Genomic DNA, 57671 nt, shown 5'->3' on the forward strand with positions numbered 1-57671 from the left:
GGTACGAGCGCGGAGGGCGCCTTCACACGTCCGGGCCTACAGGGCCACGAAGGTGAGTGTCAGCAACGAGAGCCCCGCCCCCGCCATCAGCCACGCCGTCCGCGTCAGCCGCAGACCGCCCGCGACCACCACCGAGGCCAGCAGCAGAGCCCCGGCGAGAGGGACCCACGCGTAGAGCAGACCGGCCGGACCACTGCGCACGACCTCGTCGCTGCCGGGCTTCACCGTGACCGTGTACGTCCGGCCCTTCTTCACCGCCACCGACTGCTCGATGACGACCCGGGCCCGCGCCCGCGCACCGTGCGAAGCGGGCGTGTACGGCCCCGTGCACGCCCCGTCCGAGCACGCCGTCACCACGATCGTCCCGTGCTCCCGGCCCTTGCCCAGCATCACGTGCTGCGCGGTGCCCCAGGAGGCCCAGACGCCCGCGATCAGGATGAGCCCGGTCACCACACCCATCGCCGCGAGCTGCCCGAACCGCAGCGCCGCGTACGCGCTCTGAGTGGAGGTGACGGCACGCATGGCGGGGATCATTGGCCATGGCCGCGCGCTCGGTCAACCCCGACGGGGGACAAGTCGGCAGTTGTGCGCGTACATCGCCCCTCAGGAGTTGTACGTGCCCTGGGCCCGCTCCAGACCCTCGATCACCAGACACTCCACCGCGTCCGCCGCCCGGTCCACGAAGTAGTCCAGCTCCTTGCGCTCGGCCGAAGCGAAGTCCTTCAGCACGAAATCCGCGACCTGCATACGGCCCGGAGGGCGCCCGATACCGAACCGCACCCGGTGGTACTCCGCGCCCATCGCCTTCGTCATGGACTTCAGCCCGTTGTGGCCGTTGTCGCCGCCGCCCAGCTTCAGCCGCAGCACGCCGTAGTCGATGTCCAGCTCGTCATGGACGGCCACGATGTTCGCCGTCGGCACCTTGTAGAAGTCCCGCAGCGCCGTCACCGGACCACCCGACAGGTTCATGTACGACATCGGCTTGGCCAGGATCACCCGACGGTTCCCCGGACCGGGCGGCCCGATTCGCCCCTCGATCACCTGAGCCTGCGCCTTGCCCGCCCGCTTGAACTTCCCGCCGACCCGCTCCGCCAGCAGATCGGCCACCATGAAGCCCACGTTGTGCCGGTTCATGGCGTACTCCGGGCCCGGGTTGCCGAGGCCCACGATCAGCCAGGGCGCATTGGCGTCGGTCGTCACGTCCGTGTCTCCCATGTGTCCTTGATACGCGGCAGCCGCCGCCCCTGACAGGAGCGGCGGCTGACACAGATGAAGAGATTCCGGGGAATCAGGCCTCGGCGGCCGCGTCGCCCTCGCCCTCGGCGGCCGGCTCCTCGGCCTGCGCCGACAGGACCTGGATGACGACCGCGTCCTCGTCGATCGCCAGCGTGGTGCCCTTGGGGAGCTTGATGTCCTTGGCGTGGATGGAGGCGCCGGCCTCCAGGCCCGCGATGGACACGGTGACCGACTCCGGGATGTGGGTGGCCTCGGCCTCGACCGTCAGGGTGTTCAGCACGTTCTCGACGAGGAAGCTGCCCGGGGCCAGCTCGCCCTCGGTCTGCACGAAGACCTCGACGGTGACCTTCTCGCCGCGCGTCACGAGGATCAGGTCGACGTGCTCGAGGTGGCCCCTGATGGCGTCACGCTGGACGGCCTTCGGGATCGCGAGCTCGGACTTGCCGTTGATGTCCAGCGAGAGCAGGACGTTCGGCGTACGCAGGGCGAGAAGCAGCTCGTGGCCCGGCAGCGTGATGTGAACCGGGTCCGTGCCGTGGCCGTAGACGACCGCGGGGACCTTGCTCTCGCGGCGGATGCGGCGGGCGGCGCCCTTGCCGAACTCGGTGCGGGTCTCGGCGGCGAGCTTGATCTCGGACATATCCACTCCTCGTAGATCTGGGGAAAGAGGTCACCCGGCCAAACCATCGGCCTGCTACGAAGAGCGCGTCGATAACGGACAGCCGCACAAAAAAGTGCGGCCTCCCTCGCCGAGCAACTTTGGCAGTCTACTCGGCAGGGAGGCCACACCCAAAAGGATCTCTACTGCTCCTCGAACAGGCTCGTCACCGAGCCGTCCTCGAAGACCTCACGCACCGCGTTCGCGATGGTCGGCGCGATCGACAGCACCGTGATCTTGTCGAGCTCCAGCTCGCCCGGCGTCGGCAGGGTGTCCGTGAAGATGAACTCGCTGACCTTGGAGTTCTTCAGACGGTCGGCCGCCGGACCGGAGAGCACACCGTGCGTGGCCGTCACGATGACGTCCTCCGCGCCGTGCGCGAACAGCGCGTCGGCGGCGGCGCAGATGGTGCCACCGGTGTCGATCATGTCGTCGACGAGCACACAGACGCGGCCCTTCACGTCACCGACCACCTCGTGCACGGTGACCTGGTTCGCGACGTCCTTGTCGCGGCGCTTGTGCACGATCGCCAGCGGAGCGTCGAGACGGTCGCACCAGCGGTCGGCCACGCGCACCCGGCCGGCGTCCGGGGAGACGACCGTGAGCTTGGACTTGTCGACCTTGGCGCCCACGTAGTCGGCGAGGATCGGCAGCGCGAACAGGTGGTCCACCGGTCCGTCGAAGAAGCCCTGGATCTGGTCCGTGTGCAGATCGACCGTGAGGATGCGGTCCGCACCGGCCGTCTCCATCAGGTCCGCGATCAGACGCGCCGAGATCGGTTCACGTCCACGGTGCTTCTTGTCCTGACGGGCGTAACCGTAGAAGGGCACGATCACCGTGATGCTCCGAGCGGAGGCCCGCTTCAGAGCGTCGATCATGATCAGCTGCTCCATGATCCACTTGTTGATGGGAGCCGTGTGGCTCTGCATCAGAAAGCAGTCGGCGCCGCGGGCGGACTCCTGGTAGCGGATGTAGATCTCGCCGTTCGCGAAGTCGAAGGCCTTCGTCGGGACGACCCCGACACCCAGCTTGTGGGCGACCTCCTGGGCAAGCTCGGGGTGGGCGCGGCCGGAGAAGAACATCATCTTCTTCTCGCCGGTCGTCTTGATCCCGGTCACAGCACTGTCTCCTCAGAGGTCTTCTCAGTGGGCATGAGAGGTCTTCTCAGCTGGGTTGCGAGAGAGCGTCTCAGCTGGGGTGCGGGTGTGCACTTATCACGGTACGCCGTCCCAGAGGCACCGCTTTCCGGTCAGCCTTCGCTTTCCGTCCCCCGGGAAGCCGTCTCCGCGGCCTTCGCCGCCGCGCTTCCCGGACGCTTGCGAGCCACCCAGCCCTCGATATTCCTTTGCTGGCCACGGGCCACGGCCAGCGAGCCGGGCGGCACGTCCTTGGTGATGACCGAGCCCGCCGCGGTGTACGCGCCGTCCCCGACCGTGACAGGAGCCACAAACATGTTGTCCGAACCCGTACGGCAGTGCGAGCCGATCGTCGTGTGGTGCTTGTCCTGCCCGTCGTAGTTCACGAAGACACTGGCGGCACCGATGTTCGAGTACTCGCCGATCGTCGCGTCACCCACGTACGACAGGTGCGGGATCTTCGTGCCCTCGCCGATCGTCGCGTTCTTCGTCTCGACGTACGTACCGACCTTGGCCTTCAGGCCGATCCGCGTCCCCGGACGGAGATACGCGAACGGACCCACGGTCGCCTGCGGACCCACCTCGGCGCGGTCGGCCACGGTGTTGTCGATCCGGGCACCGGCGCCCACCCGGGTGTCCTTCAGACGGCAGTTGGGCCCCACCTCGGCGCCCTCGGCGACATGCGTGGCGCCCTGGAGCTGCGTCCCGGGGTGCACGATCGCGTCCTGCTCGAAGGTGACCGTCACGTCGACCCAGGTCGTCGCCGGGTCGATGACGCTGACGCCGGCCAGCATGGCCCCGGTGAGCAGCCGGTCGTTCAGGATGCGGCGCGCCTCGGCGAGCTGCACGCGGTTGTTGATGCCGGCGATCTCGCGGTGGTCGGCGGCGACGGCCGCACCGACGCGGTGCCCGGCCTCGCGCAGGATGCCGAGAACGTCCGTCAGGTACTCCTCGCCCTGGCTGTTGTCCGTGCGGACCTTGCCGAGCGCGTCCGCCAGCAGCTGCCCGTCGAAGGCGAAGACACCCGAGTTGATCTCACGGATCGCGCGCTGCGAGTCGCTCGCGTCCTTGTGCTCGACGATCGCGGTGACCGCGCCGCTGGCGCCGTCCCGCACGATGCGGCCGTAGCCGGTCGCGTCGGGGACCTCGGCGGTCAGCACGGTGACGGCGTTGCCGTCGGCGGCGTGGGTCGAGGCGAGCGCGCGCAGGGTCGCGCCGCTGAGCAGGGGGGTGTCGCCGCAGACCACGACGACCGTGCCGTCCACGCCCTCACCGAGCTCCTCGAGGCCCATCCGTACGGCGTGCCCGGTGCCGTTCTGCTCGGCCTGCACCGCGGTCCGGACGCCCGGGTCGATCTCCGCGAGGTGCGCGACGACCTTTTCGCGGGCGTGCCCCACGACGACGACCAGGTTCTCGGGGTCCAACTCGCGTGCGGCGGCGAGTACATGACCGACGAGGGAGCGTCCGCAGATGTCGTGCAGGACCTTGGGTGTGGCCGATTTCATACGGGTGCCCTCACCCGCTGCGAGAACGACGACGGCTGCCGGGCGATTGGCGCTCACGGGGTATGCCCTTCGGCTTCGGATGCTGGGGTGTGGACATCCGCAGGATACCGGGGCGAATCAGGGGGGACATGAGAGTGGGCCCTGACAGTGCTGTCAGGGCCCGAGCTGCGCAGCTCCGCCGGCTGGATTCGAACCAGCGTCTCAAGGCTCCAAAGGCCTGCGGGATGCCGCTACCCCACGGCGGATTGCTGCTCCAAACCTTACCGGAGGAGGGACGGCGCATGATCCGTCCTGGCGCAGTCCACCATGCCGGACCACCATCCTTCGATGCGGCGGTACAGCTCGGCTCCCTTCGATACGCGGATGACGAGGCAGCCTCGGTAGTTTTCGCCCACGTTCTTCCGGACGGTTTTGGGGTTGTGTTTCTTGATGGTCGTCTTCTGGAACGTGGAGGCGTCGACGCCGACCAGGTCCGCCCAATAGCGCTGGGCGGCCTCCACGTCGGCAGTCACATGGATCATGACTCGGTACTTCAGGCGCTCGGATTCGATGCCCAGCAAGGCCAGCCATGCCAAGTAGACCTGGATGACGCCCGGATCACTGTTGACGAAGGTGGCTGTCTCTCGACGGTCGTAGGTCTTGTCTTTCGTGCCTTCCGCCCAGTACAGGGCCACTCCGGCGACGAACAAGTCTCGGTCGGTCATCGCCCCGATCTCGCGGGTGGCAGCGTCCTTGGTTCGCCTGCGTGCATCGTCCCGTACCGCCAGCTCGTGTTCCCAACGCTTCCTGGATGCCAGCTTCGCCTGCTCCGTAGGGTCTCGTCGCTCCGGCCTGGGCAGGTCCCGTACCCACAGGGAGATCGAGCTCTTCGAGCAGCCCAGTTCGACCTGGATCCGGTCGTACGTCCACCCCTGGACGCGTAGCTCGCGGGCCCTGTCGCGGAGGGCGTCCTTCGCGCGCGGGCGCCTGGTCCAGTCCGGGGGTGGCTCGCCCTGGAGGAGGCGGTTGAGGATGTCGTTGTTGTAGATGTGGAGGCGGTCGCGGATCTGGCGGCGGCTGAGTCCCGCCCGGCGGAGCGTGATCGCCTGTTCGCGCAAGCTCGGTGAATGTGCCATAGGCATACCGTCCGGCCGGAATGCGGGCTTCCGGGGTCGAACGGTGATCGATTCAGCAGTTCGAGGGATATCGGTTGGTTTCGCTTCTGTTCGAGGGTGGGGTGTGGTGTAGGCCAGTAGCAGAAACTCACCGGAAATGGGCCGGGGGGCGACCGTAGGCTGGAGTCATGACCACGACGGGGGAAGAGCACACGGCGGCCAGGACCGGGCCGTGGTGGTGGGTCGGATGGCGAAGTGCGGTGCTGGACGCGGGGCTCGCTCTGGCGTCCGCGGTCGAGTGCGGCGCCGAAGGGGTCCGGTTCGCGCACGACGCGGGACTGCCCGTTCCGGTGGGCGTCGGGTTCGGGATGATCGCCGGGTCCGTGCTGCTGGTGCGGAGGAAGTGGCCGATCGCGGTCGTCCTGGTGTCCATCGCGATCGCGCCCGCCCAGATGGGCTACCTGATGGGACTCGTCGGGCTGTACACGCTCGCCGCGTCCGAGCTGCCGCGGCGCATCATCGCGGCGCTGGCGGGGATGTCCTTCGCCGGCATGCTGATCGTCACGTTCGTCCGGGCGCACCAGAGTGTGGTGCGCGGGGATGTGCCGATGGGGGACTGGCTGGTCCCGTTCGCCTCGATCACGACGGCGATCGGGATGACCGCGCCGCCGGTGCTGCTCGGGTTGTACATGGGGGCCCGGCGGCGGTTGATGGAGAGCCTGCGGGAGCGGGCGGACTCGCTGGAGCGGGAGTTGCAGCTGCTCGCGGAGCGGGCGGAGGAGCGGGCGGAGTGGGCGCGGAACGAGGAGCGCACGCGGATCGCGCGCGAGATGCACGACGTCGTCGCGCATCGGGTCTCCCTGATGGTCGTGCACGCGGCGGCTCTGCAGGCGATAGCCCGGAAGGATCCCGAGAAGGCCGTGAAGAACGCCGCGCTGGTGGGGGACATGGGACGCCAGGCGCTCACGGAGCTGCGGGAGATGCTGGGGGTGCTGCGTACGGGGGACGGGCTGGGTGCGCGGGTGCCGTCGGTGCCTCTGGCGGCGGTGGGGGCGGCGGCCGCGGCTGCTGCGGCGGCCGCGGCGGCGTCGCGGGCCGCGGACGATTTCGGGGCCGGTGAGGGGCCGTCTCTGGCGGAGATCGATGAGCTGATCGGGCAGTCGGCCGCGGCGGGGATGGTCGTGGATCTGTCGGTCGAGGGGGACATGCGTGCGTACGCCCAGGAGGTCGAGCAGACCGCCTATCGGGTGGTGCAGGAGGCGTTGACGAACGTCCACAAGCACGCGGCGGGGGCGAAGACGTACGTCCGGGTGGCGCATCGGGTGTCCGAGATCGCGATGCAGGTGGAGAACGAGTGTCCGCCGGAGGTGGGGGTGGGGTCGTCCGTGCGGTTGCCCAGTGGGGGGAACGGGTTGCTGGGGATGAAGGAGCGGGTGGCCGCGCTGGGGGGCGTGTTCGTGTCGGGGCCCACGGATGCGGGTGGGTTTCGGGTGTCGGCGGTGATACCGGCGTAGCCCTCTGGGGCTCTCCTGGGTGCCGCTGCCGCTGCCGCTGCCGCGGTGGGTGCGGGTGCGGGTTCGGTGGGTGGGTCGGGGCCGTGCCGGTACATCCCGGTCCGTCGCAGCTGGATCAGACGTGGGCTATCTGTGCGAACTGCTGCTCGATCCGGACGTAAGCGACGGACAATCGGGATGTACCGGCACGGCCCCTCCCGTCGTGGACGGGTGCGGGTGCGATTCCGCTTTCCCACCCCGGCCGCGGGGAAATCCCTTTTGGCTCCGGGGGCAGATTTCAGCCCCTCCGGCGTTTGAGGAGCGGGGTCTGGGGCGGAGCCCCAGGGGTGGGACGGGTAGGGGCGGAGGGGGCGAAGAAAGGGCTGGGGCGTCAGGTTGAGGTGAGGCGGGTGGGGGCTGTGCCGGTGAGGAGGGTGGTGATGGCGGCGTCGATGTGGGGGCCCAGGAACCAGTCGCCGGTGTGGTCCAGGGTGTAGACCCGGCCCTCGGCGTCGATGGCGAGCAGGGCGTGGGAGTCGGACTCCTCGCCGAGGGGGCAGACCTCCGTGTCGAGGGCGCGCCCGAGGTCGCCGAGGGTGCGGGCCATGTGCAGCCCGTGCAGGGGGTCGAGATGGAGCAGGGCGGGGGCGAGCTGGCGCCCGGGCCCCGTGGCGCCGACGCGCAGACCTCCGAACTCCGCCCATGCCTCGACCGCCGCGGGGAACACGGCGTGCCGGTGTCCGGCCGGCGACGCGTGTCCGCGCAGCGCGTCGGCCCAGTACTCGGCCTGCTTTATGTCCCAGCGTCCGGGCTGCCAGCCGGCGGTGCGCAGTGCGGCGTCCACGGGTTCGGAGAAGCGTGACGTGGGTGCCCCCTGCCCGGGAAGAGAGGGGAGCTTGGTGGCGGAGCGGTCGGAGTGCATCTGCCCTTCGTTCGTCGAGGGATGGGACATCGGCGTCGCGGGACGCCGTCAGAGGTACGTGTGCGGGGATGGGGGAGTTCAGGCGTCCGATGCCGCGGGGTCGACGATGCGTACGCCGAAGTGGTCGCTGAGTGCCGTGCAGGAGCGGCAGGGCGGGGCGAAGCTGCCGTGCAGCGGGTCGCCGTCCTCGCGGATGCGGCGGGCGGTGAGCTTGGCCTGTTTGAGGGCCTTGCGGGCCTCGCCGTTGGTCATCGGTTTGCGGGCCGCGCGCCTGCTGCGTTCGGCGTCGATGGTGGCGATGTGCCGGGAGATCAGGATGGCCTCGGCGCAGCGGCCGGTGAAGCGGTCGCGTTGTGCGTTCGTGAGGGTGTCGAGGAAGTCCTGGACCAGCGGGTGAAGAGCGGGGGGCTGGTCGCCGCGGGCGGCGGTGCCGGTGAGGGTGGCGCCGCGGACGGAGAGGGCGGCGGCGACGGTGGGGAGTATGCCGTCGCGGCGGTGCAGCAGGATGGGGGCGTGGGCCGCCTCGGTGCTGCTCCAGCCGACCCGGGGGTCCCCGGACGTGCCCGTATGCGTCGCGTTCATGATCGTCTTTCCCTCCCATGCATCCCCCGGTGCGGAGACAGACTGCCAAATGCCGTGGCGGGAGCGGAAGCTGGGGCGCCGCGACACGCCAGGTCTTCGTCTTACGGTCACGGCGGGGTGACGGCAGGTCACGGAACCGGAGGCCCGGTGACCGGTGTCGTACAACCGAATAGGCTGTCGACATCCGCGATCCATCCAGCTACTGAGAACGCCGCAGGGGGCAACCGCCATGACGACAGGTCGGCTCGGGCAACAAGCCGCGCCGCCGAACGCGGCCTACGCCGGGCAAGTCGTGCACTTCCCGGATCCGGTCCGGGCCGCCCGCCACCCCAGAGGTGTGCGGATCGACGAGCGCGGCTATCCCGACTTCTCGCTCTACGCGCGCGGCGCTGCGGAGATCGCCGAGCCCCCGGAGGGTTTCGGCGTCGACGAGTTGCGGTTGACGGACTACGTCTCCGCGAACGCCGCTCTCGCCGCGTCCGGGCATGAGCTGTGGGACACGATTCCGCCGGTGGCGACGCCGCACGGCTGGACGTGGCATCACGTGGCGGGTGCCCGGCGGCTGGAGTTGGTGCCCGTCGAGGTGAAGGCGTTGCTGCGGCATCACGGTGGTGTCGCGACCACGGCTGTCGACCACGCGAAGCGGGGGACGCGGCCGCTGCAGGAGACGCGGCCCGCGCACTTCGGGCTGCCGAGGTCGTCGGTCGCGGTGACGGAGCAGCAGGTGCTGGGGGTCGAGGAGGATCTCGGCTACCGGCTGCCGGGTGCCTATCGGTCGTTCCTGAAGGCGGCGGGCGGGTGCGCGCCGGTCGGCGCGGCGCTCGACGCCGAGTTGGGGCTGCTGGTGGACCAGCCGTTCTTCACCGTGCGCGACGAGGCCGCCGTCAATGACCTCGTGTACGTCAACAAGTGTCTGCGCGACCACCTGACCAAGGATTACCTGGGTGTCGGGTTCGTGCAGGGCGGTCTGCTGGCCGTGAAGGTGAAGGGCGACGCGATCGGTTCGGTCTGGTTCTGCGCGTTCGACGACGCCCGTGACCAGGACGCCTGGCCGCCGGCCGAGCGGGTGCAGCGGCTGCTGCTGCCGTGCGGTGACGACTTCGACCAGTTCCTGTCCCGGCTGGCCGGCAATCCGCCGGAGCTGGAGACGGTGGCGAATCTGATGGTGGACGGCGGTTTCGCGTACGCCGTGCCCGTCTCTTCGGTGTCTTCGGCGTCTTCGGTGGGGGAGTGAGGTTGCGATGGTGACCTTCGCGCAGGCGCAGGAGCGCGCGGAAGAGTGGATCAACGGGGATGTGCCCGGGTATCAGCACCGTGAGGTGCGGGTGCGCGAGTTCGAACTCGGGTTCGTCGTGTGGGCGGAGGACCGTGCCGAGGGGCCGCGTTCCGACGGGGGCGGGCAGCGGCTCGTCATCGCGCGGGACAGCGGGGAGGCCACGCTGTGGCCCGCCCTGCCGGTGGGTGAGGTCATCCGCCGGTACGAGGAGGAGTACGGGGTGCCGGACGGGCCCCCGGAACCGGCGCCGGCGCCCGCGGCCCGGGTCGACCTGAATCAGACGTCGTTCCTGCTGAGTCCTCCGGAGTGGTTGCAGGAGGCCGCGGACCGGATGGGGATTCCGGACCGGCGCACGGGCTCGGGATCGTCCGCCTCCGACGGGCAGGGATCCCGTCCGGCCGCCGCTTCGAACGGAGCTTCCGGGAGCGGGAGTTCGCTTCCGGGTGCGCCGGGTGACTCGGGGGCGCACGCGGTGCCGTCCGCTCCCGTCCCGGCCACGCCCGCGCCGGGTGTGGCGTCGGCTCCCGGTGGGGCCACGCCGTGGCCGGCCGCCGCGACCGACGACGACGTGGTCCCGGTTCCGCGGGACGCGCGGCCCGACGTACCCGCGGACGCGACCCCGTGGGCGGGGACGGACACGAACGGCGATGCCGGGGACGACCGTTCCGTACCGCTGCCGGCGACGGTGTTCGCGCCGCAGCTGACGGATGTCGGCGACTCCGACACCCCGCCGCCCGCCGCGGCTCCGGACGCCAAGACCGCCCTGATCTCCGGGGGCAGCCAACTACCGCGTACGACGCTGTCCGCCGTGGCCGGCGACCCGAACTCCCCCGCGCCGTCCGGTGCTTCGCAGGGACATGGCCTGCCCGGTGGTCCGCCGCCCGCGCAGGGGCCGGGCACCCACCAGGGCACACCGCCGCCCGGTGCGCCTTCGTACGGCTATCCGCAGGGTCCGGGCGCGGGTCCGGGGACGCCTCCGCCCGGTGCGTCCGTTCCCGGCGGCCCGCAGTGGACGCCTCCTCCGGGAGCGCCCGGGTACGGCTTCCCCCAGGGGCCCGGCACGCCGCCGCCCCCCGCGCCTTCGCGCCCGCTGCCGCCCAACGCCGGTGACATCGCCGACGCCGCGACCAGCAAGGCGCAGGCGCCGCCCCGCGGGGCCCGCGGGGGTGGGGCGAGTGCTCCGCATCCGCCGAGCGCCCCCGGGGTGCCGGGTGCGCGGCCGGGCAGCACGCCTCCGCCGTCCGGGCCGGGTGCTCCGGGTGCGCCCGCGGGCGGCTATGTGCCGACGCAGCTGGTGTCGCAGCTCGGGCCGGACGGGCCCGACGGGGCCCCGGGTGCGCCCGGTGTCCCGGACGCTCCCCAGCCTCCCGGCGCCACGCCGCCGGGCGGTGGAGTCCATCACGCCGCGACCATGCTCGCGGGGCCGTCGGTGGGCGGTCCCGGCGCGCCGCAGCCTCCGGGTGCCCCTGGCGCGCCGTGGCAGCAGGGTGCTCCCGCCGGCCCGACCCCGCCGGGCGGCACGCCTCCGGGTGAGATGCACCACGCCGCGACGATGCTGGCGGGGCCGTCGGTGGGCGGTCCCGGTGCGCCGCAGCCTCCGGGTGCCCCTGGCGCGCCCGGTGCGCCGCAGCCTCCCGGGGGCACGCCTCCCGGTGGGGTGCACCATGCCGCGACGATGCTGGCGGGGCCTTCCGTCGGGGGTCCGGGTGCGCCGCAGCCTCCGCAGGCTCCCGGTATGCCGCCGGGCGTGGCTCAGCCGATGCCGGGCCAGCCGATGCCGGGCCAGCCGATGCCGGGGCAGCAGCCGCCGGCGTACGGCTATCCGCAGGGCGGGCAGCCGACCGTCGGGCCCGGCTACCAGGCCGTGTTGCGCTACCGGGCGCACGACGGGTCGGAGCAGCAGCTGATCCGGCGGTCCGCGCCGGGCACGCCGCATCCGGAGTGGCAGATCCTGCACGAGCTGCGCGCGATGAACGTGCCGCCGCAGCAGGTGCTGGAGCTGCACACGGAGTTGGAGTCCTGTGAGCTGCCGGGCGCGTACTGCGCGCGGATGATCAGGGAGACCTTCCCGCAGGCGCGGATCACGAGCATCGCGCCGTACGGCACGGACCACGCGAGCCGGCAGCAGGGGATGCATCAGCTCCTCGCGCACCAGGGCGAGTTGCACCAGGTGGCGGACGGGCCGGCGCGTCCGGCGCCGGTACGGGCGCCGATTCCGCCGGTGCAGCCCGCGCCGCCGATCCCGCCGGAGGTGATCGGGCAGGAGCTGGCGGCGGCGTTCGGGCCGGGGCTGTTCCGGTTCGACCAGGCGGCCGTGTCGCGGCAGGGGGTGCCCAACATCGTGGCGCACACCCTGGTCGTGGCCGGGCTGCCGGTCGACATGGGGCCGTTCTTCTGGGCGCAGGCCCAGCCGGGCCGTCCGGTGCCGACGCTCGCCGAGCTGGCGCAGGAGCGTGGCGTGGCGGCCGCCCCGGACGCGGGCTCCTACCTCGTCATGGGCAGCGACTTCGGCAAGGCGATCTGTGTCCAGTACGGGACGGCGAACATCGTCGCCGTGCCGGTGGAGGCCGGTCCCGGGGGTGCGCCGGTGCCGCCGCAGTTCGTGAACACCGGGCTGCCCGAGTTCGCGCGCTGTCTGGCGCTGCTCGGCCGGATGTGGCGGCTGCGGTTCGGCCTCAACCAGGAGCAGGCGGGCCGCTGGACCGTCGACTTCCAGGCGCAGCTCGCCTCGCTCGACCCGGCGGCGCTCGGTTCCCCGGAGAGCTGGTGGTCGGTCCTGCTGGAGGAGATGTGGGACGGGCTGCTCTAGGAACTGTCCCGGCCGCGGTCCGGTAGGAGAGCGGCGGGACGACCAGGACGACGGCAGGACGGATGAGGCGCTCGACCCGCGTGACGGGTCGGGCGCCTCATCCGTGTGCGGGTCGGGCTGCCTCGTCCGTGTGTGCGGCGCGTGCGGCCCGTACACCGTCGAAGGTGTCGTCGGGCGGGACCGTACGAAGGGTCGGACCGTGTTTCTCCGGGTGTCGTGTCGGCATCGCACTTCGGGCCTCTGACCTCAAATGACTCGCCTGGGATTCATCTCTGGCCGAACGGCTGGGCGGAGTGTCGCGTTATGAACACTTCCGTGTGATCCATCAAGATGTGCGCGAAATCGTCTTTTCGTGTGTGTCGGGCGGAGAGGGGTCCAAGGATGAGCAGCACACCGGTGTCGCCGTACGGCTTCGTGGCCGTACGGGGGCGCGGCTACCGTCCCGAGCAGGTCGACGCGTACGCCGCGGCGCTCTCCCGGGACCGCGACGCCGCGTGGGAGCGGGCCGCCCGGCTCACCGTGCTGGCGAAGGACATGGAGGCGGAGTCGGAGCGGTTGCGGGAGGCCGTGACACGGCTCGCGCCGCAGACGTACGAGGAACTCGGCGAGCGGGCGCGGCGGATCTTCCAGCTCGGTGAGGAGGAGGCCGAGGCCCTGCGGGACGAGGCGCGGCGGGAGGCCCGGGCGGCCGTGGAGGAGGCCGAGGCCGCGGGGCGCGAGGTGCGGGAGGCCGCGCGGGCGTACGCCGACGAGGTGCGCGCGGAGGCCGAGGAGCTGGCCCGGCAGCGGCTGCTCGCCGCGCGCGGCGAGGCCGACGAGGTACGGATCTCCGCGCGGCGGGACGTCAAGGAGAACCGGGGAGAGGTGCTGGCCGCGCTGCGCGAGGTGCGCGGGCGCACGGAGGCGCTGCTCACCGGTCAGGACAAGGAGCACACGGCGCGCTGGGCGGAGGTCGAGCGGGCCGCCGCCGAGCGCGAGGCCGCGTTCGACGCGCTCCACGCCGAACGCGTGGCGCGCGCCGAGGAGTCGGCCGCCGAGGCCGAGCGGGCCCTCGCCGAGGCCGCGGAGTCGGACCGCCACGGGCAGGAGGACGCGGCGGCGCGGGCCGCCGAGCTGCTCGCCGAGGCCCGGGTCCAGGAGGAGCGGATCGCCCGGGAGACCGAGCGGGTGCTGCGGGAGCACGGGGAGCGGTGGGACGACGTACGGGCCCACATGGACCACGTACGCAGCAGTCTCACGTCGCTCACGGGTAGGGCCCCCGCGGAGTAGGGAGCGGGTCTCCGCCCGTCAGCGTCCTCGCCGTATCGCCCCCGCCAGGATCCATCCCTCCACCGCCTCGTACTGCCTGCGCTGTTCCTCCGCCTTGCGGCGGCCCGAGACCACCGTTCCGAGCCACCCGTAGGCGAACCCCAGCGGGATCGACACGATGCCGGTCGTGGTGAAGGGGAACCAGTTGAAGTCGGCGTCCGGGAACGCGGCGGCGGGGGAGCCGGAGACGAGGTTGGTGCCGGGCATCAGGAGGAGGACCGTGAGGGTGCCGCCGATGAGGGTGGCGAGGAGGCCGGTGCGGGTGTAGCGGCGCCAGAAGAGGCTGTAGACCAGCGCGGGCGCTATCGCGGAGGCGCCGATGCAGAAGGACAGGGTGACCAGGGGCTGCAGGCTGCGGTGCTGGGCGAGGGTGGCGAGCAGGATGGCCGGCGCCCCCACGGCCAGCGCCGAGATGCGGGCGAGGAGCATCTCGCGGCGCGGTGACATGCGGTCGTCGTGGCGGCGGCCCCGGAAGAGCCGGCTGTGCGCGAACACGTCGTGGGCGAGGGAGTTGGCGCAGGCCAGGATCATCCCGGCGACGGAGGCGAGCAGGGTCAGGAAGATGGCTGTCGTCACGGTGGTGAACAGGAGGGTCTCGGCCGTGGAGACGGACGTGCCGAAGGCGGCCTTGGAGCCCAGCAGATAGGCCGTGTTGCCCTGTGGATCGGCCGCGGCGATCACGTCACGGCCGATCATGGCCGTGGCGCCGAACCCGATGACGCTGATGATCAGCACGAACAGCGCCACGCACGGCACCGCCCAGGACAGGGACCGGCGCACCTGGCGAGCGCTGTCCGCCGTGTACATGCGCATGGTGATGTGGGGAAGGCAGGCGCCGCCGAGGACGACCGTCATCTCTGAGGTGATCATGTCCAGGCGGGGGCTGGAGCCGCCGGTGAACTGGAGTCCCGACTGCAGGAAGGCGGGCCCCACGCCGCTGTTCCCGGCGGCGGCGTCGAGGAGCGCGCCGGGGTTCCAGTCGAAGCGCTGCAGGACGAGCACGGCGACCACCGCGCCCGAGCCGAGCAGCATCACGATCTTCAGGATCTGGATGAGGGCGGTGCCCTTCATACCGCCGATCGCCGCGTAGCTGATCATCAGCGCGCCGAGGCCGATGACGCAGCCGGTCTTGAGGGAGTCGTTGGAGAAGCCGAGGATGAAGGCCAGCAGGTCGCCCGCGCCCGCCAGTTGGACCAGCATCAGCGGCAGCAGCGCCACGATGGTCACCGCGCAGGCCGTGTTGCGGACGGCGCGGCCCGGCGTCCGGCGCGCGAGCGCGTCGCCCATGGTGAACCGGCCCGCGTTGCGCAGCGGTTCGGCCAGCAGGAACATCAGCAGCATCAGGGACAGGGCCGTGCTGAGGGCGAGGACGACGCCGTCGTAACCGGCCAGCGCGATGACGCCGCCGGTGCCGAGCACGGTCGCCGCGGAGATGTAGTCCCCGGCGATGGCGAGGCCGTTGCGCATCGGGGAGAGCGATCCGTAGCCGGTGTAGAACTCGTCGAGGTCGTCACGGTCCGGGCCGGTCATCACGCACAGCAGCAGGGTGATCGTGGCGACGGCCGTGAACGCCACGAGTGACATGGTCTGCGCGGACGTGCTGAATCCCGTCATCGTGCCGCCTCCCGCTTCGCGTCCAGCTCGGACTGTTTGCGGATCCGGTCCGCGATCGGGTCGACGCGCCTGCGCGCGGTGTGCTCGTACAGCCCGATGGCCAGGCAGGTGACGGGGACCTGGAGCAGGCCGAGCAGCAGGCCGGTCGACAGTCCGCCGGACACCGTGCTCGTCATCAGCGCCGGCGCGAAGGCCGACAGGAGGAGGAAGAGGGTGAAGTAGCCGAGCGCGGTGAGGGTCGCGACGCGCCGCTGCCAGCGGTAGGCGCCGCGCAGGAGCCTGATGTCGCTGTGCCGGCCGAGCGGTTGGTGACGCGGCATGCGCGGTGGCGCGGGCTCGGGCGGCCGGGGCTGGGGTTGCCAGGGGTAGGTCAGCCGGGAGGGGGCGGGGCCGGGCGGCGGATATCCGGGTTGCTGGGGCTGCTGGGTGTACGGCGGGTACGGAGGGTTCCGCGGGGCCTGCTGCGGCGGGTACTGCGAGTACTGCGGTGGCGGGTACTGCGCGGCCTGCTGCGGCGGGTACTGCGGCTGGTGCCGGCGCTGCTGACGTGGCCTTGGGTGCTCGGGGGACGAGAACGCGTCTGGCATCCCGGTTCTCCTTGCGTGGCTCGGGTCCGGTGCGGGACCGCAGGGAGCGGGGGGTGAGCAGCGCACGCTACTCGTAGGTAGCGGGAGCGCGCGAGCGTTTCACCGAACTGGGCGGTCGGTACGCGCTTACCTCGCGACCTGGGGTGTTACCCGCGTTTACCTGTGGAGTTCCTCTGGAGTTCGCGTGGGGGAAGGGAGTGGCCGGGGTGACCGATGGGTGGTCTTCGTACCGCGGTCGGTCAGCAGGAACGCACCGAGGACGCGCAAGGTGTCGGGGTACGGGCGGAAGCGGGCGTGCTGCCGGCTCGTGAGCCGGTGTCAGTCCGTGGGGTCCTTGAGCACCGGGAAGCGGCGCGGTGCGACGAACAGCAGGACCAGGAAGGCGAGGGCAGCGGCGCCCGCGGCCCCCAGATAGACCGCGTGGACCGCGTCCGCGACCGCGTGGCGCAGATGCCCGGCCGGTGCGCCCGCGTCCAGGGCGCGGGTCACCGCGTCGAGATCCCCGGCGCCGCCGAGCCGCGCGGCCAGTACCCCGTTGGCGACGGCGCCGAACAGGGCGGCGCCCATGGTCTGTCCGGTCTGCCGGCAGAAGAGGACGGAGGCGGTGGCCGTGCCGCGTTCGGCCCACCCGACGGACGACTGGACGCCGATGATCAGGGGGAGCTGGAAGAGCCCGAGCGCGCCGCCCAGCAGCAGCATCAGCAGGGCGGGCTGCCACGGCTCGCCCGGATAGGGCAGGAAGGGGAAGGCGAGCAGGAGCAGGCTCGCCGTGCCGATGCCGAGCATGGCGGTGTTGCGGAAGCCGATGCGGCGGTAGACGTGCTGGCTGAGCGCCGCGGACACCGGCCAGCTCAACGTCCATACGGAGAGCACGAATCCGGCGGCGACCGGGGCGAGGCCGAGGACCGCCTGCGCGTAGGTGGGCAGGAAGACGGTCGGCGCGACCATGAGCAGGCCCAGCGCGCCGAGCGCCAGATTGACCGCGGCGATCGTCCGGCGGCGCCACACCCAGCCCGGGATGATGGGCTCGGCGGCCCGCCGCTCGACGGCCACGACGACCGCGACGAGGACAAGTCCCGTTCCGAACAGGGCGATCGAGGGTGCCGAGAGCCAGTCCCAGGCGACGCCGCCCTGCACCAGGGCGGTCAGCAGGACGCCGCCGCAGGCGAACACGGCGAGGGCGCCCGCCCAGTCGATCCGTGGCCGCCGGGTGAGCGGGGCCCGCTGCGGTTCGTGCAGATGGCGGGCGATCAGCCACAGGGCGAGGGCGCCGACCGGCAGGTTGATGAGGAAGATCCACCGCCAGTCGGCGTACGCCGCGAGGACTCCGCCCAGGGCGGGACCCGCGATCGCCGAGGTCGCCCACACGGTGGACAGCTTGGCCTGGATCTTCGGGCGCTCCTCCAGCGGGTACAGGTCGGCGGCGAGTGTCTGCACGGTGCCCTGGAGGGCGCCGCCGCCCAGCCCCTGTACGACGCGGAAGGCGATGAGCGCGGCCATGTTCCAGGCGGTGGCGCAGAGCAGTGAGCCGAGGAGGAAGACGGCGGCGCCGGCCACCAGGACCGGTTTGCGGCCGAAGGTGTCGGAGAGCTTGCCGTAGACGGGGAGCGTGACCGTGACGGCCAGCAGGTAGCCCGAGAACAGCCAGGAGAAGACGGAGAATCCGCCGAGGTCGCCGACGATCTGCGGAACGGCGGTCGACACGATGGTGGAGTCGAGCGCGGCCAGACCCATCGCCAGCATGAGCGCCGCGACGACGGCGCGGCGCCGCCGGGTCTCGGCGCGGGTCGCCCGGGGCGGGTTCGCCCGCACGACCGGTATCTCGGTGTCCCCCTCGCCCACGGAATTCCTTCCCCCTGCATCTATCTGCCGGGACCACCTTCCCACTTGAGCCTCCCCTTGGGGGAGGGTGGACGCTGTGTGGGCCCGAGGGTGGACGTGAACCCCGGGAACTTGTCCACCGGAGGGTGGAGACCCCTAGGGGGATCTCCGTACTGCGGCTCGGGGAGGGTTCGTCCCACCGGAGGACGAGGCGGGGCGGTGGCCGTCCTTAACCTGGCTTTACGCCGTCGGGAGCGCGTCCGGTCGTACGGACCGCACCCACGGGGGTGGGGTTTTCCCCAGCAGAAGACGGGGCCGTGCACCAGCGCGTCCGACCCCCTCCCGGCACCAGACTTACGGACGTGGCCGACGCACCGCGTCCGAAGGGACGCGGGCCTTCCGGCCCTTCCCAACCGCTCGCAGACTTTCGCCGCCCAGCAGTTCCGCTGCTGATCGACTTAGGAGACATACCGTGACATCGGCTGTAAGCATTCCCAGGCACGAGGGCACTGGAGGGCGTACGGCCGTTGCCGCGCGGGCGCGGCAGGTCGTCAAGGCGTACGGGTCGGGGGAGACCCGTGTCGTCGCCCTCGACCATGTCGACGTGGACATCGCGCGGGGGCGGTTCACCGCGATCATGGGCCCCTCGGGGTCCGGCAAGTCCACGCTGATGCACTGCCTCGCCGGGCTCGACACCGTCACCTCCGGCCAGATCTTCCTCGACGAGACCGAGATCACCGGGCTCAAGGACAAGAAGCTGACGCAGCTGCGCCGGGACCGGATCGGCTTCATCTTCCAGGCGTTCAACCTGCTGCCGACGCTGAACGCCCTGGAGAACATCACGCTCCCGATGGACATCGCGGGCCGCAAGCCCGACAGGGCCTGGCTGGACCAGGTCGTCACGACCGTCGGGCTCGCGGACCGGCTCAAGCACCGCCCTAACCAGCTCTCCGGCGGCCAGCAGCAACGCGTGGCGGTGGCCCGTGCCCTGGCGGCCCGCCCCGAGATCATCTTCGGCGACGAGCCGACCGGGAACCTCGACTCCCGCGCCGGCTCCGAGGTGCTGGGCTTCCTGCGCCGCTCGGTGGACGAGCTCGGCCAGACCATCGTGATGGTCACGCACGACCCGGTGGCGGCCTCGTACGCGGACCGCGTGCTGTATCTCGCGGACGGCCGGATCGTCGACGAGATGCACCAGCCGACGGCCGATCAGGTCCTGGACCGCATGAAGGACTTCGACTCCCGCGGGCGGACGTCATGACCGTCCTCAGGACCTCGTTGCGCAACTTCTTCGCGCACAAGGGACGCATGGCCCTGTCGGCCGTCGCCGTCCTGCTGTCGGTGGCCTTCGTCTGCGGGACGCTCGTGTTCAGCGACACGATGAACACGACGTTCGACAAGCTGTTCGCGGCCACCTCCTCCGATGTGACCGTGAGCGCGAAGAGTGCCTCGGACACCGGTGAGACGACGTCCGGCAACGGCCGGCCGCCGGTCATGCCCGCCTCGGTGCTCGCCCAGGTGCGTACGGCGCCGGGCGTGAAGTCGGCCGAGGGCGCCGTCTTCTCCAGCGCCGTGACCGTCGTCGACGCCGACAAGGACAACCTGTCGCCCTCCAGCGGCGCGCCCACCATCGTCGGCAGCTGGAACGCCAACGAAGCGCGCACCATGAAGATCACCTCCGGCACGGCGCCGAAGGGCTCCGACCAGGTGATGGTCGACGAGGACACCGCCGACAAGCACCACCTGAAGCTCGGTGACGAGATCGGCGTGATCAGCGCCGTCGGCACGCACACCGCGAAGATCTCCGGCATCGCGCACTTCACCGTCACCAACCCCGGCGCGGCGATCTTCTACCTGGACACGCCGACCGCCCAGAAGACGCTCGTCGGCCGGACCGGCGTCTACACCAACGTGAACGTCACCGCCGCCGCCGGAGTCGGCGACGCCCGGCTCAAGCAGGACGTGACGGCCTCGACCGGCGGCCACTACAAGGTGCAGACCGCCAAGGAGACCGCCGACGCCAACAGCCAGGACGTGAGCGGCTTCCTGGACGTCATGAAGTACGCGATGCTCGGCTTCGCCGGGATCGCCTTCCTGGTCGGCATCTTCCTGATCATCAACACCTTCTCGATGCTGGTCGCCCAGCGCACCCGCGAGATCGGTCTGATGCGGGCCATCGGCTCCAGCCGCAAGCAGGTCAACCGCTCGGTCCTGGTCGAGGCACTGCTTCTCGGCACGGTCGGCTCCGTTCTCGGGGTCGGCGCGGGCATCGGCATCGCCGTCGGTCTGATGAAGCTCATGGGCATGACCGGCATGAACCTGTCCACCGACGACCTGACGGTGACCTGGACGACCCCGGTGATCGGCATGGTGCTGGGCATCGTCGTCACGGTCCTGGCGGCCTATCTGCCCGCCCGCCGGGCCGGCAAGGTCTCCCCGATGGCCGCCCTGCGCGACGCCGGCGCCCCGGCCGACGCGAAGGCCGGAGTCGTACGGGCCGTGCTCGGTCTGCTCCTCACCGGCGCCGGCGGCTTCGGCCTCTACCTCGCCGCCGACGCCACCAAGGCGAGCGAGGGCTCGATGTGGCTCGGCCTCGGAGTGGTGCTCAGCCTGCTCGGGTTCGTCGTCATCGGCCCGCTGCTCGCGAGCAGTGTGGTGCGCGTCCTGGGCGCGGTCCTGCTGCGGGCGTTCGGCCCGGTGGGACGCCTGGCCGAGCGCAACGCACTGCGCAACCCGCGCCGCACCGGCGCCACCGGCGCCGCCCTCATGATCGGCCTCGCGCTGGTCGCCTGCCTGTCGGTGGTCGGCTCCTCCATGGTCGCCTCCGCGACCGACGAACTCGACAAGACCGTCGGCACCGACTTCATCATCCAGAACGACGGCGGTCAGCCGATCACCCCGCAGGCCGCGCAGGCCGTGAAGAAGACGCCGGGGCTGTCCCGGGTCACCGAGTACCGGGTCACCGAGGGCGACTACACCACCCCCGACGGCAAGACGCTCAAGAACACCGACATCACGGCGGCCGACCCGTCGTACGCCACCGACCTGCGGACCAAGACCGTCGCCGGTGACCTGAAGGACGCCTACCTGCCCGACTCGATGTCCGTGCACGACAAGTTCGCCAAGGACCACGGCATCCACCTCGGGTCGAAGATCAAGGTCGCCTTCAAGGACGGCGCCACCGCGAACCTGACGGTCCGCGCCATCACCAGCAGCGACGCCGTCATCGACAAGGGCTCGAAGTACATCTCCATCGCCACGCTCGCCAAGTACGTGCCGGCCGACAAGATGCCCCTGGACGAGCTGGTCTTCGCCTCGGCCAAGGACGGACAGCAGGACAGCGCGTACAAGGCCCTGAAGTCCTCCCTGCACGACTACCCGCAGTACCAGGTCCGCGACCAGACCGACTACAAGCAGGCCATGAAGGACCAGATCGGCCAGCTCCTGAACCTGATCTACGGCCTGCTGGCCCTCGCGATCATCGTCGCGGTGCTCGGCGTGGTGAACACCCTCGCCCTGTCCGTGGTCGAGCGCACCAGGGAGATCGGTCTGATGCGGGCCATCGGCCTCTCGCGCCGCCAGCTGCGCCGCATGATCCGCATGGAGTCGGTGGTCATCGCCCTCTTCGGCGCCCTGCTCGGCCTCGGTCTGGGCATGGGCTGGGGCGCGACCGCCCAGCAGCTCCTCGCCCTGGAGGGCCTGAAGGTCCTCGACATCCCGTGGCCGACGATCATCGCGGTGTTCATCGGCTCGGCCTTCGTGGGCCTGTTCGCCGCTCTGATCCCGGCGTTCCGGGCGGGCCGGATGAACGTACTGAACGCGATCGCCACCGAGTAGCCGCTCGGCGGGCGGTCGAACGGACCACCGCGTACGGGGGTTGCGGTGGAACGGACGGGCCCGGTCCGAGGAGAGTCGCTCTCCTCGGACCGGGTCCGCAGTGTGTTCCGGGGCCGCTCCGGGAGTGCGCGTGGTCCCTGTTCCGGGAGCGCCTGTTCCGGCTGCCTGCTGCATGCGGCAGGCGGGCGATCGGGGGAGGGAGGGGGCGTGGGCGCGGGGCCCGGGGTCCTGGATCCGAGGGCAGGGGTCCTGGGCCCGTGGGTGTGCGGCGGGTCAAGGAGCGGCGCCGGGCCCTCGGCGGACGGTCACGCGCGAGTGGGCGCGGAGTCGTAGGCTGGTTACCCCCGGCCCGTCCCACGTGTCGGGCGTCTCGCGTTGCCCACTCCCCGGGATGGAAGCCCTTCATGAGCCTGCACGGTCTGCTCGACGCCGTCGTCAAGGACGCCGCCCTCAAGGAAGCGGTGAAGGCTGCCGCCGACGGCAACCGGATGTACGTCGACCTGGTCGGCCCACCCGCGGCGCGCCCCTTCGCCATCGCCGCGCTCGCCCGCGAGACCGGCCGCACGGTACTGGCGGTGACGGCCACGGGACGCGAGGCCGAGGACCTGGCCGCGGCCCTGCGCTCGCTGCTCCCGCCGGACGGCGTGGCGGAGTACCCGTCGTGGGAGACGCTGCCGCACGAGCGGCTCTCGCCCCGCTCGGACACCGTCGGCCGGCGCCTCGCCGTGCTGCGGCGCCTATCCCATCCCCGCCCCGACGACCCCGAGACCGGCCCGGTGTCCGTCGTCGTCGCTCCCGTCCGCTCGGTCCTCCAGCCGCAGGTCAAGGGCCTCGGCGACCTGGAACCCGTCGTCCTGCGCACCGGCAGTACGGCCGACCTGGGCAAGACGGTCGAAGCGCTCGCGGCAGCCGCGTACTCCCGCGTCGAACTCGTCGAGAAGCGCGGCGAGTTCGCCGTCCGCGGCGGCATCCTGGACGTCTTCCCGCCCACCGAGGAGCACCCGCTCCGCGTGGAGTTCTGGGGCGACGACATCGAGGAGATCCGCTACTTCAAGATCGCGGACCAGCGCTCCCTGGAGGTCGCCGACCACGGCCTGTGGGCCCCGCCCTGCCGCGAACTGCTGCTCACCGAGGACGTGCGGGCGAGGGCCGCGGCACTCGCCGAGGCCCACCCGGAGCTGGGCGAACTCCTCGGGAAGATCGCCGAGGGCATCGCCGTGGAAGGCATGGAATCGCTCGCCCCGGTCCTCGTCGACGACATGGAGCTGCTGCTCGACGTCCTGCCCAAGAGCGCGATGGCCGTCGTCTGCGATCCGGAGCGGGTACGGACGCGGGCCTCGGACCTGGTGGCGACCTCACAGGAGTTCCTGCAGGCGTCCTGGGCCGCGACGGCCGGGGGCGGCGAGGCGCCCATCGACGTCGGCGCCGCCTCCCTGTGGTCCATCGCGGACGTACGGGACCGGGCGCGCGAGCTGGACATGATGTGGTGGTCGGTGTCGCCGTTCGCCGCGGACGGGGAGCTCACGGACAGCTACGCCGGAGGCGTGGGAGACACCCTCAAGCTGGGCATGCACGCCCCCGAGACCTACCGGGGCGACACCGCCCGCGCGCTCGCCGACACCAAGGGCTGGCTCGCCGACGGCTGGCACACGGTCTACGTCACCGAGGCGCACGGCCCGGCGGCCCGCACCGTCGAGGTGCTGGGCGGCGAGGGCATCGCCGCCCGCCTGGACACCGACCTCACCGAGATCGGCCCCTCCGTCGTGCACGTGGCGTGCGGCTCCATCGACTACGGCTTCGTCGACCCGGCGCTCCGACTCGCCGTCCTGACGGAGACCGACCTCTCCGGCCAGAAGGCGGCGGGCAAGGACGGCGTCCGGATGCCGGCCCGCCGCCGCAAGACGATCGACCCGCTGACCCTGGAGACCGGCGACTACATCGTGCACGAACAGCACGGTGTCGGCCGCTACATCGAGATGGTGCAGCGCACCGTCCAGACCGCGACCCGCGAGTACCTGGTCGTCGAGTACGCCCCCGCCAAGCGCGGCCAGCCCGGCGACCGCCTCTACATCCCCACCGACCAGCTGGAACAGATCACCAAGTACGTCGGCGGCGAGGCCCCGACACTGCACCGTCTGGGCGGCGCCGACTGGACCAAGACCAAGGCGCGCGCGAAGAAGGCGGTCAAGGAGATCGCCGCCGACCTGATCAAGCTGTACTCCGCGCGGATGGCGGCCCCGGGCCACGCCTTCGGCGCCGACACGCCCTGGCAGCGCGAGCTGGAGGACGCGTTCCCGTACGCGGAGACGCCCGACCAGCTGACCACGATCGCCGAGGTCAAGGAAGACATGGAGAAGACGGTCCCGATGGACCGCCTGATCTGCGGCGACGTCGGCTACGGCAAGACGGAGATCGCCGTCCGCGCCGCGTTCAAGGCGGTGCAGGACGGCAAGCAGGTGGCGGTCCTGGTGCCCACGACGCTGCTCGTCCAGCAGCACTTCGGCACGTTCTCCGAGCGCTACTCGCAGTTCCCGGTCAACGTCCGTGCCCTGTCCCGCTTCCAGACGGACACCGAGGCCAAGGCGGTCCTGGAAGGGCTGCGCGAAGGCTCGGTGGACCTCGTCATCGGCACCCACCGCCTGTTCTCCTCGGAGACGAAGTTCAAGGACCTGGGCCTGGTCATCGTCGACGAGGAGCAGCGCTTCGGCGTCGAGCACAAGGAGCAGCTGAAGAAGCTGCGCGCCAACGTCGACGTCCTGACGATGTCCGCGACCCCGATCCCCCGCACCCTGGAGATGGCGGTCACCGGCATCCGCGAGATGTCGACGATCACCACCCCGCCGGAGGAGCGGCACCCGGTGCTCACCTTCGTCGGCCCGTACGAGGAGAAGCAGATCGGCGCGGCGATCCGCCGTGAACTGCTGCGCGAGGGCCAGGTCTTCTACATCCACAACCGGGTCGAGTCCATCGACCGGGCGGCCGCCCGGCTCCGGGAGATCGTCCCGGAGGCGCGGATCGCCACGGCCCACGGCCAGATGTCGGAAGTGGCCCTGGAGCAGGTGGTCGTCGACTTCTGGGAGAAGAAGTTCGACGTGCTGGTCTCCACGACGATCGTCGAGTCGGGCATCGACATCTCGAACGCGAACACGCTGATCGTGGAGCGCGGCGACAACTTCGGCCTGTCGCAGCTGCACCAGCTGCGCGGCCGCGTCGGCCGCGGCCGGGAGCGCGGCTACGCCTACTTCCTGTATCCGCCGGAGAAACCCCTCACGGAGACGGCGCACGAGCGGCTCGCGACGATCGCCCAGCACACCGAGATGGGCGCGGGCATGTACGTGGCGATGAAGGACCTGGAGATCCGCGGCGCGGGCAATCTGCTCGGCGGCGAACAGTCGGGCCACATCGCCGGTGTCGGCTTCGACCTGTACGTACGCATGGTGGGCGAGGCGGTCGCGGACTACCGCGCCTCGCTGGAAGGCGGGGTGGAGGAGGAGCCGCCGCTCGAGGTCAAGATCGAGCTGCCGGTCGACGCGCACGTCCCGCACGACTACGCGCCGGGCGAGCGGCTGCGCCTCGCCGCGTACCGGTCCATCGCCTCGGCGAACACGGAGGAGGACGTCAAGGCCGTACGGGAGGAACTCGTCGACCGCTACGGCAAGCTCCCGGAGCCGGTCGAGAACCTGCTCCTCGTGGCGGGCCTGCGGATGCTCGCGCGCGCCTGCGAGGTCGGCGACATCGTCCTGCAGGGCAACAACATCCGCTTCGCGCCGGTGGAGTTGAGGGAGTCCCAGGAACTGCGCCTGACGCGTCTGTACCCGGGAACCGTCATCAAGCCGGCCGCCCGCCAGATCCTGGTCCCCCGCCCGAAGACCGCGAAGGTCGGCGGAAAGCCGCTGGTCGGGAGGGAACTGCTCGGCTGGACCGGGGAGTTCCTGGCTTCGATCCTGGGGTCCTAGACCCCGGGGCCGTCAGGGCACCCGGCCGCGGGGATGGCCGGCTCCGGGGTCGCCGGCCGCAAGGCTCTCCGGTGGACGGTGGGTTCTCGCGGACCGGCTCCGGTGGACTCTCCGGCGGAGCCGCTCTGTTGGACTCTCCGGGGAACCGGCTTCGGTGGGGTTGGGGCGTCCGCCCCGGAGCCGGTCCGCCGGTCAGGTCCCCGGGGAGCGGAACAGCATGCCCGTCAGGGCGTGGAAGACCTCGTCGGGGTCCTGCTCGCCCACCTGGGCGTCCAGGTTGTGGCCGAGCAGGAGCGTGGCGAAGCCGTGGGCGAGGGACCAGGCCGCGACGCCGGCGAGGCGGGCGTCGGGGCCGCGGCCCTCCGAGGGGAGCGCGGAGACGGCGGCGCGCAGACGCTCGCCCGCGAGCGCTCTCGCCGCGGTGAGTTCCACGTCGTTCTCGCGGAGCAGCTCCGGGGAGAACATGACCTGGAAGTGGGCGGGATGCTCCCGCGCGAAACGTACGTACCGCACGCCCGCGTCCCGTAGGTCGTCGGCCGCGTCGAGCGCGGTCGCCAGGAGGCCGTAGCCCTCCGCCGCGATGGCGGTGAGCAGACCGGTGCGGTCCTTGAAGTGGTGGGCCGGGGCGGCGTGCGAGACGCCCGCGCGGCGGGCCAGGTCGCGCAGGCTCAGCGCGGAGGGCCCCTCGACGGCGATGACGTCGAGAGCGGCGCCGAGGATGGCGCGGCGCAGGTCCCCGTGGTGGTACGGGCGCGTGGAGCCGCTGGTCTTCGCGGGAGTCATGGCAGCAGCGTACGCCGAATCTAGGCATTGCCAAGTTCGAGGGTTCCCGGTTCGGTCCGAGGGATCTAGTCATTGACAAGTTTGGGTCGGGTCGGGCAATCTTGGCAGTGTCAAGTTGTGGAGCGTGTCGTTACGTGACGAGGGGTGGAGTCATGTCGGGGAACGTCAGCGAGACAAGCGGGGCCGGCGGCGCGAGCGCGGCGGAGGAGGGTGCGGGCGTCGAGCTCGGCCGGGTGCGCCAGCTCTGGCATCTGCTGGAGCCCCTGCACGCCGTGCTGTATTACGCGCCGGAGGCCTTCGAGGAGGCGGCGGCGCTCGGCTACGGGATCGAGGAGCGCTGGCCCAGCTACTTCCCGTACCGCGCGGCGCCGTTGGGGGCCGTCGGCGGTGGGCGGGTGGCGTCCGCCTTCTACAGCTTCAGCCCGCGCATGGTTGACGAGCACATCAAGTCGGCATGGGAGAAGGCGAGTCCGGGTCAGGTGCTCGCGGCGCGCGAGCGGGCCGTCGACCGGGCGTACCGCGCGATATTCGGCGACCGCGTCACCAGCCCCGAGCTCGCCGAGGCCGCCGCGCTGGCCCGCCGCGCGGCCGAGGCCGTGAACACGGCGGGGCGCCAACTCGCCGCCGCGAACGTGGACGTGGCGTGGCCCGAGGCCCCGCACCTCCAGCTGTGGCATGCGGCGACGATCCTGCGTGAACACCGCGGCGACGGCCACCTCGCGGCCCTGCTGGTCGCCGGGCTGGACCCGGTCGAGTCCCTGGTCTCTTTCGCGGCGATAGGGGCGGCCTCCGTGGAGCGTTTCGAGAGCCGCGGCTGGAGCCCCGAGGAGTGGGGAGCGGGGAGGGACCGTCTGATCGCCCGTGGCCTGGTGGACGAGGACGGCATCGCCACGGACGCCGGCCGTGAGCTGCGCCGCCAGGTCGAGCAGCACACCGACCAACTCGCCTCCGCCCCATGGCAGTCGCTCGGCGCGGACGCCGTCGCCCGCCTCGCCGATCTGCTCGGCGAGTTCTGGGTCGCGGTGCTGGGCTCGGGACTGCTGCCGTCGGAGACGACGCTGGGGATCGGCAAGGTCTGACGGCCGATCGGCGGGGTCTGGCGGCGGGGCAGCGGCGGCGGTCGGGAAGGAGCGGGGCGGTAAGGTCGGAGCAGCCCGATGCCCCCGGCCTGCCCGGCGAGGGGGCGGTGGCGGCCCCGGTAGGAGTGCGACGACTTCCGGTCTCACCCCGTGAGTGCAACGCCCCCGGCCCGCTGAGGCGTAACGACTCCGGCCCCACCCGGCGAGGCGCCGTGATGGGGCTGAAGTGGACTTACCGGGAGTGGACGTACTGGTCGCACCAACCGCACCGCGCTCGCCGCCACTGATCGGCTTCCTCGGCCGGTCGGCGGACCTGTCGGGCGAGCCGACCTGCCGCCTCGGTTCCGAGTAGTGGCTCAGCGCCTGCACGCGGCACTTCGGGGTGCGGTGCGCGGCGGCCGACGGTGGGCCGATGGGTGTGTGTTCTCGGATCGCTCCGGCTATGGCTGTCCGGGCCGGTCACGGTTGCGGTCCATGCCCATCGCGCCTTCGGCCTTCTGTTGCGCGCCGTCGACCTTGTCCGTGTGTTTGTCGCCGGTCTTCTTGTTGACCTGCTTCTCTGCGGCGTCGGACATGTCTCCTGCCTTGTCCTGTGCCGCCCGGCTGCTCTTGAACCTGTCGAAGATGCCCATCCAGAGCTCCTTCCGGGGGTGACTCACGACCGACGATACGCCCGGCATGCGCCGATTGCCCATCGATGCCTGGTAGGGCCGAGGAATGGCGGCCGCTACCTTGGGCAGACGGGAAACACGCCCGAGCGGGGCGGATCCGGGGAGGCGAAGGGGAGGGGCGTCGTGGCGCGTCTGAGGGGTGGGGCGGCTGCTGCCGCGGTGGTGCTGGTCGTCATCGGGGCCGGGGTCAGCGGCTGCAAGAAGGATGCGATCGGTTCCGCGGGACCGGAGGAGACGGCGGCCGGCGGTGGTGGCGCCGCGCTCACCGCCGTGGACTCACTGGCCGTCAAGGGGCGCGCGCCCAAGACCGGGTACAGCAGGGAGCGGTTCGGCACGGCGTGGGCCGACACCGACTCGAACCACTGCGACACCCGCGACGACATCCTCAAGCGGGACCTGAAGGAAGTGAAGTTCAGCGACGGGATGTGCAGGGTGTCCCGCGGGGTCCTCGAACCGGATCCGTACGGCGGTAAGGACGTCACCTTCACCCGCGGGCGCAGCCTGGTCGACATCGACCACCTCGTCGCGCTCTCGGACGCCTGGCAGAAGGGCGCCAAGTACTGGGACGCGAGCAAGCGGATCGCCCTGGCCAACGACCCGCTCAACCTCCGTGCCGTCGGCGCCAGCGCCAACCGCAGCAAGGGCGACGGCGACACGGCGACCTGGCTCCCGCCCAACAAGTCGTACCGCTGCACGTATGTCGCCGCGCAGGTGGCCGTGAAGAAGAAGTACGGGCTGTGGGTCACCGGTGCCGAGAAGGCGGCCATGAAGAAGGTGCTGGCCGGCTGCCCGGGCCAGAAGCTCCCCTCGGGCGGAAACGCGACGGCCGCACCGAAGAGGTTCCACGCGAACTAGGCGTAAAGGGATACGCGTTGACGTGTGGCGTGATCCGGGCGGGATGCGTGTGACGTGATCCGGGCGGGATGCGTGTGACGTGATCCGGGCGGGGTGCGCGAGCCGCTGTGAACCGGTGGGGCGCCGAGGCCGAGCTCGTCCTGCCCCCGTCGCTGGAGGAGTGGCGCGACTGGACCGGGCTGCCCTTCGACACGGAGGGTCTGGTCGAGGTGCCCGGCGCGCTGGTGCCGGTGCACTGCGAACCGGGCCGCGGCTATGCCGTGTACGTCGAGCCCAACGTGTGGGTGCGGCACTCCGTCTGAGCTCGACGCGGCGGCGGTGAACGGCGGGTCGTCAGCTGCCCAGCTTGTCCAGGTCGAGGATCCGCCCGGCGGGCTTGTCGGCGGCGACCGGCTTGTCGTACTCGCTGAAGGTGATCGTGCCCGGGTCCTTGGCGGAGGTGCTGTCGACCCGCAGCAGGTAGGGCTTGCCCCGGGTGGCGACGTACAGGGTGTACCGGTCCTTGCCGTCCTTCTCGTGCAGGACGATCGCCGGGGTCCCGTCGACGGTGGTCGTCCTGCCGCGGGTGGCATCGGAGTTCACGTCCCCCGCCTCGGCGAGCACGGAGTCGAGGTCGCAGAAGCCCGCGATGTCCTTGGCGTCGGAACCGGTCGCGGACATCTTGGTCCACTTGCCGGCCAGCATGTCCACGACCCCGTCCGTCTCGGCCTTGGAGTCGCTCCCGGCCTGGGCGCGCAGGAACGCCTCGTCGTACTTCATGTAGACGGTGTCGCCGGTCTTGATGAGGTCGGCCTTGCCCTGGCCCTTCATGTTCATCGTTCCGGCGCACTCGCCCTTCTTGTCGAGTGCCATGTCGATCCGGATGGTGCCGCCGTCCTCGTCTTCGGGTACGTCGCCCTTCATCCGGAGCGAGGTGGCACCCGTGGTGGCCTTCACGGCCCGGTCGGCGATCTCGCCTCCGGACAGTCCGGCGAACGGTCCCTTCGGCTTGCTGTCCGCTTTGGTCTCGCCGGGCAGGCAGCCGGTGAGGCCCGCGGTGGCCGCGGCGGCGAGGCAGAGAGCGGCAAGTGCGGTGCGACGCATGAGAGTTCCTTGGCGTGGTGTCGGGTGGTGGAGAGGGTGGGGGGAGCGGTTTCCGGGGTGGCGGTACGGCGTCAGCCCGTCTTCTTCCAGTCCCCGCAGCCCGCCGTCTTGAAGTAGGCGTCGCCGGCGCCGATGGTGACGACGGCGGTGCCGGACACGTTGTTGTTGGCCACGATGGAGTTCATGGAGTGCGAGGCGTCCTTGTCGCGCTCCCAGTAGCAGGAGTCGTCGGCGTTGCCGTTGGACTTGTAGGTGCCGGGGGCGATGTCCGCGCCGACTCTGTACATGCCGCCGTCGCCCTTCATCCGCGTGGCGGGCGATCCGGACGCCTTCGCGTCGACGGCCTCCCAGTCCTCGCAGTCCTTGGTCTGGAAGAGCTTGTCGCTCGCCTTGACGGTCACGTAACTGGTGCCGCTGACGTTGTCGTTGGCGATCAGGGAGTTCATCTCGCCCGAGGCGTCCTTGGCGCGCGCCCAGTAACACATGCCGTCGGTGTTGCCCGTGGTCCGGTAGGTGCCGGGCTTGATGTCGCTGCCGACCTGGAAGTCGCCGTCCCCCTCGAAGGCGACCTTCTTCGCGGCCTTGTCCGCCGTGCCGCTCTTCTTCGTGTCCGCCTTCTTGCCGGACTCGTGCCGGGCGGCGGAGGTGTCCTTGCCGGTGTCGCCGGAACCGCTGTCTCCGTTGTTGCCCCCGTTCGCCGACACGGCCCCGATGACGACGATGCCGACCACGGCCCCCAGCCCCAGCTTGACCTTGATGCCCATGACTGTGCCCTCCCCTGGCTGTGAACAGATTGCGTGAACACGCACGGCGACCGGTTCGTTCCGGCGACTTGCCCGTTCGATGGGTCAATAACAGCAGAGCGTGTGAACCGAGTCAACACGATGCGAGAGGAAGGATGTGTACACGTGCGTGAAGGGGTAGATCTTGCATTCGTCGGTATGCTCGGCGTCACAGACCGGGACGGTGGGCCACGGGCGTCACGAGCCGTGTGGTGCGTGCGGGCCCGGCCCGGCGCCACGGGTGCCATGAACGCCCGGACGCCGCAGCGGGAACGGGTGGCTCGGGCCGCAGGTGTGCCACAAGGGCCCACGGGGGTCGCCGACCAGAACGAGGGGAGCCGGGCGGGTGCAGCACAACGCGACAGAGGTGACCGCCGCCGGAATCGCGCGGCTCGCCGGAGTCGGCCGCGCGGCCGTCAGCAACTGGCGCCGCCGGCACGCCGACTTCCCCAAACCGGTCGGCGGCACCGAGACCAGCCCCTCCTTCGCGCTCGCCGAAGTCGAGGCCTGGCTGCGCGACCAGGGCAAACTCGCCGAGGTCCCGCTGCGCGAACGCGTCTGGCAGCAGCTCGCCGGCCACCCGGGAGGCCCGGTCACCGCACTCGTCCACGCCGGATGCGTGCTCCTGCTCATCCACGACCGCCCCACCGACTGGCTGGAGCTGAGCGCGGGCTCCGACGAACGGCTCGCCGCCCTGCTGCCCGCCGCCCTCGACCAGGTGATCACCCCGCGCTTCGGCGCGCCGCGCGAGCGTGCTGTGAACACACCGGCCGGCCCCGCGCTGCTCACCTCCGCCCCGCTGCTGCGCGGGGCCGCCGAGCTCGCCGCGGAGTTGGGCGCCCGGCAGACGTACGAGTTCCTGCTCGGGCGCCACCTCGACGCCAACCCGCGCCAGTACACGCTGACGCCGGGCGACCTCGCCGCGCTGATGGCCGAGCTCGTCGGACCGGCGCGCACGGCACTCGATCCGGCGTGCGGTACCGGTGCGCTCCTGCGCGCCGTGGCGCCCCGGCCGGACCAGGAGCTCTACGGCCAGGACAGCGCGCCCGAGCTCGCGGCGCTCTCCGGGCTGCGGCTCGCGCTCCAGGGGAAGGCCGCCGTCCGCACCGCCGCCGGCGACAGCCTCCGCGCGGACGCGCACCCCGTGCTCAAGGCCGACGTCGTCCTGTGCCACCCGCCGTTCAACGAGCGCAACTGGGGGCACGACGAGCTCGCCTACGACGCCCGCTGGGAGTACGGCTTCCCGGCCCGTACCGAGTCCGAACTGGCCTGGGTGCAGCACGCGCTGGCCCACCTCAGGGACGGCGGCGCCGCCGCCGTCCTCATGCCGCCGGCCGCCGCCTCGCGCCGCTCGGGCCGCCGTATCCGCGCCGACCTGCTGCGCCGCGGTGCCCTGCGCGCCGTGATCGCCCTGCCGGTCGGCGCGGCGCCCCCGTACAACATCCCGCTGCACATCTGGGTGCTGCGCCGCCCCGAGAAGGCGCCCGCGCAGCCCGAGCTGCTCGTCGTCGACAGCGGCGCGTCGGCCGGGGAGGGCCGCGGCGGCCTCGACTGGGCGGCCGTTCGCGGCGCGGTGCTCGACGCGTGGCGGCCCTTCGAGCGGAGCGGCACCGCGCCGGAGCGGCCGGGCTTCAGCCGTTCGGTTCCGGTCATCGAGCTCCTCGACGACGACGTCGACCTGGCACCCGCGCGCCATCTTCCGCCGGCCGCCGCCGGAGGCGGCACCGAGCGGCTCGCGAGCGTGCGGGAGCATCTCGGCGACACCTTGCGCCTCACCGCCGATCTCACGCCCGCCGAGGCGCAGCGCATGCCCCCCGTGCGCTGGCCGCTGATCACCGTCGGTGAACTCGCGCGTGGGGGAGCCCTCTTGCTGCGCACGGGCGGAAACAGCGCCCCCGGGCGCGCGGCGGTGCTCACCGACCACGACGTGCTCGCCGGAACCGCGCCGTCCGGAAGCCTTCCCGAGGGGGAGGAGGAAGCCGTCCTCGTCGAGACGGGCGACGTGGTGGTCCCCGTGCTGGGCGGCGGTTCCATGGCGCGCGTGGTCGACGAGGACACGGCGGGCGCCGTCCTGGGGCGCAATCTCACGCTCCTGCGCCCCGATCAGGCCTCCCTGGACCCGTGGTTCCTCGCGGGCTTCCTGCGGGGTACCGCGAACAACCGGCAGGCCAGCAGCTACGCGTCCACCGCCACCCGGCTCGACGTGCGGCGCCTGCAAGTGCCCCGGCTCGCGCTGGACGACCAGCGCCGCTACGGGGAACGCTTCCGCGCGCTCGCCGAGTTCGAGGACGCGCTGCGGCGCGCGGGGCGGCTCGGGGAGCAGCTCGTGCGGGGGATGTACGACGGTCTGACGGACGGGACGGTCACACCTGGCTGACGGAACGGGAGTTCCCGCGGGGGCTCCCGGAGCCCGCCGGGGCACGCGGAGCGATCAGCACGACAACGGTTCGGTACAACCCGGGACCGGTTGTCCTCGTCGGCCTATACGCTCGGACTCCCAACTCGTACGTCCGTCCCCATCAGGCCTCCAGGAGCAGTCATGCACGGCCACGGCTACGCGCCGCCTCCGCCGAAGCGACCCTCGACCGGGGTGCTCGTCGTGTTGCGCGTGATCTTCGCGGCGGTGCCGCTCCTGAGCATCGGCTTCCTGGCGTGGGTCGCCACGCTGCGCGTCGCGCTCGTGACCCGCAAGGCCGCCGACTGGTGGATCTTCGTGGGTTCGCTCGCGGCCATGGGGATCAGCTTCGGCTACCTCAGCACCGACCACACCGAGGACTTCAGCAGCCCGAACGGCAACGTCGGAATGATCATCCTGCTGTTGAACGCCGCCGCCTGCACGGGCTACTTCCTGTTCGCGGACATCCGCCACTACAGCCGGCCGAGCCCGTTCGTCTATCCGCAGACCGCCCACCCGGCCGAGCGCTACGGGTACCCGCAGCCCGCGTCCCCGTACGCGACCCCGGTCCCTCAGCAGCCGGTGGCGCCCGTGCAGCAGGTCCCCGTGATGCCGCCTCCGCCGCAGCGGCCCGCGCCCGCGCGGATCGACCAGGTGCGTGCCGAGCTCGACGAACTCAGTGACTATCTCCGTAAGCGCGACGGTCAGCACGAAGACGGCAGGGACGGCAGATGAGTGTGGCGACGAGCCGTGTGATCGCGGACCGCTACGAACTGTCCACGCTCATCGGGCAGGGCGGCATGGGCCAGGTCTGGACCGCCTACGACCAGCGCCTGGACCGGCGGGTCGCGGTCAAGCTGCTGCGTCCCGACAAGGTCGCGGGCCAGGAGGCGGACGAGCTGCGCCGCCGCTTCGTGCGGGAGTGCAGGGTGACCGCGCAGGTCGACCACCCCGGTCTGGTCACCGTCCACGACGCGGGCAGCGTGGGCGAGGAACTGTTCCTCGTCATGCAGTACGTGGACGGGGCGGACCTCTCCGACCATCTCGCCGAGCACGACCCGTATCCCTGGCAGTGGGCCGTCGCGGTCGCGGCCCAACTGTGCGCCGTGCTGAGCGCGGTGCACGCCGTCCCGATCGTGCACCGCGACCTCAAGCCGCGGAACGTGATGGTCAAGCAGGACGGCACGGTCACCGTCCTCGACCTGGGCGTCGCCTCCGTCATGGACACCGACACCACGCGGCTCACCCACACCGGCTCACCCATCGGCAGCCCCGCCTACATGGCCCCCGAGCAGGCGATGGGCGGCGCGGTCGGCCCGTACACCGACCTGTACGCGCTCGGTGTGCTGCTGCACGAACTCCTCAGCGGTGACGTGCCGTTCTCCGGTTCGACCGCGCTCGGCGTGCTGCACCGGCACCTGTACGAGCCGCCGCTCCCGGTGCGCCGGCTGCGCTCCGAGGTGCCTCCCGCGCTGGAGGACCTCGTGCTGCGCCTGCTCTCCAAGGACCCGCAGCACCGGCCGGCGTCCGCGCAGGAGACGTACGAGCAACTGCTCCCGCTGCTGCCGGCCCGCGGCATGCCCACGGGTGCCCCGCTGGACCCCACGCGCCCCTTCCTGCGCCCGCACGCGCCGTGGCCGGACCGGGCGCGCACCCCGGCGCCCCAGCCGCAGGCCGCGCCCGTGGTGGAGAAGCCCGATGTCGCGGGCGCCGTCGACGAGGTCAAGCGGCTGCTGGGCGAGGGCCGCATCACGCAGGCCGTGGACATCCTCGGTTCGATCCTCCCGGCGGCCGCCGCCGAGCACGGGGAGCACTCGCCCGTGGTGCGCACCCTGCGCAAGCAGTACGCGGCCACGCTCATGGACGACGGGCAGTACCGCCGCGCGCTGCCCGAACTGCGCCGTCTCGCCGACGAGCGCGCCGCCGAGGCGAGCCAGGCCGACCCGCAGTCCCTGCGCTTCCGCTACGACGCGGCCCAGTGCCTGGAACAGCTCGGCGAACCCGCCGCCGCGCTGGCCGAGTACCGCGCCCTGCTGCCGTACTACGAGAACCAGTACGTCGCCGGAGACCCGGAGATCTCCCTCGAAGTCCGCCGCAGGATGGGCCACTTGCTGCTCGCCCTCGGTGACCGCGGCGCCGCCCACGACACGCTGGCCAGACTCCTGCACGACGTGGAACGGCTGCGCGGCCCCGGGTACCCCATGGCGGCGGAGATCCGGCGGACCCTCCAGTGGCTCGGCCAGGTGAGGGGCTAGGCTCCGGGCGCGGGCAGGTGAGGCGCCAGGCTCCGGGCGCTTCACGCCGATCAAGCCTCGAAAGCTTTGCGCCGGCTTGGCCGAAGCTTGTGATGATCAAGGTGCGCTGTTTCCCGAACGGGGGCGGCGCGCTCGGTACGGTGCGATCCGCTTTCGTGCGCCGCACGCGCGCGGCGCCCACTCGACGTGCGCCGCACGCCCGCGTGACCAGCGCACCCGACACATGAACCATGGGGTGGGGATTTTCATGTCCAGCCATCGGCATTCCAAGAAGCGCAGATACGCGGCATGGGCCGCGGCGGGCGCCGCTGTGGTCGCCGGAGCGGGAATGGCCGCGCAGAACTCGATGGCCGCGACCACGTGGCCCGCGCAGAAGACCTTCACGGGCCGCGCCTTCGACACCTGCGCCGCGCCCTCGCTGAACGCGATGAAGGCCTGGCACACCGGCTTCTACGGAGCGGCCGCCGTGTACATCGGCGGCAAGAACCGCGGGTGCGGCCAGCCCAACCTGACCGCGTCCTGGGTGAAGTCGGTCAGCACGGTGGGCTGGAAGCTGATCCCGCTGTACGTCGGCGCCCAGCCGTCCTGCCAGACCGGGAGCAGCCCCGAGAAGCTCACCGCCGCGACCGCCGCGTCCCTGGGCGCGACCGACGGCGCGGACGCGGTCGCCAAGGCCTCCGCCCTCGGCATGAAGGCCGGCAGCCCGATCTACCTCGACATGGAGTCGTACGACGTCACGAACAAGGCGTGCAACGACGCCGTGCTGACGTATGTGCGCGCCTTCGACAAGACCCTGCACGCCAAGACGTACCGCACCGGCTACTACGGCTTCACCAGCTCCAGCGCCAAGGCCGTCGCGACCGCGACCGACAAGACGGATCTGCCGGGCAACCTCTGGTACGCGCTGTGGGACAAGAAGAACACCACGACCACCGACTGGCCGTGGGGCGCCACCCAGTTCACCGGCCACAGCCGCGCCCACCAGTACATGGTCAACAGCAAGGAGTCCCGCGGCGGTTACACGATCACCGTGGACCGGGACGCGTGGGACGCGCCCGTGGCGATCACGGGCTGAGGACGATGTGACGTGCGGCGGTGCCCGAAGTCGTCGCGAATCGTTGGTCGAATGGCTGGCCGAGAGGCGGGCCACTGCCTACCATCGATCACCGCAAGACTTTGTGCACCGCCGCACAATCTCCTCGGGAGGCTTCCTTGCACCGCCGCCGTCGCACCGCGCTCGTTCTCTCCGCCGCGATCGTCGCGGCGGCCCCTCTCCTCACCGGCTGTGGCAGTGAGGCCCATCCGGGCGCCGCGGCCGTCGTCGACGGCCGACGGATCACCGTCGCGCAGCTGGAGAGCCGGGTGAACGAGGTGCGCTCGGCGCAGCGGGCCGCCAGCAAGGACGACGCCCAGTACGAGCAGGTCATCGCCAACACCGGCACCCTCACCCGCGACACCCTGCACGGCATGGTCCTGGACCGGGTGCTGGACCGGGCGGCGAAGAACGCCGGGGTGAGCGTGACCCGCAAGGACTCCCAGCAGATGCGTGCGGCCCTCGAACAGCAGGCGGGCGGCTCGGAAGCGCTGGAGACGGCCTGGCTGACGAACTACGGCGTGGCGCCGCAGCGTCTCGACGACAGCCTGCGTACCGAGATCGAGGCCCGGAAGCTGGCCTCCGCGCTCGGTGTCGACATGAACACCACCGACGGCAAGGCCGCCTTCTGGAAGGCGATGTCCGCCGCCTCCAAGCAGCTCGACGTCGACCTGAACCCGCGTTACGGCACCTGGGACGTCCAGAAGAGCAGCCGCGTCGACGCGAAGACGCCGTGGCTGCGGGAGGTCACGGCGACGGGGACCCAGCAGCCGGCCTGACCGTCTCCGGGCCGTCGGCCGACCGACGGTGCCCCCGGGCCTGTGGACGGCTTCGGGGGCTGTCGGCGGTGTGGGTTACGTTCGAGGGGTGAACGCATCCAGCAGCTTCGACGGCGACGAGCGGACCGCTGCCGACGCGACCGTCGTGGGCCCCGGCCCCGGCCGTATCGTCCTGCTCACCACCAGCCACCGAGTCGCGCCCGGGCTGTTGTCCTGGCCCGCCTGGCAGGCGCTGCACGGCGCCGACCGGGTCCTGTGCGCGGACGGCGCGCACCCGCAGGTGCCGTATCTGCGCGAGGCCGGTATCACCGTCGACGAGGAGTCCCCGACCGCGGAGGATCTGGTCGACGCGTGCGCCGGCGGTCGTTCGCTGGTCGTCGTGGCCACCGGTGAGGGCGAGCCCCGCCTCACCGACGGCCTGGCCCGGCTGGCGGGCTCCGGCCGCGTACAGATGCCGGACCTGGAGCTGCTCCCCGCCTCGTACGACCTGCCGGGCGCCCGCCTGCTCGACCTCGTCCAGGTGATGGACCGCATCCGTGCCGAGTGCCCCTGGTCGTCCCAGCAGACCCACAAGGGCCTGGCGAAGTACGGCATCGAGGAGGCGTACGAACTCGTCGAGGCCATCGAGGAGGGCGACCGGGACGAGCTGCGCGAAGAGCTCGGTGACGTCCTGCTCCAGGTCGTGTTCCACTCCCGGATCGCCGAGGACGACGAGGAGGGCCCCTTCTCGATCGACGACGTGGCCGGCGGCATCGTCGCCAAGCTGATCCACCGCCACCCCCATGTCTTCGGCGACGAGACGGCCACGACGCCCGAGGAGGTCAAGGCGCACTGGCTGCGCACCAAGGCCGAGGAGAAGCGGCGCACTTCGGTCACCGAGGGCGTCCCGCTGGGTCAGCCCGGCCTGGCCCTGTCGGCCAAGTTGTCGTCCCGGGTGCGGACGGCGGGACTCGGGGTCCCGCTGCCCGCCGGGGAGGGCGTGGGGTACGAGCTGCTGGCGATGGCCGCGCACGCCGAGGCCGAGGGCGTGGACCCGGAGGCGGCGCTGCGGGCGGCGGCCCGGGCGTACCGGGACGCGATCCGCGTGGCGGAGGGCTTCGTGGGGACGGACCGGGATCAGCACAGGGATCAGGACGGGGATCAGGACGGGGATCCGGACGAGGCAGGGTGAGGGGCGAAGAAGGGGGAGGGGTGAAGGAGGGGGAGGCGCAGGGGAGGACTGACGGCGGCCGGAGTCACGCCCCCGTGGCGCGGTCCGCCGGGTTGTGCCAGTTCGGCACGGGGCGGTCGAGCAGCCACTCCGCCGCGCCCAGCGGGCGGGGCCGGGTCTCTCCGGTCGGCGGCAGCAGGTCGTGGAAGACACGGTCGGCCGGTGCGCCGAGGGCGGGAAGGGCCTCGCCGACCTCCTCGACGAGATCGGGCGGACCGGCGATGTAGACGTCGTGCCGGGTCCAGCCGGCCCGGTTGCCCAGCGCGGTGAGCAGCCGTTCCGTCGCCTGTTCCTTGGGGCGGCCGGGCGCGGGCGTGATGAAGGTGACGGCGAGCTGGGGGAGCCGGGCCCGCAGGCGTTCGACGGCGGGCCGGTCGTAGAGGTACGCGATGTCGCGAGCGACGAGGAACAGGCGGGCCTCGTGGGCTGGGTCGAGCTGTTCCAGCAGGGCCTTCACCGGGGCCCAGCCCGTGCCGGCCGCGATGAGGGTCAGGGGCCGGTCGGCCGGTGTCCGCAGGGTGAGGCCGCCGCCGGGCGCGCCCAGCCGCAGTACGTCGCCCACGCGGGTCTGCCGGACGAGCGCGGTGGAGAGCACCCCGTCCTCGACGCGGCTGATGTGCAGGTCGACGGTGCGGTCGGCGCGGGGCGCGTTGGCGAGGGAGTAGGGGCGCCAGACGCACGGCAGTTGGGGCGTGTTGACGCTGACGTACTGACCGGGGGAGTAGGTGAGCCGCTGCCGTGGCCGCAGGGTGAGGACGACGAGGTCGTCGCCGTGCCGGGTGCGGGCGACGACCTCCGCGTCCCACCAGCGGGGCTCGCCGTGGTGCTGGGCCTCCCAGGCGCCCTGCAGCATGAGATGGGTGATCGCCTCGTACGCCTCGGCCCAGGCCTTCTCGGCCTCGGAGCTCCAGGCGGAGCCCGCGACGAAGGCGAACGCGGCGATCAGGCTCGCCCCCACGGCCGCGTAGTGGTCCGGCTGCGCCAGGTACTTCCGGTGGTCCCGCCCGAGATCCCTCAGGTACCGGGGCAGTTCCGGATCCTCCAGCCCGTCCATGACGAACGTGAGCGCCGCGAAGAGCCGGTCCCGCTGCCGCTCCATGTCCTGCGGGAGGTCCGCCGGGAACAGCCCGCGGAGCTCGGGGTTGTGGCGGAACAGATGCGAGTAGAAGTACTTGACCGCGAACTCGGCCCGTCGTTCCACGACCGCGAAGCTGGATCTGAGTATTTCGGGGTCCACTGCGTGAATGTAGGGAGGTGCCGAGCGGCCGAGTCAAACAGTCGGCCATGTCTGGACAGCCTGGGGTGAAAAGGGCAGGGGGGACTCGCCGTCGCCGCCGGGCCTCCCCGGTACCGCCCCGATCGCCGGTCGGCCCGGGCGTCCCCGCGTCCTGCGGATACCGTCGAGGGGTGACCGAGCACGAATCCCCCGCCAGCGCCGCCCCCGAACTCTTCACCTGGGAGTTCGCCACCGATCCCTACCCGGCCTACGCCTGGCTCAGGGAGCACGCGCCGGTGCACCGCACCCGGCTGCCCAGCGGAGTGGAGGCCTGGCTCGTCACGCGGTACGCCGACGCCAAGCAGACGCTCGCCGACCAGCGGCTGTCCAAGAATCCCGCGCATCACGACGAACCCGCGCACGCGAAGGGCAGGACCGGGATTCCGGGGGAGCGCAAGGCCGAGCTGATGACGCATCTGCTGAACATCGATCCGCCGGACCACACCCGGTTGCGGCGGCTCGTCAGCAAGGCCTTCACCCCCCGGCGTGTCGCCGAATTCACCCCACGGGTGCAGGAGTTGACGGATCAGCTCATCGACCAGTTCGCGGCCAGGGGCTCGGCCGACCTCATCCACGAGTTCGCCTTCCCGCTCCCCATCTACGCCATCTGCGACATGCTGGGCGTCCCCCGCGAGGACCAGGACGACTTCCGGGACTGGGCGGGGATGATGATCCGGCACGGCGGCGGGCCGCGGGGCGGGGTCGCCCGGTCCGTCAAGAAGATGCGCGGCTATCTCGCCGAGCTCATCCACCGCAAGCGCGAGGCGCTGTCCGATGTGCCCGGACCCGGCGAGGACCTCATCTCCGGACTCATCCGCGCCTCCGACCACGGCGAGCACCTGAGCGAGAACGAGGCCGCCGCGATGGCCTTCATCCTGCTCTTCGCCGGTTTCGAGACCACGGTCAATCTCATCGGGAACGGGATGCACGCCCTCCTCACCCACCCCGAGCAGCGGGCCCGTCTCCAGGCCTCCCTCGCGGCCGGGGAGAGCGGACTGCTCGAGACGGGCGTCGAGGAACTCCTGCGCTACGACGGGCCCGTGGAGCTGGCCACCTGGCGGTTCGCGACCGAGGACGTGCGGATCGGCGGGCAGGACATCGCGGCCGGCGATCCCGTGCTCGTGGTCCTCGCCGCCGCGGACCGCGACCCCGAGCGGTTCGAGCGGCCGGACACGCTCGATCTCGCACGGCGTGACAATCAGCACGTGGGCTACGGCCACGGCATCCACTACTGCCTGGGCGCGCCGCTGGCCCGTCTGGAGGGGCAGACCGCGCTCGGCACGCTCCTCACCCGCCTCCCCGACCTCCGACTTGCGGGAGATCCGGCTGATTTGCGTTGGCGTGGAGGGCTCATTATGCGCGGATTGCGCACGCTTCCGGTGGAGTTCACCCCGGTCAAATAGCCCTTGATCGGTCCATCGGTGACCCTTCGCCACCCCTGTCGAGGGGGTTCTTCCGAATACCGGAAAGAGCACCCTTCCGGCTACCGGAACATGATGATCCATCAAATCTGTGATCTTCACGTGATCTGTACTGCATCGACTTGTGACAAGCGTTCGACTCCGGCTACGTTCACCCATCAACGCGGCACCTGCGCTTCTTACTTCGCAGGAGGCCCGTTGTCACCTGCTGTCACGCGAAAGGCTTCCGCATGCTCTCCGGGAACGGCCGTCACCGTCGCCCCCGTCAGGCCCCGGCCCTCATCGTCGCCGCAGGGGTGACCGGATCGGCGATCGCCATCCCGTTGCTCGCCGCGACGAGTGCGAGCGCGGCCGACGGAACCACCTGGGACCGGGTGGCACAGTGCGAGAGCGGCGGCGCGTGGAGCGCCGACAACAGCAACGGGTACTACGGCGGGCTACAGCTGACCCAGGACGACTGGGAGGCGTACGGCGGTCTCGAATACGCCCCGAGAGCCGACCAGGCCAGCCGTTCGCAGCAGATAGCCGTGGCCGAGAAGGTGCTCGACGACCAGGGGCTCGCGGCCTGGCCGACCTGCGGACCGCTCTCCGGGCTGAGCGCGGACTCGGGCGACGTGCGTGTCGACACGGGCCTGGCCGGCGACTCGTCGGCCGGCGGGAGCGAGTCGAGCGGCTCCGTTTCGTCCGGATTGTCGACTACGCCCAACTCATCCCCTTCATCCATCCCGTCCGGTTCAGCTGATTCGGGCGACTCCCCGGACGTGACCGACAACACCGCGAAGCCCAGCGCCTCGCAGGATTCCGGCAGCTCGGACAAGGCGACCGGCAAGGACGACAAGTCGGACAAGTCGGGTCAGGACGGCGCTTCTTCGGATGCCTCCGACGACGCGAGCGCCAGCACCGGGCGGCACCGTGGCGGCAGTGCCGACGAGGACGCGTCGGCCGGCGCGGCCGACGACCGCACCGACAGCGCCGCCGGGCGGCACGCCTCGCGCGGCTCGAGCGACTCGCGCGACGCCACGGACGACTCGTACGTCGTGGACGACGGGGACAGTCTCTGGAGCATCGCCGACGCCCTTGACCTCGAAGGTGGATGGGGCGGCCTGTACGTCGCGAACGAGGACACGGTCGGGGCCGATCCCGACCTCATCGTTCCCGGTCAGAGCCTGTCTGTTGCTACCGAAACGGTCGAAAAGTAGCGGGAGTTCACGTCACGGTTAGCTGTGGAATGTCCGGTTTGGCGCGAGTGAGAGATGGGTCTCAGAAGCCCTGATCGTCTTTGAAATTCCGCCGATCGACTGCTTACGGTCGTGACCGCTCGCCACAGCGGGCCCCGACGGTCACAACGCCGAATCCTGCCAGCGGCCGTACGGGAACAGTCGTCGCGTCATGCGCCGTAGGCAGGAGCGGGGGACCCAAGGTAAGCGCCGCGTCCGGGAGTTGAGAGACATCCGGAACGGCTTGGGGTTAAGTCGCGTGTCGGACGTCCTGGAGACGGGACCGAAGACACGCGGCCGGGCAACTCAACCGGCCCGAACCCGACAGCTCACCTCGCAGGCGTCGGTGAGGGGATCACTCCATGCTGTTTTCCAGCAAGGGCAAGCACCGCCGTCCGAACAAGGCCACCCGCGTCGCCACGCTCGCCGGTGTCACCGGTGTCGCCATCGCCGCTCCGCTGATGGCGGCCGGCAACGCCTCCGCCGCCACCGCCTCCGAGTGGGACGCCGTCGCCCAGTGCGAGGCCGGCGGCAACTGGTCGATCAACACCGGCAACGGCTACTACGGCGGCCTGCAGTTCTCGGCCTCCACCTGGGCCGCGTACGGCGGCACCGCCTACGCCTCCACCGCCGACCAGGCCTCGAAGTCGCAGCAGATCGCCATCGGCGAGAAGGTCCTCGCCGGGCAGGGCAAGGGCGCCTGGCCGACCTGCGGCGTCGGCCTGTCGAGCGCCGCGTACAGCGGTGACACCTCGACCCCGTCGACCCCGTCGGCCCCCTCCTCGTCGAGCGCCTCGCAGGGCAGCACCACCCGTACGACGGAGCAGCCCGCCTCCCGTTCCGCGGAGCGCCCGGCCGCCCAGAAGACCGTCACCACCCCGACCGGCAAGAAGGTCAAGAAGGGCGACGGCGAGTACAAGGTCGTCAAGGGTGACACCCTCAGCTCGATCGCCGAGAAGAAGCACGTCAAGGGCGGCTGGCAGAAGCTGTTCAAGCTGAACAAGGACGTCGTCGCCGACGCCGACTTCATCTACCCGGGCCAGCAGCTGCACCTCGGCTGAGCACGGCCGCGTACCGGCCCCCCATGGTCGCCCTCGGCGGACGGCGACCGCAGCCGGGCCGCGCGCAGCCTCACTCGCGCTGAACGACAGCTCCCCTCACAGGCCGGGCCTCCATGTGGAAGGCCCGGTGAGGGTCCCCGTCCCCACGGGCTCCCCGCTCCGGTGCTTGTTCCCCCGCATGCACCGGAGCGGGGTTTTTCATTTCTTTTTTTGTTCCGTTCAGGAACAATATGTACCCTCAGTTCTGCCCAAGGGGTGGTCGATCGGCTGGCCGATCCCCCCGGGCCGGTTAGGCTCATCCCGCAGGGCTGGCAAGTCCTGCGTACCCGCGTCACATCCCAGAAGGAGATGCTCGTGCCGTCCATCGACGTCGTCGTAGCCCGGGAAATCCTGGACTCCCGAGGCAACCCCACGGTCGAGGTCGAGGTCGGCCTCGACGACGGCAGCACGGGTCGTGCCGCCGTTCCGTCCGGCGCTTCCACCGGCGCCTTCGAAGCCATCGAGCTCCGCGACGGTGACCCGAACCGCTACCAGGGCAAGGGTGTCGAGAAGGCCGTCCTCGCCGTCATCGAGCAGATCGGCCCGGAGCTCGTCGGCTACGACGCCACCGAGCAGCGCCTGATCGACCAGGCGATGTTCGACCTGGACGCCACCGACAACAAGGGCTCGCTCGGCGCCAACGCCATCCTCGGCGTCTCGCTCGCCGTCGCGCACGCCGCTTCCGAGGCGTCCGACCTGCCGCTCTTCCGCTACCTGGGCGGCCCGAACGCGCACCTGCTGCCCGTTCCGATGATGAACATCCTGAACGGCGGGTCGCACGCCGACTCGAACGTGGACATCCAGGAGTTCATGATCGCCCCGATCGGCGCGGAGTCCTTCTCCGAGGCCCTGCGCTGGGGCACCGAGGTCTACCACACCCTCAAGTCCGTCCTGAAGTCCAAGGGCCTGTCCACCGGCCTCGGCGACGAGGGCGGCTTCGCCCCGAACCTGGACTCCAACCGTGCCGCGCTCGACCTCATCGTCGAGGCCATCAAGCAGGCCGGCTACGTCCCCGGCGAGCAGGTCGCGCTCGCCCTCGACGTCGCGGCGTCCGAGTTCTACAAGGACGGCAAGTACGAGTTCGAGGGCAAGTCCCGCTCGGCCGCCGAGATGACCGAGTACTACGAGGAGCTCGTGGCGGCCTACCCGCTCGTCTCCATCGAGGACCCGCTCTTCGAGGACGACTGGGCCGGCTGGAAGGTCCTCACCGACCGCCTCGGCGACAAGGTCCAGATCGTCGGCGACGACCTGTTCGTCACCAACCCGGAGCGCCTGGCCCGCGGCATCGAGGAGGGCACCGCCAACGCGCTGCTCGTCAAGGTCAACCAGATCGGTTCGCTGACCGAGACCCTGGACGCCGTCGAACTCGCCCAGCGCAGCGGCTACAAGTGCATGATGTCCCACCGCTCCGGCGAGACCGAGGACGTCACCATCGCCGACCTGGCCGTCGCCACCAACTGCGGCCAGATCAAGACCGGCGCCCCGGCCCGCTCCGAGCGCGTCGCCAAGTACAACCAGCTGCTGCGCATCGAGGAGATCCTCGACGACGCCGCGGTGTACGCCGGCCGCTCGGCGTTCCCCCGCTTCAAGGACTGACCCCGCAAGGCTCAGGAAGCGTCGTCCGTACGTCCCCGCACTCGGTCCCGTACCGTGTGCGGGGACGTACGCGCGTGACGGGCCCCTACCGACGGGCCAGTACTGGGGAGGCGGGACTCATGGCCGTGAAGGACCGGGACCGGTTCTCCACCTCGACCCGGCTGAAGCTGCTCGGCGAGCAGACGGCGGCCCGGGTCTACCGCTCCCAGACCAAGCGGCAGGCGCGCCGCTCCCGGCTGACCGGCCGGGCCGCGCTGCTGGCCCTCGTCCTGTGCTCCCTGATCGTCGCCCTCGCCTACCCGATGCGGCAGTACGTCTCCCAGCGCGCCGAGGTCGCCGACCTGGAGCGGCAGCGGGAGCAGGCCCGGCAGCGGGTCGAGCAGCTGCGCGACCTCAAGGCGCGCTGGCAGGACGACGCGTACGCCGAGCAGCAGATCCGGCAGCGGCTGCACTATGTGATGCCGGGCGAGACCGGCTACGTGGTGATCGACCCGGACGCGGCGAAGCAGGCCCGCGCCGACAAGGGCACCACCGACCGCCCCTGGTACGCCAATGTCTGGGACGGCGTGGACAAGTCCGACGCCGCCGACCAGTGACGACCCATGAACTGACCAGAAAGACACGTGACTCACGGCATGGAAACGCCACCGCCCACCACCCCGCGCACCGAGCCCACCGACGCCGACGTCGAGGCCTTCAAGCAGCAGCTCGGCCGGCCGCCGCGCGGGCTGCGCGCGATCGTGCACCGCTGCCCCTGCGGTCAGCCGGACGTGGTGGAGACGGCCCCCCGCCTCCCCGACGGGACGCCGTTCCCGACCACGTACTACCTGACGTGCCCGCGGGCCGCGTCGGCGATCGGGACGCTGGAGGCCAACGGGGTCATGAAGGAGATGACCGACCGGCTGGCCACCGACCCCGAACTGGCCGCGGCCTACCGCGCCGCCCACGAGGACTACATCGCGCGCCGTGACGCCATCGAGGTGCTGGCGGGCTTCCCGAGCGCGGGCGGTATGCCGGACCGGGTGAAGTGCCTGCACGTCCTGGTCGCCCACTCGCTGGCCGCGGGGCCGGGCGTGAACCCGCTCGGCGACGAGGCGATCGCGATGCTGCCGGAGTGGTGGCGCAAGGGGGCGTGCGTGACGCCGCCCGGCCCGCCGTCCGGCGACGAGCGGCAGGTGGAGAGGTCCGGAGAGGGCGCCGACGCCGGCCACTTCGCCTTCAAGCCTGCTCGGTCGGGTGAGCCGGGTGAGCCGGGTGAGTCCGCCGGGTCCGGCGAGGACGACCAGTGACCCGGGTCGCCGCCGTCGACTGCGGTACGAACTCGATCCGGCTCCTGGTGGCCGACGCCGACCCGCGGACGGGTGGACTCGTCGAACTGGACCGGCGGATGACCATCGTCCGGCTGGGCCAGGGCGTCGACCGCACCGGCCGGCTCGCCCCCGAGGCGCTGGAGCGGACGTTCGCCGCGTGCCGTGAGTACGCGGCGGTCGTCAAGGAGCACGGCGCCGAGCGGCGGCTGCGGTTCGTGGCCACCTCCGCCTCCCGGGACGCCGAGAACCGGGACGAGTTCGTGCGCGGGGTGCTGGACATCCTCGGCGTCGAGCCGGAGGTCATCACCGGGGACCAGGAGGCGGAGTTCTCCTTCACCGGGGCGACCAAGGAGCTGACCGGGCGCGACGACCTGGCCAAGCCCTACCTGGTCGTGGACATCGGCGGCGGTTCGACCGAGTTCGTCGTCGGGGCCGACCGGGTGGACGCGGCACGCTCCGTGGACATCGGCTGCGTACGGATGACGGAGCGGCACCTCGTGCACGACGGTGCCGTGACCGACCCGCCCACCGCGGAGCAGATCGCGGCCATGCGCGCCGACATCGAGGCGGCCCTCGACCTCGCCGGGGAGACGGTCCCGCTGCGCGAGGCGCGCACGCTGGTCGGGCTGGCCGGCTCGGTCACCACGATCGCGGCGATCGCGCTGGACCTCGACGCCTACGACTCCGCGAGGATCCACCACTCCCGGGTCTCAGTCGACCGGGTCCGCGAGATCACCGCATGGCTGCTGCGCTCCACCCACGCCGAGCGCGCGGCCGTCCCCTCCATGCATCCGGGGCGCGTCGACGTGATCGCCGCGGGTGCCCTCGTGCTGCTCTCGATCATGGAGCGGACCGGGGCCCGGGAGGTCGTCGTGAGCGAGCACGACATCCTCGACGGCATCGCGTGGTCGGTGGCCTAGGTCTCCTTCGCTACCGATCAGTGGCCCTCGGCTGAGCAGGTCGGATAACGTATGAGCGCGCCTGAGGGGGTTGTGGAACCCCCTCGGCGGGGCCTCGCCGGGAAAGTTCGTGAAGTTCTTCACAAGGAAAAAGGCCCTGCCGGGCGAGGAAGGGGCCACTTGGGCCCTTCCCCGGCGCTCGGGCGGTCCGGGAGCCTGCTCGACGGAGCATTGCGGCCGCGTTTCCGGGCAGTGAAACAGAGGTGTGGTTCGCTGGGCTGAACGGGTTGGACCGCAGCTCACGCGGTGTTGACAACGGTACGAACCGTACGGTGGTTCCCCCGGGTCACCATGACCTCGATCACGTGGGCGGCGGAGTGTAGCAGAGCCCCTGCCCGAGCTTGTGAAGGGGCGCACGAGCGACCCCCCGGGAGCGGGTGGATACTCGATGGCATGAGCACCACGGAGCGTCCCAGGATCCTCGTAGTAGGCGGTGGGTACGTAGGCCTGTACGCAGCTCGGCGCATCCTCAAGCAGATGCGCTACGGAGAGGCGACCGTCACGGTCGTCGACCCCCGGTCGTACATGACCTACCAGCCCTTCCTCCCCGAAGCCGCCGCAGGCAGCATCTCGCCGCGGCATGTCGTCGTCCCGCTGCGACGCGTCCTTCCCAAGGCGGAGGTCGTCACGGGCCGGGTCACCACCATCGACCAGGACCGCAAGGTCGCCACGGTCGCCCCCCTCGTGGGCGAGGCGTACGAGCTGCCCTTCGACTACCTCGTCATCGCGATGGGCGCGGTCTCCCGCACCTTCCCGATCCCCGGCCTCGCCGAGCAGGGCATCGGCATGAAGGGCATCGAGGAGGCCATCGGCCTGCGCAACCACGTCCTCGAGCAGCTCGACAAGGCCGACTCCACCACGGACGAGGACGTCCGCCGCAAGGCGCTGACCTTCGTCTTCGTGGGTGGCGGCTTCGCCGGCGCCGAGACCATCGGTGAAGTCGAGGACATGGCCCGCGACGCGGCCAAGTACTACAGCAGCGTGTCCCGTGAGGACATGCGCTTCATCCTCGTCGACGCCGCGGACAAGATCCTTCCCGAGGTCGGCCCCAAGCTCGGCCAGTACGGCAAGGAGCACCTGGAGAGCCGCGGTGTGGAGATCTACCTCTCCACCTCGATGGACTCCTGCGTCGACGGTCACGTGGTGCTGAAGAACGGCCTCGAGGTCGACTCCAACACGATCGTCTGGACGGCCGGCGTCAAGCCGAACCCCGTTCTCTCCCGCTTCGGTCTGCCGCTCGGCCCGCGTGGCCACGTGGACACCCAGGCCACCCTCCAGGTGCAGGGCACGGACTACATCTGGGCCGCGGGCGACAACGCCCAGGTGCCGGACGTCGCCGCCCGCAAGGCCGGTGTCGAGAACGCCTGGTGCCCGCCGAACGCCCAGCACGCGCTGCGTCAGGCCAAGGTCCTCGGCGACAACGTGATCTCCGGTATGCGGGGCTTCCCGCAGAAGGAGTACGCGCACGCCAACAAGGGCGCCGTGGCCGGTCTCGGTCTGCACAAGGGCGTCGCGATGATCGTCATGGGCAAGATGAAGATCAAGCTCAAGGGCCGTCTCGCCTGGTACATGCACCGTGGCTACCACGGTCTGGCCATGCCGACCTGGAACCGCAAGATCCGCGTCTTCGCGGACTGGACGCTCGCGATGTTCCTCAAGCGCGAGGTCGTCTCCCTCGGCGCCATGGAGTCTCCTCGCGAGGAGTTCTACGAGGCCGCCAAGCCGGCCCCGGCCCCGGCCGCGGCCGCCCCGGCGCCCGCCGCCAAGACCGAGGAGAAGGCCAAGGCCTCCTGACCTCCGGTCACCGAACGCCCCGAAGGGGCCGCCCGCCATCCGTGGTGCGGGCGGCCCCTTCGGCGTTCTCCCGGCCCGAAAAGCGTGGTGAGTACATGCACTTTGCGAATCTGTAACGCGGAAGGGGGACTGCGCGCGGGGCGGGTAGGTGTTTACGTGGTGTCGGAGCGTTCGGGAGTGTCGTCTCGGAGGTGTACGCCATGCAGGAAGCCGCGCCGCGGCTGAACAGCCTTGTCGAACAGTTGCTGGGAGCCCCGCTCCCCTTGCGCATCCGCGCCTGGGACGGTTCGGAAGCGGGCCCGCCGGGAGCTCCGGCGCTCGTCGTCCGCAATCGGCGAGCCCTGCGCCGTCTCCTGTGGAAACCGGGCGAGTTGGGTCTCGCGCGCGCCTGGGTCTCCGGCGACCTGGGCGTCGAGGGCGATCTCTACACCGCCCTGGACCTGATCTCCGGGCTCGTCTGGGACCGCGGCGAGGACGCCCGGGGGCTCGGGGAGGCGCTGCGCGACCCCGAGGTGCGCGCCGCGGTGCGCGGGCTGGTGAGGATGGCCGGGCCGCCGCTGCCGCCGGCCCCGCCCGTCGAGGAGGTGCGCAGACGCCGCCACCTGCACACCAAGCGCAGCGACCGGCGGGCCATCAGCCACCACTACGACGTCGGCAACGACTTCTACGAGATCGTCCTCGGCCCGTCCATGGTCTACTCGTGCGCCTACTGGGACGAGGGCGGCACCCTGGAGGGGGCCCAGCGCGACAAGCTCGAACTCGTCGCCGGGAAGCTGGCCCTGAAGCCCGGTCAGCGGCTCCTCGACGTCGGCTGCGGCTGGGGCTCGATGGCCATCCACGCCGCCCGCGATCACGGCGCGACCGTGGTCGGGGTGACGCTGTCGCAGGAGCAGGCCGCGTACGCCCGTAAACGGGTCGCCGACGAGGGCCTGACCGACAAGGTGGAGATCCGGGTGCAGGACTACCGGGACGTCACCGACGGGCCCTACGACGCGATCTCCTCCATCGGGATGGCCGAACACGTCGGCGCCGAGCGCTACCTCGAGTACGCCGAGGTGCTGAACCGCCTGCTGAAACCCGGCGGGCGGCTCCTCAACCACCAGATCGCGCGACGCCCGCAGCGCAACGAATCGACGTACTCCGTCGACGAGTTCATCGACGCCTACGTCTTCCCCGACGGTGAGCTCGCGCCCGTCGGGACGACCGTGACGCAGCTGGAACGGGCCGGCTTCGAGGTGCGCGACGTCGAATCCATCCGTGAGCACTACGCGCTCACCCTGCGCGGCTGGGTCGCCAACCTGGAAGCCGGGTGGTCCCGCGCCGTCCGGCTCACCAGCCCCGGCCGGGCGCGCGTCTGGCGCCTGTACATGGCGGCCAGCGCGGTCGCCTTCGAGTGCAACAACATCGGCGTCAACCAGGTCCTGGCGGTGAAGACCCCGGACGGAAGCGGCGGGTCGGGGATGCCGCTGCGGGCGAGAACCTGGAACTGACGCGGGACAGCCGGAGACAGGTGAGGGGCCCGTTCCGTCCGGAACGGGCCCCTCACCCGCGCGACCGGGCCGCTGGTCCGGCCCGCCGCTCGGTCCCGCTACTCCGACTTGATCGCCGTCAGCATGTTCAGACGGGCCGCCCGGCGGGCCGGCCACAGCGCCGCGAGGACGCCGACCGCCGCCGCGAGGAGCAGGAAGACCGCCATCCGGCCCCAGGGCAGGACCAGTTCGTACGTCGACATCCTGCTGCCCAGCAGTTCGCCGGCCGCCCAGCCGAAGAACACGCCGAGACCGATGCCGAGGACGCCGCCGAAGAGCGAGATGACCAGGGACTCCAGACGGACCATCCGCTTGATGCCCTTGCGGTCCAGGCCGATCGCGCGGAGCATCCCGATCTCCTGGGAGCGCTCGAAGACCGACATCGCGAGGGTGTTGATGACACCGAGGACGGCGACGATCACCGCCATCGCCAGCAGCCCGTAGAGCATGTTCAGCATCAGCGTGAACATCTGCGCGATGCTGTCGGAGAGGTCCTGCTTGTCCTGGACCTTGATCGCCGGGTTGTCGCCGAGGGCCTTCTCCAGTTTGTCCTTGGCCGCGGCCGAGGCACCGCCCGCCGTCTTCACCATGACCTGCATGTCGGCGGCCTCGCTCTGGTGCGGGGCGAGCGTGGCGTTGTCCAGGATGATGCCCTGGATCATCTCGTTGCCCTCGTACACCCCGGCGACGGTCAGGCTCCCCTTCTTGCCGTCCTCGTAGGAGACCTGGAAGTCCGAACCGGCCTTCCAGCCGTGGGACTCGGCGGTGTCCGCGTCCACCACGACCCGAGCGCCGCCGACCGCGAACGAGCCGTCCGTGACGGCGAGGTCGGTGAGTTCGCGGATGGCCGCGCCGTTGACGCCGGTCAGGAACTCGGTCCGCCGGTCGATGCGGGAGGGCGCGTTGCGCAGCGAACTGGCGTCGGTGACCCCGTCGACCGCGGTGAGCCTCTTCTCGACGTCCGGGGAGAGCGAGTTGCCGTTCGCCATCGAGACGACGTAGTCCGCCTTGATCGCCGAACTGGCCATCTTGTCGATCGACTTCTGCAGGCTGCCCGCCATCACCGTCATGCCGGTGATCAGGGTGAGGCCGATCATCAGCGCCGAGGCGGTGGCGGCCGTACGGCGCGGATTGCGCACCGAGTTCTGCCGCGCCAGCTTGCCGGAGATCCCGAAGACACGCAGGACGGGAGCCGCAGCGGCGATCAGCGGGCGGGACAGCAGCGGGGTGAGGACGAAGACGCCGATGATGAGCAGCACCGCGCCGAGGCCCATCGGGGCCTGGCCGTCCGAGCCGTCCATCGTCGTCGCGTAGAGGACCACCGCGACACCGGCGGCCGCGAACAGGGCGCCGATCGTGTTCCGCAGGACCAGGGACTTCGTCGTCGCCTTCGCGTGGACGCTGCTCATCGCGGCGACCGGCGGGATCTTCGCGGCGCGGCGGCCCGGCAGCCAGGCGGCCAGCATGGTGATGAGGACGCCGACGAGCAGCGCCGTGGCGATCGTGCCGGGTGAGACGACCAGCGGGCCGTCCGGCACCGTGGCGCCGAGCGTGCCCATCAGGGAGCGCATTCCGGCGCCGATGCCGACGCCCGCCGCGAGCCCGCCGACGGCGGCGACCGCGCCGACCACGAACGCCTCGATCAGCACCGACCGGGTGACCTGGCGGCGGGAGGCGCCGACGGCGCGCAGCAGCGCCAGTTCCTTGGTGCGCTGGGCGACCAGCATGGTGAAGGTGTTGGCGATGATGAACGTGCCCACGAACAGCGCGATCCCGGCGAAGACCAGCAGGCCCGTCTTCATGCCGCTCATCGCCGAGGAGATCTGCTCGGCCTGGTCGTCGGCGAGCTGCCGGCCGGTGGTGGTGGAGGCGACCTCCTTCGGCACGACGTCGTCGAGGGCGTCGCGCAGCGCGGTCTGGCTGGTGCCCGGTGCGGCCTTCACGTCGATCTCGTCGTAGGAGCCGGCCGAGTGGAACAGCCGCTGGGCGGTCGCCGTGTCGAACAGGGCGAGGCTGCCGCCCGCGGCCACATTGCCGTCGTCGGTGGTGAAGATGCCGGTCACGACGGGCTTGAGGACGGGGCCGTCGACCGACAGGCGCACGGTGTCGCCGACCTGGTAGCCGGCCCGCTTCGCGGTCTCGGCGTCGATCGCGACCTCGCCCGTGCCGTGGGGCGCGTGCCCGGTCGTCAGCGGGTAGCGGGGGTCCTTCCCACCGTCCTTCCCGCTCCAGTAGTTGCCGCCCTGCGACTGGAAGCCGCCGCCGATGAGCTTGCCGTCCTTGTCGGCGATGGCGGTGAAGCCGTTGACGACGCCGATCGCGGAGGCGGCTCCCGGCACTGCGGCGGCCTTTTCGAGCAGCGGCGGCGTCAGTTTGTGCGTCCTGCCGAGGGTGTCGCCGGTGTCCGCCGCGCTCTCCGGCCGGATGGCGACGTCGACCTGGCCGAAGCCCTTGGCGGAGCTCTTCTGGTAGGCGTCCGAGATGGTGTTGGTGAAGACCAGGGTCCCTGACACGAACGCCACGCCGAGCAGCACGGCGAGCACGGTCATCAGGAGCCTGGCCTTGTGCGCGAATACGTTGCGCAAGGCGGTACGGAACATGGGTCTTCTCAGTCCAGGAGTCGCAGGAGGGCGCGCGAGGCCGCGGGCGGGCCGGGGACCGTGCGGAGGTGGGGGAAGGGCGCGGAACGTCGCCCGGAGCCTGGTGGCGGGGCGAGGGGCGAAGGTGCCGGTGTGGGCGGTCCGGCGGGGTGTCAGCTGGTGCGGCCCTTGCCGTCGAACTCGGGGGACGGGGAGTTTCCGCCAGGAAGGTTCCGCATGCGGTCCAGGACGGAGGCGGCGGTCGGCTCGTGGACCTCGTCGACGATCCGTCCGTCGGCGAGGAAGATGACCCGGTCCGCGTAGGCGGCGGCCACCGGGTCGTGGGTCACCATGACCACGGTCTGGCCCAGCTCCCGTACGGAGTTGCGCAGGAAGCCGAGGACCTCCGCGCCCGAGCGCGAGTCGAGGTTTCCGGTCGGCTCGTCGCCGAAGATGATGTCGGGGCGGGAGGCGAGGGCGCGGGCGACGGCGACGCGCTGCTGCTGGCCACCGGAGAGCTGGGAGGGCCGGTGGCTCAGACGGTCGGCGAGGCCGATCATCTTGATGACCGTGTCCAGCCACTCCTTGTCGGGCTTGCGGCCCGCGATGTCCATCGGGAGCGTGATGTTCTCCAGGGCCGTCAGCGTCGGCAGCAGGTTGAACGCCTGGAAGATGAAGCCGATCTTGTCCCGGCGCAGCTTGGTGAGCTGCTTGTCCTTCAGGGAGCCGAGCTCGGTGTCGCCGATGCGCACGGACCCGGAGGAGAAGCTGTCCAGTCCCGCCACACAGTGCATCAGCGTGGACTTGCCGGACCCGGAGGGGCCCATGATCGCGGTGAACTCGGCCTGCCGGAAGCCGACGCTGACCCGGTCGAGGGCGACCACCTGGGTCTCGCCCTGCCCGTAGACCTTCGACAGTTCCGTGGCGCGGGCTGCGACCGCGGTGCTTGTGCCGGCGAGGGGAGTGGTGGTCACGGGAGGGTGCTCCTGTCGGTACGACGACGTCTCGGTGACGTTGATGGGTTCGTGTTCCATCGTCCGTGCCGATCCGCGCGATGTAGTCAGCCGCTGTTCCGGTTCCGGGGGCAGACTGCGGTCGGACCGCGAGCCGTTGAGTCATACCTGGGGATGACGGACCTCCCCTGAGGGCCCTCCGGGTAGGGGGGCGTCGTCCGCAGCTCGTCCCGACGGTCTTCGGACGGTGAAATTCCGTCAATCCGCGTACACGGGCCCAGCGCGTCCGAAAGGCTGTTGGCAAGTGCTGATGGCCCGTACCGGGTGCTGATGCACCCTCAGACGTCAATAAAATAAGACAACATCGGTCCGCCTGCCCGCTGTTCGGGGGAAGTACCCCGATAGGCTCGGAACCTCGATGCGGAGCCCATGGCCTGCCCGGATGGTGGAATGCAGACACGGCGAGCTTAAACCTCGCTGCCCCTCGCGGGCGTACCGGTTCAAGTCCGGTTCCGGGCACTTCCGATCTTCACCGACGCGCACCACCCGGTCATCACCGGCGTGCGCGACATGCGTCCCGGCCGGCGCGGTCGCACGCTCATCCCCTGAACGACGGCGCTCCGTCCGGCCCTCCCGAGGGGCCGCTCGGTGAGCGCCCCGGCCGTTGACAGCGGCTTTGTGGCGGCGGAGACTCGCGGGAGTGGATCAGTGAAAGAAATTTCACTGGGCGAACAACGAGGAAGGTCAGTGGCGATGCGTACCACCGTGGGGATCGTCGGGGCCGGGCCGGCCGGGTTGCTGCTGGCCAGGCTGCTGCACCGCGCCGGGATCGAGTCGGTGGTCCTGGAGAGCCGGGACCGCGCGTACGTGGAGCAGCGGCAGCGGGCCGGGATCCTGGAGCAGGGGACCGTGGACGTGCTGCGGGCCGCCGGAGCCGGGGAGCGGATGGACCGGGAGGGGCTGCGGCACGACGGCATCGAGCTCCGGTACCGGGGAGAGCGGCACCGGATCGACTTCCCGGCGCTCACCGGCGGGCGCTCCGTGATGGTGTACGCGCAGACCGAGGTGTGCAAGGACCTCATCGCGTTGCAGCTCAAGGAGGGCGGGCCGCTGCTCTTCGAGGCCGAGGCGCTGGCCGTCGAGGGCGCCGAGGGGGACCGGGCCCGGGTGCGGTTCACGTACGAGGGGCGCGAGGACGTCCTGGAGTGCGACTACGTCGTCGGGTGCGACGGCTTCTGGGGCGTCACCCGCAAGGCGGTGCCCGCCGAGCTCTCCCGCACCTTCGAGCGGTCGTACCCCTTCGGCTGGCTCGGCATCCTCGCCGACGTCCCGCCCTCGCACGACGAACTCGTCTACGCCCGCCACGACCGCGGCTTCGCCCTGCTCAGCATGCGGTCGCCCGTCGTCTCCCGCCTCTACCTCCAGGTGCCCGAGGGCACGGACGCCCAGGCGTGGAGCGACGGGAAGATCTGGGACGAGCTGGAGCGGCGCCTGGAGACCACGGACGGCTGGCCGCTGCGACGGGGCGCCATCACCGCCAAGTCCGTCACGCCCATGCGGAGCCACGTCCACGAGCCGATGCGGCACGGCCGGCTCTTCCTCGCCGGGGACGCCGCCCACATCGTGCCGCCGACCGGCGCCAAGGGCCTCAACCTCGCCGTCGGCGACGTCGTCACCTTCGCGGGCGCCCTGGTCCACCTCAGGGGCACCGGATCGGCCGAGCGGCTCGACACCTACTCGGAGACCTGTCTGCGCCGGGTCTGGCAGGCCGAACGGTTCTCGTACGACATGACGACCCTGCTGCACCGCGACCCCGCCGCGACCCCCTTCGAGGACCGGATCCAGCTGGCCCGCCTGGAGCGGATCGCGAACTCGCGCGCGGCCGCGACGGACCTCGCCGAGGGGTACACGGGGTTTCCCTTCGGGGACCGGGAGTAGGACGACAGGAATAAGAAGGGATCAAGGCGGCTTGAAAGGGCACGAGAGCTCTCGGAAGCCGGTGTCACGGCTTGGCACCAGTGCGGGCGTACCTGGGGGCACGCGCGTACGGTGGCACAACAAGGGAAAGATCCTCCCCAAGCACTAGGGTCAATCCTTTGCCTACCTATTACTCTTGAGCCAAGGCCACGCAGGGTGGCCATGGAGGAGTGAAATGAGGAGCAGTAACCCGGTCTTCTCGCGACGGGGGTTCAGCCGCGACAACGGCTACGCGGGCTTCAACGCGGCGCCGCAGGCCGGGGGACCCGCTGTCGGCACGCAGGGGAACCCGTACGCCCAGGGCAACCCGTACGCCCAGCAGGGCGGCAACCCCTACGCGCAGAACCCGTACGCACAGCAGGACCTTCAGCACGGCGCTCCGCCGCAGGCCCCGGTCACCACCGGCCGTATGACGATGGACGACGTCGTCATGCGCTCGGCCATGACGCTCGGCACCGTCGTCGTCGGCGCCGTCCTCGCCTGGGCGCTGCTGCCGGTCTCGTCCACGAGCTACGGCCTGGCCATCGGCTCCGCGCTGATCGCCTTCGTCCTCGCGATGGTGCAGTCCTTCAAGCGCACCGCCACACCCGCGCTGATCCTCGGTTACGCCGCCTTCGAGGGCGTCTTCCTCGGGGTCATCAGCGAGATGTTCAACTCGCAGTGGTCCGGCGCGCCCTTCCAGGCGGTGCTCGGCACCATGGCGGTCACCGGCGCGACCCTGCTCGTCTACAAGGCGGGCTGGATCCGGGTGACCGCGCGGTACGCGCGCATCGGCCTGACCATCGCCATCGCCTTCGTCGTCGTCATGGCGGTGAACCTGCTGCTGGTCGCCTTCGGTCTCGCACCGGACGGCGGACTGCGCAGCAACGGCCCGCTGGGCGCGATCGTCGGCATCCTGGCGATCCTGATCGGCGCGTTCTTCCTGACCCTGGACTTCAAGCAGATCCAGGACGGCATCGCCTACGGCGCGCCGAAGGAGGAGGCCTGGCTGGCCGCGTTCGGTCTGACCATGACCCTCGTCTGGATCTACGTCGAGATGCTGCGGCTGGTCGCCATCTTCAGCGGCGACGACTAGAGGCGCCGGCGGCCGGACAGGCCGTCATGTGACCTGAAGGGCCCGCGAACCCACCGGTTCGCGGGC

44 protein-coding genes, 2 tRNA genes, 1 pseudogene and 1 riboswitch are annotated in these 57671 nt (G+C 71.1%); of the genes and pseudogenes, 28 read left to right on the plus strand and 19 right to left on the minus strand.

Annotation, left to right across the window (positions count from 1 at the left end; all coding sequences use genetic code 11):
* Window positions 1-36: 36 nt before the first annotated feature.
* The 7 genes from ACFWBT_RS05760 to ACFWBT_RS05790 all read right to left on the minus strand — a co-directional run bounded on the left by ACFWBT_RS05760 (window position 37) and on the right by ACFWBT_RS05790 (window position 5650).
* Window positions 37-534: a hypothetical protein gene (locus ACFWBT_RS05760; protein WP_385696342.1), complete on the minus strand. Its 498-nt coding sequence runs from the start codon at window positions 532-534 to the stop codon at window positions 37-39.
* A gap of 69 nt (window positions 535-603) precedes the next feature.
* Window positions 604-1215 (minus strand): aminoacyl-tRNA hydrolase, encoded by a 612-nt coding sequence (pth, locus tag ACFWBT_RS05765; protein WP_266759612.1) that lies wholly within the window; start codon window positions 1213-1215, stop codon window positions 604-606.
* A gap of 73 nt (window positions 1216-1288) precedes the next feature.
* The gene (locus ACFWBT_RS05770; RefSeq protein ID WP_385696345.1) at window positions 1289-1876 is read right to left on the minus strand and encodes a 50S ribosomal protein L25/general stress protein Ctc; all 588 of its coding nucleotides are present in this window, start codon (window positions 1874-1876) and stop codon (window positions 1289-1291) included.
* Between the two features lie 161 nt (window positions 1877-2037).
* Entirely contained in the window at window positions 2038-3012 is a 975-nt protein-coding gene (locus tag ACFWBT_RS05775; RefSeq protein WP_385696348.1) for a ribose-phosphate diphosphokinase, read from the minus strand.
* Between the two features lie 131 nt (window positions 3013-3143).
* Window positions 3144-4592: a bifunctional UDP-N-acetylglucosamine diphosphorylase/glucosamine-1-phosphate N-acetyltransferase GlmU gene (glmU, locus tag ACFWBT_RS05780; protein ID WP_385696351.1), complete on the minus strand. Its 1449-nt coding sequence runs from the start codon at window positions 4590-4592 to the stop codon at window positions 3144-3146.
* A gap of 116 nt (window positions 4593-4708) precedes the next feature.
* Window positions 4709-4780: transfer RNA gene (locus ACFWBT_RS05785), tRNA-Gln, on the minus strand.
* A gap of 15 nt (window positions 4781-4795) precedes the next feature.
* Window positions 4796-5650, minus strand: coding sequence for a hypothetical protein (locus tag ACFWBT_RS05790; RefSeq protein WP_385696354.1), 855 nt, complete (start codon window positions 5648-5650; stop codon window positions 4796-4798).
* Between the two features lie 167 nt (window positions 5651-5817).
* On the opposite strand from ACFWBT_RS05790, the gene ACFWBT_RS05795 reads away from it, so the two are divergent.
* Window positions 5818-7143 carry a sensor histidine kinase gene (locus ACFWBT_RS05795; RefSeq protein ID WP_385696357.1) on the plus strand — a complete coding sequence of 442 codons (1326 nt, stop codon included), beginning with the start codon at window positions 5818-5820 and terminating at the stop codon, window positions 7141-7143.
* A 370-nt stretch (window positions 7144-7513) separates the two neighbouring features.
* Here the strand turns inward: ACFWBT_RS05795 and ACFWBT_RS05800 are convergent, their stop codons facing one another.
* Both ACFWBT_RS05800 and ACFWBT_RS05805 read right to left on the minus strand, forming a co-directional pair.
* Window positions 7514-8044 carry an SUKH-3 domain-containing protein gene (locus tag ACFWBT_RS05800; RefSeq protein WP_385696359.1) on the minus strand — a complete coding sequence of 177 codons (531 nt, stop codon included), beginning with the start codon at window positions 8042-8044 and terminating at the stop codon, window positions 7514-7516.
* 78 nt (window positions 8045-8122) lie between these two features.
* Window positions 8123-8626 (minus strand): YwqJ-related putative deaminase, encoded by a 504-nt coding sequence (locus ACFWBT_RS05805; protein ID WP_385696361.1) that lies wholly within the window; start codon window positions 8624-8626, stop codon window positions 8123-8125.
* A gap of 229 nt (window positions 8627-8855) precedes the next feature.
* On the opposite strand from ACFWBT_RS05805, the gene ACFWBT_RS05810 reads away from it, so the two are divergent.
* The 3 genes from ACFWBT_RS05810 to ACFWBT_RS05820 all read left to right on the plus strand — a co-directional run bounded on the left by ACFWBT_RS05810 (window position 8856) and on the right by ACFWBT_RS05820 (window position 13980).
* Window positions 8856-9860 carry an SMI1/KNR4 family protein gene (locus ACFWBT_RS05810; protein ID WP_385696363.1) on the plus strand — a complete coding sequence of 335 codons (1005 nt, stop codon included), beginning with the start codon at window positions 8856-8858 and terminating at the stop codon, window positions 9858-9860.
* A gap of 7 nt (window positions 9861-9867) precedes the next feature.
* On the plus strand, window positions 9868-12711 hold the full coding sequence (locus ACFWBT_RS05815; RefSeq protein WP_385696365.1) for an SUKH-4 family immunity protein: 2844 nt from the start codon (window positions 9868-9870) through the stop codon (window positions 12709-12711).
* A 381-nt stretch (window positions 12712-13092) separates the two neighbouring features.
* Window positions 13093-13980 (plus strand): cellulose-binding protein, encoded by an 888-nt coding sequence (locus ACFWBT_RS05820; protein ID WP_385696367.1) that lies wholly within the window; start codon window positions 13093-13095, stop codon window positions 13978-13980.
* An 18-nt stretch (window positions 13981-13998) separates the two neighbouring features.
* On the opposite strand, the gene ACFWBT_RS05825 is transcribed toward ACFWBT_RS05820, so the two are convergent.
* The 3 genes from ACFWBT_RS05825 to ACFWBT_RS05835 all read right to left on the minus strand — a co-directional run bounded on the left by ACFWBT_RS05825 (window position 13999) and on the right by ACFWBT_RS05835 (window position 18032).
* The gene (locus ACFWBT_RS05825) at window positions 13999-15633 is read right to left on the minus strand and encodes a cation acetate symporter (RefSeq protein WP_385696370.1); all 1635 of its coding nucleotides are present in this window, start codon (window positions 15631-15633) and stop codon (window positions 13999-14001) included.
* Window positions 15630-16007: a DUF485 domain-containing protein gene (locus tag ACFWBT_RS05830; protein WP_385696492.1), complete on the minus strand. Its 378-nt coding sequence runs from the start codon at window positions 16005-16007 to the stop codon at window positions 15630-15632. Before ACFWBT_RS05830 ends, ACFWBT_RS05825 begins: the two co-directional genes overlap by 4 nt.
* A gap of 531 nt (window positions 16008-16538) precedes the next feature.
* A complete protein-coding gene (locus tag ACFWBT_RS05835) occupies window positions 16539-18032 on the minus strand; it encodes an MFS transporter (RefSeq protein ID WP_385696495.1) in 1494 nt (497 codons plus the stop codon).
* A 481-nt stretch (window positions 18033-18513) separates the two neighbouring features.
* On the opposite strand from ACFWBT_RS05835, the gene ACFWBT_RS05840 reads away from it, so the two are divergent.
* The 3 genes from ACFWBT_RS05840 to mfd all read left to right on the plus strand — a co-directional run bounded on the left by ACFWBT_RS05840 (window position 18514) and on the right by mfd (window position 25834).
* The gene (locus tag ACFWBT_RS05840; protein WP_385696373.1) at window positions 18514-19302 is read left to right on the plus strand and encodes an ABC transporter ATP-binding protein; all 789 of its coding nucleotides are present in this window, start codon (window positions 18514-18516) and stop codon (window positions 19300-19302) included.
* Window positions 19299-21878 (plus strand): ABC transporter permease, encoded by a 2580-nt coding sequence (locus tag ACFWBT_RS05845; protein WP_385696375.1) that lies wholly within the window; start codon window positions 19299-19301, stop codon window positions 21876-21878. Before ACFWBT_RS05840 ends, ACFWBT_RS05845 begins: the two co-directional genes overlap by 4 nt.
* A gap of 404 nt (window positions 21879-22282) precedes the next feature.
* Window positions 22283-25834 (plus strand): transcription-repair coupling factor, encoded by a 3552-nt coding sequence (gene mfd / locus ACFWBT_RS05850; RefSeq protein WP_385696378.1) that lies wholly within the window; start codon window positions 22283-22285, stop codon window positions 25832-25834.
* Between the two features lie 192 nt (window positions 25835-26026).
* Here the strand turns inward: mfd and ACFWBT_RS05855 are convergent, their stop codons facing one another.
* A complete protein-coding gene (locus ACFWBT_RS05855; protein ID WP_385696380.1) occupies window positions 26027-26617 on the minus strand; it encodes a TetR/AcrR family transcriptional regulator in 591 nt (196 codons plus the stop codon).
* 152 nt (window positions 26618-26769) lie between these two features.
* On the opposite strand from ACFWBT_RS05855, the gene ACFWBT_RS05860 reads away from it, so the two are divergent.
* A complete protein-coding gene (locus ACFWBT_RS05860; RefSeq protein ID WP_385696383.1) occupies window positions 26770-27696 on the plus strand; it encodes a hypothetical protein in 927 nt (308 codons plus the stop codon).
* A 440-nt stretch (window positions 27697-28136) separates the two neighbouring features.
* Here the strand turns inward: ACFWBT_RS05860 and ACFWBT_RS05865 are convergent, their stop codons facing one another.
* A complete protein-coding gene (locus tag ACFWBT_RS05865; RefSeq protein ID WP_385696385.1) occupies window positions 28137-28328 on the minus strand; it encodes an antitoxin in 192 nt (63 codons plus the stop codon).
* Between the two features lie 162 nt (window positions 28329-28490).
* Between ACFWBT_RS05865 and ACFWBT_RS05870 the strand changes: the two genes are divergently transcribed.
* Together ACFWBT_RS05870 and ACFWBT_RS05875 are read left to right on the plus strand one after the other, a co-directional pair.
* A complete protein-coding gene (locus ACFWBT_RS05870; protein ID WP_385696388.1) occupies window positions 28491-29222 on the plus strand; it encodes an HNH endonuclease family protein in 732 nt (243 codons plus the stop codon).
* A gap of 152 nt (window positions 29223-29374) precedes the next feature.
* A pseudogene (locus ACFWBT_RS05875) lies at window positions 29375-29524 on the plus strand (N-acetyltransferase); the annotation flags it as partial.
* A 31-nt stretch (window positions 29525-29555) separates the two neighbouring features.
* Here the strand turns inward: ACFWBT_RS05875 and ACFWBT_RS05880 are convergent.
* Window positions 29556-30305 carry a hypothetical protein gene (locus ACFWBT_RS05880; protein ID WP_385696391.1) on the minus strand — a complete coding sequence of 250 codons (750 nt, stop codon included), beginning with the start codon at window positions 30303-30305 and terminating at the stop codon, window positions 29556-29558.
* Between the two features lie 71 nt (window positions 30306-30376).
* The gene (locus ACFWBT_RS05885) at window positions 30377-31069 is read right to left on the minus strand and encodes a hypothetical protein (RefSeq protein WP_385696394.1); all 693 of its coding nucleotides are present in this window, start codon (window positions 31067-31069) and stop codon (window positions 30377-30379) included.
* A 364-nt stretch (window positions 31070-31433) separates the two neighbouring features.
* Between ACFWBT_RS05885 and ACFWBT_RS05890 the strand changes: the two genes are divergently transcribed.
* The 6 genes from ACFWBT_RS05890 (at window position 31434) to ACFWBT_RS05915 (ending at window position 38780) form a co-directional block, all read left to right on the plus strand.
* The gene (locus ACFWBT_RS05890; RefSeq protein ID WP_385696397.1) at window positions 31434-33464 is read left to right on the plus strand and encodes an N-6 DNA methylase; all 2031 of its coding nucleotides are present in this window, start codon (window positions 31434-31436) and stop codon (window positions 33462-33464) included.
* Between the two features lie 162 nt (window positions 33465-33626).
* Window positions 33627-34217: a hypothetical protein gene (locus tag ACFWBT_RS05895; protein WP_385696399.1), complete on the plus strand. Its 591-nt coding sequence runs from the start codon at window positions 33627-33629 to the stop codon at window positions 34215-34217.
* Window positions 34214-35737: a protein kinase gene (locus ACFWBT_RS05900; RefSeq protein WP_385696401.1), complete on the plus strand. Its 1524-nt coding sequence runs from the start codon at window positions 34214-34216 to the stop codon at window positions 35735-35737. Before ACFWBT_RS05895 ends, ACFWBT_RS05900 begins: the two co-directional genes overlap by 4 nt.
* A 247-nt stretch (window positions 35738-35984) precedes the next feature.
* Complete coding sequence (locus ACFWBT_RS05905; protein ID WP_385696405.1) at window positions 35985-36812, plus strand: glycoside hydrolase domain-containing protein; 828 nt, start codon at window positions 35985-35987, stop codon at window positions 36810-36812.
* A gap of 137 nt (window positions 36813-36949) precedes the next feature.
* Window positions 36950-37609 (plus strand): SurA N-terminal domain-containing protein, encoded by a 660-nt coding sequence (locus ACFWBT_RS05910; RefSeq protein WP_385696407.1) that lies wholly within the window; start codon window positions 36950-36952, stop codon window positions 37607-37609.
* 145 nt (window positions 37610-37754) lie between these two features.
* Window positions 37755-38780: a nucleoside triphosphate pyrophosphohydrolase gene (locus ACFWBT_RS05915; RefSeq protein ID WP_385696499.1), complete on the plus strand. Its 1026-nt coding sequence runs from the start codon at window positions 37755-37757 to the stop codon at window positions 38778-38780.
* A 64-nt stretch (window positions 38781-38844) separates the two neighbouring features.
* Here ACFWBT_RS05915 and ACFWBT_RS05920 read toward each other — a convergent pair whose 3' ends face one another.
* Entirely contained in the window at window positions 38845-40056 is a 1212-nt protein-coding gene (locus ACFWBT_RS05920) for a globin domain-containing protein (RefSeq protein ID WP_385696410.1), read from the minus strand.
* A 47-nt stretch (window positions 40057-40103) separates the two neighbouring features.
* On the opposite strand from ACFWBT_RS05920, the gene ACFWBT_RS05925 reads away from it, so the two are divergent.
* From ACFWBT_RS05925 to ACFWBT_RS05965, 9 genes are all read left to right on the plus strand, one after another.
* Entirely contained in the window at window positions 40104-41498 is a 1395-nt protein-coding gene (locus tag ACFWBT_RS05925; RefSeq protein ID WP_385696412.1) for a cytochrome P450, read from the plus strand.
* Between the two features lie 248 nt (window positions 41499-41746).
* Entirely contained in the window at window positions 41747-42715 is a 969-nt protein-coding gene (locus tag ACFWBT_RS05930; RefSeq protein WP_385696415.1) for a transglycosylase family protein, read from the plus strand.
* 183 nt (window positions 42716-42898) lie between these two features.
* A riboswitch (cyclic di-AMP (ydaO/yuaA leader) is annotated at window positions 42899-43091 on the plus strand.
* A 4-nt stretch (window positions 43092-43095) separates the two neighbouring features.
* Window positions 43096-43794, plus strand: coding sequence for a transglycosylase family protein (locus ACFWBT_RS05935; RefSeq protein WP_385696419.1), 699 nt, complete (start codon window positions 43096-43098; stop codon window positions 43792-43794).
* Window positions 43795-44142: 348 nt separating this feature from the next.
* A complete protein-coding gene (gene eno, locus ACFWBT_RS05940) occupies window positions 44143-45429 on the plus strand; it encodes a phosphopyruvate hydratase (protein WP_385696421.1) in 1287 nt (428 codons plus the stop codon).
* A 119-nt stretch (window positions 45430-45548) separates the two neighbouring features.
* A complete protein-coding gene (locus ACFWBT_RS05945) occupies window positions 45549-46025 on the plus strand; it encodes a septum formation initiator family protein (RefSeq protein ID WP_385696424.1) in 477 nt (158 codons plus the stop codon).
* Between the two features lie 39 nt (window positions 46026-46064).
* Window positions 46065-46718, plus strand: coding sequence for a DUF501 domain-containing protein (locus tag ACFWBT_RS05950; RefSeq protein WP_385696426.1), 654 nt, complete (start codon window positions 46065-46067; stop codon window positions 46716-46718).
* Window positions 46715-47659 carry an exopolyphosphatase gene (locus ACFWBT_RS05955; protein ID WP_385696428.1) on the plus strand — a complete coding sequence of 315 codons (945 nt, stop codon included), beginning with the start codon at window positions 46715-46717 and terminating at the stop codon, window positions 47657-47659. The genes ACFWBT_RS05950 and ACFWBT_RS05955 overlap by 4 nt, the downstream gene beginning before the upstream one ends.
* 432 nt (window positions 47660-48091) lie before the next feature.
* The gene (locus ACFWBT_RS05960; RefSeq protein ID WP_385696430.1) at window positions 48092-49492 is read left to right on the plus strand and encodes an NAD(P)/FAD-dependent oxidoreductase; all 1401 of its coding nucleotides are present in this window, start codon (window positions 48092-48094) and stop codon (window positions 49490-49492) included.
* A gap of 200 nt (window positions 49493-49692) precedes the next feature.
* Window positions 49693-50982, plus strand: coding sequence for a class I SAM-dependent methyltransferase (locus ACFWBT_RS05965; RefSeq protein ID WP_385696433.1), 1290 nt, complete (start codon window positions 49693-49695; stop codon window positions 50980-50982).
* A gap of 98 nt (window positions 50983-51080) precedes the next feature.
* On the opposite strand, the gene ACFWBT_RS05970 is transcribed toward ACFWBT_RS05965, so the two are convergent.
* Both ACFWBT_RS05970 and ACFWBT_RS05975 read right to left on the minus strand, forming a co-directional pair.
* Window positions 51081-53621: an ABC transporter permease gene (locus ACFWBT_RS05970; RefSeq protein ID WP_385696436.1), complete on the minus strand. Its 2541-nt coding sequence runs from the start codon at window positions 53619-53621 to the stop codon at window positions 51081-51083.
* Between the two features lie 152 nt (window positions 53622-53773).
* Window positions 53774-54574: an ABC transporter ATP-binding protein gene (locus ACFWBT_RS05975; RefSeq protein ID WP_385696439.1), complete on the minus strand. Its 801-nt coding sequence runs from the start codon at window positions 54572-54574 to the stop codon at window positions 53774-53776.
* 415 nt (window positions 54575-54989) lie between these two features.
* On the opposite strand from ACFWBT_RS05975, the gene ACFWBT_RS05980 reads away from it, so the two are divergent.
* From ACFWBT_RS05980 to ACFWBT_RS05990, 3 genes are all read left to right on the plus strand, one after another.
* Window positions 54990-55072 (plus strand) — tRNA-Leu (locus ACFWBT_RS05980).
* A 234-nt stretch (window positions 55073-55306) separates the two neighbouring features.
* Window positions 55307-56491 carry a 4-hydroxybenzoate 3-monooxygenase gene (locus ACFWBT_RS05985; RefSeq protein ID WP_385696442.1) on the plus strand — a complete coding sequence of 395 codons (1185 nt, stop codon included), beginning with the start codon at window positions 55307-55309 and terminating at the stop codon, window positions 56489-56491.
* A 214-nt stretch (window positions 56492-56705) separates the two neighbouring features.
* Window positions 56706-57605: a Bax inhibitor-1/YccA family protein gene (locus ACFWBT_RS05990; protein WP_385696445.1), complete on the plus strand. Its 900-nt coding sequence runs from the start codon at window positions 56706-56708 to the stop codon at window positions 57603-57605.
* Window positions 57606-57671: the final 66 nt, after the last annotated feature.

The sequence above is a fragment of the Streptomyces sp. NPDC060027 genome (assembly GCF_042737005.1).
Classification (GTDB): Bacteria; Actinomycetota; Actinomycetes; order Streptomycetales; family Streptomycetaceae; genus Streptomyces.

What these genes read in the sequence shown, in the direction of transcription:
- ACFWBT_RS05860 (WP_385696383.1), top strand. Translation starts at nt 26,770, where the DNA reads ATGTCGGGGAACGTCAGCGAGACAAGCGGGGCCGGCGGCGCGAGCGCG.
- ACFWBT_RS05900 (WP_385696401.1), top strand. Translation starts at nt 34,214, where the DNA reads ATGAGTGTGGCGACGAGCCGTGTGATCGCGGACCGCTACGAACTGTCC.
- pth (WP_266759612.1), bottom strand. Translation starts at nt 1,215, where the DNA reads ATGGGAGACACGGACGTGACGACCGACGCCAATGCGCCCTGGCTGATC.
- ACFWBT_RS05935 (WP_385696419.1), top strand. Translation starts at nt 43,096, where the DNA reads ATGCTGTTTTCCAGCAAGGGCAAGCACCGCCGTCCGAACAAGGCCACC.
- ACFWBT_RS05805 (WP_385696361.1), bottom strand. Translation starts at nt 8,626, where the DNA reads ATGAACGCGACGCATACGGGCACGTCCGGGGACCCCCGGGTCGGCTGG.
- ACFWBT_RS05960 (WP_385696430.1), top strand. Translation starts at nt 48,092, where the DNA reads ATGAGCACCACGGAGCGTCCCAGGATCCTCGTAGTAGGCGGTGGGTAC.
- ACFWBT_RS05925 (WP_385696412.1), top strand. Translation starts at nt 40,104, where the DNA reads ATGTCTGGACAGCCTGGGGTGAAAAGGGCAGGGGGGACTCGCCGTCGC.
- ACFWBT_RS05855 (WP_385696380.1), bottom strand. Translation starts at nt 26,617, where the DNA reads ATGACTCCCGCGAAGACCAGCGGCTCCACGCGCCCGTACCACCACGGG.
- eno (WP_385696421.1), top strand. Translation starts at nt 44,143, where the DNA reads ATGCTCGTGCCGTCCATCGACGTCGTCGTAGCCCGGGAAATCCTGGAC.
- ACFWBT_RS05990 (WP_385696445.1), top strand. Translation starts at nt 56,706, where the DNA reads ATGAGGAGCAGTAACCCGGTCTTCTCGCGACGGGGGTTCAGCCGCGAC.
- ACFWBT_RS05965 (WP_385696433.1), top strand. Translation starts at nt 49,693, where the DNA reads ATGCAGGAAGCCGCGCCGCGGCTGAACAGCCTTGTCGAACAGTTGCTG.
- ACFWBT_RS05985 (WP_385696442.1), top strand. Translation starts at nt 55,307, where the DNA reads ATGCGTACCACCGTGGGGATCGTCGGGGCCGGGCCGGCCGGGTTGCTG.
- ACFWBT_RS05945 (WP_385696424.1), top strand. Translation starts at nt 45,549, where the DNA reads ATGGCCGTGAAGGACCGGGACCGGTTCTCCACCTCGACCCGGCTGAAG.
- ACFWBT_RS05825 (WP_385696370.1), bottom strand. Translation starts at nt 15,633, where the DNA reads ATGACGGGATTCAGCACGTCCGCGCAGACCATGTCACTCGTGGCGTTC.
- ACFWBT_RS05760 (WP_385696342.1), bottom strand. Translation starts at nt 534, where the DNA reads ATGATCCCCGCCATGCGTGCCGTCACCTCCACTCAGAGCGCGTACGCG.
- ACFWBT_RS05820 (WP_385696367.1), top strand. Translation starts at nt 13,093, where the DNA reads ATGAGCAGCACACCGGTGTCGCCGTACGGCTTCGTGGCCGTACGGGGG.
- ACFWBT_RS05880 (WP_385696391.1), bottom strand. Translation starts at nt 30,305, where the DNA reads ATGCGTCGCACCGCACTTGCCGCTCTCTGCCTCGCCGCCGCGGCCACC.
- ACFWBT_RS05790 (WP_385696354.1), bottom strand. Translation starts at nt 5,650, where the DNA reads ATGGCACATTCACCGAGCTTGCGCGAACAGGCGATCACGCTCCGCCGG.
- ACFWBT_RS05970 (WP_385696436.1), bottom strand. Translation starts at nt 53,621, where the DNA reads ATGTTCCGTACCGCCTTGCGCAACGTATTCGCGCACAAGGCCAGGCTC.
- ACFWBT_RS05800 (WP_385696359.1), bottom strand. Translation starts at nt 8,044, where the DNA reads ATGCACTCCGACCGCTCCGCCACCAAGCTCCCCTCTCTTCCCGGGCAG.
- mfd (WP_385696378.1), top strand. Translation starts at nt 22,283, where the DNA reads ATGAGCCTGCACGGTCTGCTCGACGCCGTCGTCAAGGACGCCGCCCTC.
- ACFWBT_RS05930 (WP_385696415.1), top strand. Translation starts at nt 41,747, where the DNA reads ATGCTCTCCGGGAACGGCCGTCACCGTCGCCCCCGTCAGGCCCCGGCC.
- ACFWBT_RS05770 (WP_385696345.1), bottom strand. Translation starts at nt 1,876, where the DNA reads ATGTCCGAGATCAAGCTCGCCGCCGAGACCCGCACCGAGTTCGGCAAG.
- ACFWBT_RS05795 (WP_385696357.1), top strand. Translation starts at nt 5,818, where the DNA reads ATGACCACGACGGGGGAAGAGCACACGGCGGCCAGGACCGGGCCGTGG.
- ACFWBT_RS05905 (WP_385696405.1), top strand. Translation starts at nt 35,985, where the DNA reads ATGTCCAGCCATCGGCATTCCAAGAAGCGCAGATACGCGGCATGGGCC.
- ACFWBT_RS05815 (WP_385696365.1), top strand. Translation starts at nt 9,868, where the DNA reads ATGGTGACCTTCGCGCAGGCGCAGGAGCGCGCGGAAGAGTGGATCAAC.
- ACFWBT_RS05885 (WP_385696394.1), bottom strand. Translation starts at nt 31,069, where the DNA reads ATGGGCATCAAGGTCAAGCTGGGGCTGGGGGCCGTGGTCGGCATCGTC.
- ACFWBT_RS05895 (WP_385696399.1), top strand. Translation starts at nt 33,627, where the DNA reads ATGCACGGCCACGGCTACGCGCCGCCTCCGCCGAAGCGACCCTCGACC.
- ACFWBT_RS05810 (WP_385696363.1), top strand. Translation starts at nt 8,856, where the DNA reads ATGACGACAGGTCGGCTCGGGCAACAAGCCGCGCCGCCGAACGCGGCC.
- ACFWBT_RS05865 (WP_385696385.1), bottom strand. Translation starts at nt 28,328, where the DNA reads ATGGGCATCTTCGACAGGTTCAAGAGCAGCCGGGCGGCACAGGACAAG.
- ACFWBT_RS05845 (WP_385696375.1), top strand. Translation starts at nt 19,299, where the DNA reads ATGACCGTCCTCAGGACCTCGTTGCGCAACTTCTTCGCGCACAAGGGA.
- ACFWBT_RS05950 (WP_385696426.1), top strand. Translation starts at nt 46,065, where the DNA reads ATGGAAACGCCACCGCCCACCACCCCGCGCACCGAGCCCACCGACGCC.